Below are 48328 nucleotides of genomic sequence, written 5' to 3' on the forward strand. Positions count from 1 at the left end.
AATAGAGTCATCTCCTATTAATAGGGGTTTTAGACCCACTGGTGGCAAGTTTGGAAGACGGACACCAGTGGGTATTGCTTTTTAAGCTTACGTCTCTTACTATACTATGACAGTAGTAGCACCGCAAGTGTTATTTGATAAGATTTTATAAGTAACGTAGTATTGAATTGAGGTAAAGCCATGACCACAATTGCCGTGCCAAGTAAACTGCCACAGTTACACGCTTATGTAGACCCAGAGCTAAAGGAAGAAGTGGAAAAGTTAGCGAAACGCAGGCGACGGACTGTTTCCAGTTTGATTGCGTACCTTTTACAGCTAGAGGTTGAAAAAGCCAAAAAAGAAGGTGAAATCCAATAGGGTTTAAAACGTCATCACAAACAACTCAACCCCCTAGCGTTTTGCCGGGGGGTTGTTTGTTAGGTCTAGGATTAGGTTTTAACTGCAATCAAGATGATAGTAAATCCTAAACTTTAAGGGTAAAATTAAACTAGCTCATAACGTATAAAAGCCGTCCTGATAAAAGGGCGGCGTTTTAATTATTTCAGTAGGGTTAAAGCTTGTCTGATAGCCTCTTTAATTTTTCCCCCAGCGTTAGACTTTAGACTTAGGGACTGTTCTAATATCTCCAGTGCTTTAGGATTTATACCTGTATTCAGGTTTAATTTTTGGGTTACACTATTACTTGTATTCAAGTTTAGCGGTTCCCTTTCCTCTATACTTGTATTCAGGTTTTGATTGCACCCATTCAACTCAGCTTTTAGGGTATTAACTTCAAGGATTGCTTCTAACTCTTCATTCCGTTTTCTTAACTCCTCAATAGTTGTATTCAAGTTTTGATTGACCTGTTTTAACGCCTCAATTTCCGTTTTCAGTTCCGTTAATTCCGTTACCGATTCCGATGGTTGAACTTCTCCCAAATGCCATTGATTAATCAAATTAACAACAGCCTCTTTGATGGGTTCTGGACATCTAACCTGGACGGTGGTGTAGTCAGCACGTTTTCCCCGTCCCCCTTTGGGCTTCACTGTCATCTCATCAGTAGCCATCAGTTATAAAGTTGTATTCAAGTTTATAGCCTCATCCTACGGTCATCCTTTGGGGATGTCAATACTTGTATTCAAGTTTAATTTAACAACCGTCAACCCCATTCCCTCGTGTCCCGTTCCGTCGTGGGTGATCATCTGTTGGGGGTGACGTGGTTAAAAGTTAAAAGTGATCGCTAAAAAAGGGTGACGGTTCAGAAGTCCTTCTGTGTAAGGGTTTTAAAAAAGGGTGACGGTTCAACTGTGGTGGTGACGGTTGGGTGACGGTTCAGGTGACGGTTCAGAACTCCCTCTATATATATCTTTCAGCCATTGGTGACGGTTCAATCCTTATTTTGAGAAAAAAACAGAGAAAAAATAAAAAAGATAAGGGGAGTAGTCAGGGAAGGAAAGGTTAGGGGGAATAGAGGGTACTTCTGTATCGCTGTACAACGGGGTTTAGGGGTGTTGGGTTCCTGGTAAAGAAATCATGGGAAAAATTAAAACCAGAATCCGAGAAACGTTGCAACAACCCGGAACCAACGGCTCACCCACCCCTAAATGCTGACCACAGTATATGGAGTAGACAATAAATATTGATGATTGAGGCTTGTTTCTACCAGGCCTTCATTATTGTGTGGGGTTGGCTGTGAAAGTCTGGCTCCGAGGTGTTGGGTTATGGGGTTAAGTCTGGGATTGTGGGGGCGGTTGTTGTCGTTGTTGTTGGGATTCAAAGTTAGAGTGCGATCGGCCGTTGTTGCCAGAGCCATGAAATAAAGTTTCAGGATTGTGGGTTTTAGTATCCCCAACTGGCTAGAAAATTGGGTGTTGTTGGTTAAGGGGATTGTATGGACAGGTGACTACTTAACAGAGCTACAAGTTTTGCCTGTAGCGGGTTACTGGTTAATTACAAGCCTTAAAGCCAAAAAGTGTAGCAAACGTGGAGTAAATTCTCCTACACTTTTCCTACACTTTTGTGGGGGCTGAAACCCTTTATTTTAGCGGGTGTGGAGGGACTCGAACCCCCGGCTGACGACTTAGAAGGTCGCTACTCTATCCATCTGAGTTACACACCCAATCTAAAATGATTTTACATGATTTCTGCTCAATTGTTAACAGCAGCGCAAAACAGTTTTGCTCAAGTCATTGACAGATGCCATGTTATTCTGAGTAAATGGCGGAAATAAAAGGTTTGATCTCAAGCCCACTGTAGCCCAAAAAGAACTGCCTAGCGCAGATCTGGAGGGAAAAGTCTAATGCTTCTAGGCTGAGACAGAAGTTCAAGACTACAATCAAAGACACAGCCGACCGCCATGACAGGAGTAGGTGCAGAAGTGTCATGTTTATATTGAAACGAACGGATGTTGAAATAACGACGGTTCAACACCCTAATAAAGACCAGCAGATTCCTGTTTTAAATTATCAGGGACAGACCTTTCGCCTGATGAAAATGTTTAGTGCCCAACAAGCAGAAGAAGCGAGAGCATTATGGCGAGATCTTACAGATAATAAGGGAAAAGCTTGTGTCCTATTAGAAGAATCAGACCGATATAGTGTCTGGGGAAAAGTCCGTTTAGATCAACTCTTAGGAGAAGCTCACGGCGGATGTGACACCAGATTGCAAATTTTAACTCAAGCCTGCTTACTCGTCTTGCAAGCGGTGTACTTTGATATTGAAGACTTGCTAGGGGCTAGACAAGCGAACTCTTTTGAAAAAGATTTAATCAAAATTTTTCAGAAGTCCAAGTTTCCCCAGGCAGAGAGTCCAGAGGCGGTGAAAACATTACTGACTCTCAATCTCCTTGATAGCCTGCATATTTCGCCTTGGCAAGAGACTCACCTCAGCACCTTGCTGCAAGAACTCTATAAGTTAGGGAAAGGCTATTTTGGCAATACCAGTTTTGCAGAGGGGATAGAAGAAATTCTTGAAAGTTTATCTGCTGAAGAGCGGGATCTGTTTGTGAGTTGGTTGAGCCAGTCTGGTTTGGGTAAACTATGGGTGATGAATTAACAAATGTTAAACTGGCTGATCTGACCTAAATATGGGACGATCTTACCAAAGACTCTTGTTGAAATGTACCGATCAAAACGACGATCTGCTTTTCAACCCAATGCTTGATTCTTTAAGTTGCTAGTTATTTTAATCCTATGAGTAGCACTTCACAACAAAAGTCCCCCTTATCGTCCTCCCTGTTTTCGGCACAGGGTATGGTGATTGCTGGGATTGTGTGGGCTGTTCTTGCCTTGTTATTCTTCCTATTGTTTAGTGTAACGGTGGAAGGAGAGGAGTTACCTCTGTGGTATTCCATCGGAACCTACCTGTTTGAATTGGGAGCATTTCTGGCAGCAGCAATTGTTTGTTATAGAAACTGGCAAAGTCCCCAGATGGTAAGCGGTCGCAATGTCTGGCTGTGTATCGGGTTGGGGGTGTTTTTCTACTTTGTCGGAGGTGTTTTATTTGGAGTCTGGGAACTCATTTGGCATTTAGACCCTGCGGTTTCCATTGCTGATGCCTTTTACGTTCTCAGTTATCTGTTTCTTGGGTCTGGAATGATTTTAGCTGTCCTCTCTAAACGAGTCGATTTAGAAATTGGACAGTGGGTTGCGTTGATCGCCGTAGCCGTTGCCGGAACTGCTTTTGGTTTGTGGGTGGCTAGTCCCTCGTTTTTTGGGTTGTTAGGTTCCCCAGAGGAACCTGTGGCGATTGAACAACAGGTTGCCGTGCCTTCAGCTTCCACCTCTGGGGTATCGGCTCCTAAAATCGAAAAATCTGACGCTAAAACCCTAATAACTGCTGAGATTGAATCCGAAGAGGAAACCTCCACGGCTCCTTTATGGGTAGAAGCACTCGATAACAAACTCGAACCTCTAGCCTTTGGGGTGAATTTGTTCTATATCATCGGGGATGTTTTCCTGTTGATTTTAGCAACGGCCCTGATTTTGGCGTTTTGGGGAGGGCGATTTTCTCAATCCTGGCGCATGATTGCCTTTGCCATCTTTTCCCTTTACATTGCGGATATGTACTTTAAATGGGCTGACTCCCGACTAGAAGGGGAATATGAAAGTGGCGGCTTGTTAGAGGTCTTCTTTGTGTTTACGGGAGTTTTATTTGCTATTGGAGCGATTTTAGAGTACGACATCTCAACCCGGTCTCGTCAAAGCCGACGGAGCAGACGCACGGCAAAAGGTTAATCAATGAACTAACAAGCGATTGTGATATCTGTTTGCAGCCCTTGAATCGGTTGTATTCCCTACTCCAAGTTTCCTATTCCCAGTAAATCGCAGTTCCCTTTCCTACTCAATGACATCCACAAAACTGTCTGAATCAGAAAAACAGGAAATTATTAGACTCTATCAAGAAGTGCCAGAGGAAACAACGATTACTTTGGCAGAACGTTATGGAGTCAGTAGCTCAACGGTGAGACGAGTTCTGCAAAGTGCTGTTCCTAAAGATGTCTATGACATTCTCACGGCTCAAAAACAGCGTCTTCACCGTGCAGGTAAACGTTCCTTAGAGGATCTGGGGGATTTGGATGGTGCCGAAACCCAACTCACCCTTGATTTGGAGACACCTGAACCTGTTGAGAGACCCCGTGAATCTACACTCATACTGCCTCGCAAGCGTAAGCGCTCATCTGCCCTTGAGTCAGAGGGTTTAGAATCGAATCCTTCTCAGGTTTTCTCGGATTCTATGCCAACTCAAACGCCTCATTATCAGCCCTCTCCTCCTGCATTGGAGGAACTCTTAGCAGAAGATTTGCTGGCTCCTAAAGGCCATGTATTTGGGGACTATGAAGATGATGAGGATGATGAGGACGATGGGGACAATCGGGATGAGGAGGACTACCTAGACGAATTTGATGAGGATGATGAGGAAGACGGAGAGCGACAGAGTTTATTTGCTCATTCTCTAGCGAGTGGGGGAACTGCATTAGTCAAAATTCTCCCACTCACGGAAACAGCTTTACCCAGAACTTGCTATCTCGTCATTGACCGGGCTTCAGAATTGATTGCTAAACCTCTGAGAGCCTTTAGTGAGTTGGGAACCATTCCAGAAGATGAAACTTTGGAAAAAACCCTTCCGGTCTTTGATAATCATCGAGTTGCTAGTCGTTTCTCTGGACGCAACCAACGGGTGTTTAAAGTTCCCGATGGCCGACTCCTGAGAAAAGTGGCTCCCTATCTACAGGCAAAAGGAATCACTCGACTCTTGATTGATGGTCAAGTTTATCGGTTTTAAAGGGATGTTGACGGTTGACCGTTGGCGGTTGGCCGTTGACAGACAACAGACAACATAGCTGTTGAATAACCTTCTATTGGGTTTTGGTGGCTTGTAATAACCCAAAACGAATCAGTCCGGTTTCGTAGCCTCGACTCATTAGGGGTAAGGCTAAGGCGGCTTGAATCGTTGTCCAGCCACTCAAGAGTAAACCGACAATGGCACGGAGATCAAAAGCAGAATCAATCACGTTATTCCAAAACGGAGCAACCGATACCGACCAGTCGGCGGTGTGCAGATTCTCAAAGCCGATTTGAGTGGCGATCGCTTCATATTCCGGTAAAGAAATCACATAAGGTAAAGCATAAACGCGATAAATTTCTGCTAAATGACGACGTTCTGTATCGGTGAGTTGTCCAGCGTTTCCGGTTAAGGGACGATGACACCAAGTCGCCATGAGTAAAGTTCCTCCCGGTTTTAACACCCGATAAGATTCCTGCAAAAATTTAATTTTATTGGGGAAATGTTCAGCACTTTCTAAAGACCACACTAAATCAAAGCTATTCGCCTCAAAAGGCATTTCTAAGGCATCGGCGACTAAAAATTGTGTTTTTTCCTGTAACCCCGCTTCTAGGGCTCGTTCTGTGGCTCTTTTCGCTTGCACTGGACTTAGGGTAATTCCTGTCACCTGAGCTTGAAATTTGTCAGCTAAATATAAGCTACTTCCGCCAATACCACAGCCTACATCCAGAATCTGAATTTTGGAGGTTGGGGCTGTGATTCCCCAGTTGAGGAGTTCTTCAATACAATCAATTTGAGCTTGACGTCGTTCTTTTTTTAAGGTTCCCTCTGGCCCATAATAGCCATGATGCAGATGTTCTCCCCAAATGTCTTCCCACAAACCGGAGGAAGAATCATAGAAATGCTGAATTTGCTGATATAACGTTGAGTTCATCGGACGATTGACAGCGATGTTAAAGTTTGACATCTCTACAGTATGATTCTAGTTATTGTAAATTGTTGGTTACTTAACCTAAATATTTCTCCTAAACACCCATGACCGTATCTCGAACGATTGGTTTAGGTTTCTTGGCGGTGATTACCGTTGGAACAATATTATTATTATTGCCCTTTTCTTTGAGTGACGGAACTTGGGGTCATCCTTTAACGGCTTTATTTACTGCTACTTCTGCCGTTTGTGTCACTGGATTATCCGTTGTTGATGTCGGTCAGTTTTATTCCTTTTGGGGCCAATTTATTATTGTATTATTGGTTCAGGTGGGCGGTTTAGGATACATGACCGTAACCACCTTTTTATTATTAATATTAGGTCGGAAGTTTCGCCTCAAAGATAAATTAGCGTTACAACAATCTTTAGATGCTTCGGGAATAGCTGGGGCTGTTCCTTTATTAAAATCGATTGTAGCAACCACCGCTATTTTTGAGTTAACGGGGATTTTTTTATTATTATTGGTATTTGTTCCCAAATTAGGCTGGAATCAAGGGTTATGGTTTGCTATTTTTCATAGTATTAATGCCTTTAATAATGCGGGGTTTGGTTTATTATCTGATAATTTCATGAGTTATGTTCATGCCCCTTTATTAAACTTTGTGATTACGTTTCTAATTATTTGGGGTGGCTTGGGCTATCAAGTGATTCAAGAACTTTATTTATGGATTCGTAATCGATTTTATAAAAACCCAATTCGTCGAGATTTTTCCGTTCACTTTCGAGTTGTGACTTCAACAACCATCTTCCTATTAATTTTAGGAACTGTTTTAATCTTTTTCACAGAATATCGCAATTCTCAAACTTTAGCATTATTGAGTTTTCCTGAACAAGTGATGGCGGCTTGGTTTCAATCGGTAACGACTCGAACGGCTGGATTTAATACTATTAATAATGGAGCCTTAACCGTTGGTGGATTATTTATAACCATTATTTTAATGTTTCTGGGCGCGAGTCCAGGGGGAACTGGAGGTGGGATAAAAACCACAACGGTTCGGATTTTATTTAATACAACCCGGTCAGCTTTACAAGGACGAGAAGAAGTAATTTGTTATAAACGTCAAATTCCCTTGCCTTTAATTTTAAAATCCATTGGTGTTTTATTTGGTTCATTTTCAGTTATTTGTATCTCAACTATTCTGATTTCTTTAAGCGAACCTAATATTGATTTTGACCCAATTTTATTTGAAGTGGTTTCAGCCTTTGCGACGGTGGGATTATCAACGGGAATTACCGCTAGTTTAACCCCCTTGAGTAAACTGATTATTATTACTACAATGTATATGGGTCGAGTAGGAGTATTATTATTAATGTCTGCTATTTTAGGTGATCCCAAACCGACAGCCATTGATTATCCAGAAGAAAACCTTTTAGTGGGATAAAACCTAAATTTCTGTTTTTTAACTATCAATAACATGAACTTTTCATCTTGGAATTTTTTACGCAATCTCCGAACCGAAAAAAAACAATTTGCAGTGATTGGATTAGGTCGTTTTGGAAGTGCGGTGTGTTCAACTTTGCATAAGAGTGGTTATGAAGTGTTAGCCGTTGACAAAGAAGAAAAACGAGTTACTTCAGCCTTAAGTGATCAAATTGCTTCCCATGCGTTGCTGCTTGATTCAACTGAAACCTCGGCTCTTCGAGAAGCGGGAATTTTAGAATTTGATACGGTCATTGTAGCGGTGGGGAGTTTTTTAGCTGAAAGTATTACCACAACTTTAAACTTAAAAGAAGGCGGTGTTGCCAATGTTATTGCCAAAGCTTCATCGGAAACCCATCGAAAATTATTAAATAAAGTTGGGGCTGATTTGGTCGTCTTTCCTGAACAGGAAATGGGACAACAATTAGCTCGACAATTAACTCGTCCTCGTTTACTCGATCAATTTGAACTCGATGCCGAACATAGCATTGTAGAAATGATTGTTCCTGATGAATTTGATGGCAAAACCATTGCTGAATTAGAAATGCGTCGCCGTTATGGATTAAACCTTTTAGCGATCAAAAATGAAGGGGATAAAATGGAAATTAATCCCCTTTCTAATCGACGACTTTACAAAGGAACTCTGATTGTTGTAGTCGGTTCTAATCAAGATATTAATCGTTTAGCAGGTTAGAAACGAAATCGATTCAATTGGTCTTAACCTGTGATTAATTCTTGGGTGGATTTTGTTGAGGAATGATTTTTCCTAGACTTAAATCGTCTAAATCAATTCCTCTCAAACCCCGTTGTTCCAGTTGGTTAAATAATCGAGTTAGCTGATACCAAACTAATCCAGCCATTAACACCGTTAAAGGAATGGAAAAAGTATAAGCAATTAACTCGGAAAAAGCAAAAACTTGTAAACAAGACGCCAAAAAAATACAAATTCCTAACGCCACTCCCACAAAGGGAAACAGAACTTGAACGCCTCGCAGGTTGGCTAAATTACGAGTTGAACGATTTTTTGACCATTCTTTTAAAAGTTGTTTTAGGGTAACAACAAATGCGGTACAGGAGGTAATTCCGATAAATAAACCCGCAAAGAGCAAAACTAAAGGTGGATCAGCAGCGTTATACATAAATTAATTGTTGACAGTAATCAATCTCCAAGCCGCATCAAGTAAACGGCTAGGCTTTAAATCAGGTTGAATTAAACTCCATAACCGTTGAACTTCTGCGGTATGGAGGCGATCATCTTCTGTTAGTGCCAAAATAATTTGACGACGTAAGAAGTCTCCCTCATCAGACAGTAAATATTTTAATCCTAATTGTGCCGTTGGTAATAAATCAAAATTTCGATCTGAACGGGCGATCGCAATCATATTTTCCAGTCGTTGCCATTGGAATTTCCCATCCTTAAATAACACTTCAATTAACCGTCGTCGCAAAGCAGGAGTTTCTCCATTTAATAAACGACGAGCGACATAAGGATAGGCAACATCCACAATTTTAAACTCAGGATTTAAACTTAAGGCAATCCCTTCTTGAGTTACCAAAGACCGAATAATTAAAGCAAATTGAGCCGGAACGCGAAAAGGATAATCATACATCAACTCCGAAAAACTATCAGTAATAGTTTTAAAATTAAAATCCTTAACGCTACTTCCCATCACATCTCCTAACACCGATTCTAAAGCAGGAATAATCGGTCTAATATCAGTCGTAGGAGATAAAAACCCTAATTTAACAAAATCAATTGCCAGTTGATCATAATCTTTATTAATCAAATGAACTACTGAATCAACAAGGGTTTCTTTGGTAATTTGTTCTAACTGATCCATCATGCCAAAATCAATAAATGCCATGCGACCATCGGGCAAAGCAAATAAATTTCCAGGGTGAGGATCGGCGTGAAAAAATCCAAATTCTAATAATTGTCTTAAGCCACTGGTGACACCAATTTGAATCAAAGCATCTTGATCTAAACCCGCCGCTTTAATCCGTTCTGTATCCGTTAATTTAAAGCCATTAATCCACTCTAAAGTTAAAACACAAGTGGTGGTATAACGCCAATAAATTGAGGGAACTTTGACATGGGGGTCATCGGCGAAATAAGTGGCGAAGCGTTCCGCATTGCGTCCTTCATTGATATAGTCAATTTCCTCAAATAACTTAATACCAAATTCGTCAACTATTAAGGTTAAATCATGACCTAAATTTAATGGCAACCAAGGAGACAGCCATCCCGCAGCCCAGCGCATTAAATACAAATCTAAGGTTAAAACGGGTAATAAATTCGGACGTTGTACCTTAACCGCGACTTCCTCTCCGGTTCGCAGTCGAGCGCGATAAACTTGACCTAAACTCGCAGCAGCAATGGGTTCAGGAGAAATTTCTCGATAAATAACATCTAAATCTTGATCTAATTCGGTTTGAATAATTGCCATCGCCCGATCATGATCAAAAGGCGGCAATTGATCTTGAAGTTTGGTTAATTCTTCTAAAAAATCTTTACGAATTAAATCGGGACGGGTGGAGAGAGCTTGACCCACTTTAATATAGGTGGGGCCTAAATCGGTCAGAACTTGGCGAAGATGAGCCGCCCGTTTGGGGGTATGTTCAACGCCATGATGTTGCCGTTGATCCCACAATAGTCCTAACAAAAATCCGGCAAAGTACCAAATCACTTTGATCGCCCGTCCGATTGCTAACCAAGGACGACGGCGATAATAACGGGCAATTCCCTCTGGATCATAGCGTCGTCTTGATGTTCCTTCCTGTGGATTCACGCTTGTAGTATTCCTCTGTAACTTTTGTATTTTGTTAACGGTTGACAATTGACGCTTAACGATGGGAGATCCCGGTTCACAGGCAAAATACCTGTTGTACATCCCCGACACCCCATCGCGTTCGATTTGTGAAATTTTTTATCGTTTCATTAACTTAGAGTATACAAAAATCGCAGCCTTAGCGATGAACCCCGGCAAATCTCTACAATGGCAGAGTTTGGGTCAATCCTTCCTGAATTGCCTCAATGACTTGATCTTGTTGGTCTGAAGACAATTCAGGAAATAAAGGCAAAGATAAGACTTCCTGACAGACCGCTTCAACAACAGGGAGTTGATGAGGTTGATATCCCAAATCTTGATAAACCGGTTGTTGATGTAAGGGAATCGGATAGTAAATCATGGAACCAATACCCTGTGCTTGTAAATAGTTTCGCAGATGATCTCTGGGTTTGAGATCGGAATTCAACGGGTTAGAGACAGATTGAACCCTGATGGTATATTGGTTCCAGACACTTTCACCCCCGACAATTTCCTGGGGTGTGATAATTTCAGGCAGAGAATAGAGGAATTGGTGATATCGTTGAGCAACCCTTTGGCGTTGTTGGTTCCAACGATCAAGATAACGCAATTTAATTTGTAAAATTCCAGCTTGTAACGCATCCAAACGGCTATTCATGCCAATGGTTTCTGAACGATAGCGACTGGATTGGCCATGCTCTTTAATCATTCTCATTTTTTGGGCGAGGGCAGAATCTTGAGTGGTGACGGCCCCTCCATCTCCACAGGCGCCTAAATTTTTAGTTGGGAAGAAACTAAAACAACCAATATGTCCAATACTGCCAACTTTTTGCCCTTGCCAGGTGGCCCCTGTTGCTTGGGCACAGTCTTCAATTACCGCTAAATGATAGGATGTGGCAATGGCCATTAACCGGGTCATGTCCACAGGTTGACCAAATAAATGTACTGGAATAATCGCTTTAGTTCGTTCGGTAATGGCGTTAGGAATTTTTTCGATATCCAGATTAAAGGTTTGAGCCTCAATATCGACAAAAACAGGAGTTGCCCCTACCGCACTGATCATTTCTGCCGTTGCAATAAAGGTAAAGGGGGTGGTAATGACTTCATCTCCTGGCCCAATATTCAACGCCCGTAATGCTAAAAATAAAGCATCGGTTCCTGAGTTACAGGCAATGGTTTCTCTGACTCCAATATATTGCCCAAATTCCTGCTCAAAGGCTTCGATGATGGAACCTCCAATATAACGACCAGAAGCCAAGATCGCTTGCACACAAGCGCTGACTTCATCCTGAATCAGCTTGTACTGTTGGCCCAGATCAAGGGGAGGGACTGTATTCACGTTTCACACCACCAAGTAAAATTTAACGTTAGTTCGCGCTCTCAGGGCATTGAGATTTGTTCCCTGAAATGAGTTTTTTGGATTTCCTTAAGATTCTACAGGACGAATTGCAAGGGAATGACTCAAAAAATTGAGTTTAAAGCCCCATCCCTTCGACAAGGCGACTGATCAGGCTTTTGATTCGGTTAATGTTAGGATTCGTTCACAGGATCACAAGATTGCAACTGATATTTAAGATGAATTAGGAATATTTGAACCAAAAGTGATCAAATCCCAGGAGTTTTAGTTTCATTTCTTAGAAAATCTTAATTATTCTCTACTGATTTCTTAATGATTCTCCATAGTTTTTAGCGATTAAGCTGGTAAAATTATTAAAGGTTGAAGTGGAATCCCAAGAGCTTACAAAAGCAATGAATTCTTCCTTTAGGAGAGTCACTGATTTGTCGTTCACTTTTGGGAAGGAGAGGGAATTTAAGACTGATTTTTTGTGTCAAAGACTGGATTTCAAATGACTATTTTACCACAAAAATAGCGTTTGTCATCATCCTTCCCTAAGAATACAGCCTTAAATATTTCTGTTTGACCAAGCCTTTCAGGTTGAGATCCGTGATCAAATTTCATTGAAAATTTCCCAAGAGTAAGGCTGTTCCTTTGAACTGTCTGAAAAATTTTAACTTGAGGGTAAGGAACAAGCATCAAGCCAGCACCGATACCCACTCATCAGTCAGAACAAACTTTTTTAATCTTGGGAAAAACTATTGTTTATTGCGTCAGTTAAATTATGTCTGAATTTCATGATTTTTTACGCCGGAAAGTTGCTTATGTTGCGATCGGTGAATTCAAACCGGGCAAATTTAAAGAAGCTCAAACATTATTTGAAAAAGCCGTAGCGACCTATACCCAAGGCTTTCAGGGCGCTTATTTACTGCAAGAACCCGGAACCGATAAAGGCATTGCGATTATCTTTTGGGAAGATATTGGCGATATGGATACTTCCGATAATCAAAGCGAAGCCTACCAAGCCATTATGAATGAAATGGCAACGTTATTTATTAAAGCACCGACAACTTCATTTTATGAAGTCAATAGTGCTATCCGTTTAGATCAACTTGCAGAAGCGTTAGCTGGTTGACATTATTATCAATTTCGAGGCTTTCTCGAATTAATTGTTTAACATCCCCCCAGTTTCAACCAGGGGGATTTTTTCCTAATAAACTTGTATCCAAGCTTTGACTTCATATTCTGTCCAGATCCCATTTTGCCAATAAGGATCGGACTCAATTAATTGACGAACGGTTGCTTCATCTTCTGCTTCATAAATCCCAAATACTTTAGTCACATCCTGAGTCGGGCCAATGGTTAATAAAACCCCTGATTCTTTTTGTTGTTTTAATCCTTCTAAATGGGCGGCGCGATAAGGTTCTCGTTTTTCCAGAACGTTCTCGCAATACGTTCCAAACATGACATATTTTGGCATAGTTGTTGATGGTTAAGGGTTGATATTAACTGATAACTGAATACGGGCGGGGAGACCCCAACCCTACCATAAATCTCTAACTTCTGAGATTAACGTTAAATTGTTGAACTAAAGCATCTCGAACTTTTTGTTGTAGAGGGTCAATATCCGTATCAGTTAAGGTGCGATCGCCCACCCGATAAACTAAACGAAATGCCAAACTTCGTTGACCTTCTGGGACATTTTTACCTCGATATTCATCAAAAACTTCCACTGATTCTAATAGATTTCCAGCCGCTTTGGTAATACAGCGTTCAAGTTCAGACACGGGGACTTCAACAGGAACAAAAAAGGCAATATCTCGATCCGACGCGGGGAAAGTTGAAAACGGTTTGAATTTCCGAACTAAATTAGAAGGACGGTTCATCGCTTCTATTAATATTGATAACTGAAATTCAAAGGCATAAACTTGATTCGGTAAATCTTGTTTTTGACACAATTGAGGATGAAGTTGTCCGAAAATTCCTAACCGTTTTCCTTGTAACCATAAAGAAGCGGTGCGTCCAGGGTGTAAGGTTTCAATGGTAGATTCCGGTTTATATTCAACGGTTAAATTTAAACGTTGAAAGACGGCTTCTAAAATGCCTTTTGCTTCAAACCAAGTCATCGGTTGTTCTTGAGCACTACGAACCCAACGCCCCAAACTGCGATCGCCTCCCATAATACCCGCTAAGGCATCTTGTTCTTGATATTGATCGCCTTCTTTCCAGAAAATTCGCCCCATTTCAAAGCCATTTAACGGCCCATTTCCATTTTGTAAATTATAAACAAAGGCATCAATTAACCCGGTTAACATTTCCGTGCGTAATGCCGAATATTCCACAAACAAAGGGTTATCTAAAACGACTTGATTTTCCCCTTCTGTTTTGACTAAGGAATAGTGCATTAATTCCGTTAATCCTTCTCCTCGGAATGCGGCTCGAATTTGTCGCATGGCGACTTGTTCTAAGGGAAGATAACCACAAACTCCTTGACTGGGTAAGGTTTCACAGAAATTATCGTAACCATAGAGACGGGCGACTTCTTCAATTAAATCAATTTCTCGTTCTAAATCTCGGTAACGATAGGGAGGAACAGTGACATTCCAAACCACAAAATCACTATTTTTATCTCTCACTAATTCACAACCTAAAGCCGTGAGAATCTTTTCCACTTCTTCCGGTAGTAAATAGGATGCTTCTGCTGTTTCTTGTCCCCGTTTAAGTTGTCCTAAAACCTGATTAATTCGATTTAATCTTAAGGTAATTTCAGGACTTTGGACTTCAATTCCACTGCTATCGATTTCTTGACCAGTAGGATGACCCGAAGCTAACTCTTTTAATAAGATAATAGCCCGCCGACAAGCTAATGGTAATTCTGCCTGATTTACCCCGCGTTCATAACGGGTAGAAGACTCGCTGCGAAGTCCTTGCGCTCTTGCAGATCGACGAATTGAAATCGGTGCAAAGATAGCAGATTCTAACAGTAAATTTTGAGTTTCTTCAAAAACTTCTGTTTCTTCTCCTCCCATCACACCCGCTAAAGCAACGGGATAATCATTCGCTGTAATTAACAGATTTTGCTCTTGTAATTTCCGGGTTTGACCATCTAAGGTTTTAATGGATTCATCGGATTTAGCAAAACGGACACCGATGGTTAAATCTTGAGAAGAGGTAACTTGTTTTAGACGATCTAAATCAAAAGCATGAAGCGGTTGTCCCCATTCCAATAAAATATAATTGGTGACATCAACGACATTATTAATCGGACGAACACCCGCCGCTTGTAAACGTCGTTGTAACCAATCAGGAGAAGGAGCAATTTTTACACCTTGAATTATTGTTCCAATATAGATCGGACAAGCTTGTTTATCAGCAATTTTAATCGATAAAGCTGGAGAGGTTTCTGATTGTTCAATTAATACCTCATTTGCTTCAGGAATTCTTAAACTAGCTCCGGTTAAAGCAGCAATTTCACGGGCAATTCCCACCATACTTAAACCATCCGCCCGGTTAGCCGTTGCGGTGACATCTAAAATTACATCATCTAACCCTAATAACGGTCTAACATCACTGCCTAAAGTTGGGTCTTCAAGGTCAAAACTGTGAATTCCTGAAGAGTCTTTTTCTAATCCTAATTCTGCTAAGGAACAAATCATCCCTTCAGAGGGAACCCCCCGCAATTTTGTTTTTTTCAGCGTTAAATTAACTTTAGGTAAATAAGTTCCAATTGTTGCTACAGCCACCACCATTCCTGCGGCTGCATTCGGAGCTCCACAAACAATATTAAGAGGTTCTGAAGCCCCAATATCCACTTGACAAACTCTTAATTTATCTGCATTGGGATGTTGTTCAGCTTGTAGAATTTTTCCCAGGACAACCCCATCAGCCCAGGAACGCCAATCTTCAATATCTTCTACTTCAAATCCCGCCACCGTGAGGGTTTCTGCCAACTCTTGGGGGGTCATCTGGATATCCACCAATTCTCGCAACCAATTTAAAGAGATACGCATCGTGATTCGTTTTCAATCTTCCTAGTCCATTGTTACAGAAGACAGCCATCAGTTATCAGTCATCATTCCTAAGACCCCCCATCTCCCCCCGCTCCCCCTACTCCTCCCGCTCCGCTTATACCCTACAATAAAGGTTTGGATGGAATTTAATTCAAACAAACCCATGAGTGTAGCAGACGATAAAACTGTAGTTCGGGACTATTTTAATAGCACAGGATTTGATCGATGGCGACGAATTTACGGTAACGGTCAAGTTAATAAAGTTCAACTGGATATTCGTCAAGGACATCAACAAACCGTTGATCATGTGATAAATTGGTTGACGGCCGATGGCAACCTACCCGGTTTAACGATTTGTGATGCAGGCTGTGGTGTTGGCAGTTTAAGTATTCCCCTAGCAGAAGCCGGAGCGGTTGTATACGGAAGTGATATTTCTGAAAAAATGGTTCAGGAAGCCTATGAACGGGCTAAAAATCGCCTCAACGTGATCCAGAAAGTATCCTTTATGGCTCAAGATTTAGAAACCCTTCAAGGTCGCTATGATACGGTGATTTGTTTGGATGTTTTGATCCATTATCCTCAAGAACAAATTGCGGAGATGATTGCTCATCTGTGTTCCTTGGCTGAGTCTCGTGTGATTTTGAGTTTTGCTCCTAAAACCTTAGCATTAAGTATTCTCAAAAAAATTGGGGAATTATTCCCTGGGCCGAGTAAAACGACTCGTGCTTATCAACATCGAGAAGCAGATATTGTTAAAATTTTTAGTGATAATGGTTTTTCGATTCAACGACAAGCCATGATTGGAACACGCTTCTATTTTTCACGATTAATTGAAGCTACACGCTCTTAAAATTGGGTCAACAGGTGGGAGATGAAAGAGTATTCATATTATCTCTACTTCTTCCCCTGTTCCGTTGGCTTCGATCAGTTTGATGCTCCAGTCGCGGAGGAAAAACGATGCAGTTCTTGAAGGTTCTCACCGCTAGTTTATTGGTTCCGGTTGGAATGGGTTGTTTATTAGCGATCGCAACGGAATTCATAAATCCTCATTCCACTGCTGATAGCCAACTCAGTATTATTTTAGGGGGATTAATTTTAGGTTTACCGTCCTTGGGAGTGGGGGGATGGGTGGCTTGGGATTGGTATCAAGAACGTCGGAAAAAAAACAAAGCTCGTTCTCGACGAATTCGGGCTATTTTTTTACATTTAATTCAATCTGAAGATGGAGAAATTACGGTTCAAAAATTAGCTCAATATACTCATTTATCAACCCTAGAAGCTAAATTTTTTTTAGATCAAAAAGTTAAAGAATTAAATGGCAGCTTTGAAAAAAAATCAAATGGTGAAATGATTTATCGCTTTCAAATTTGAAGGCTCAGTACAAGGTTAATATTCCTAATGATCAATCATCAAACAGTAATTTCATACCTGAATTAATAAGGTTTGTCTCTCCCGATCTGCTGCATAGCTCAAGCAAGCTAAAATATCTTCTTGAGTCAAATCAGGAAAATCATCAAGAATTTCCTGGTAGGTCATTCCTGATGCAAGATAAGATAAAATATCGTAAACCGTGATCCGCATTCCACGAATACAAGGTTTACCACTGCGCTTACCGGGTTCGATCGTAATTCGTTCGTGATAGTTCACAGTAAACTTTCCAAACTATTGAAATGATGGAATTTTCTACGACACTATCACAAAAACAGAAAAAATCAGAAAAATTGAGTGTACGAATATGATAATTTAAAATAAAGGCTGACAGCTTGCGAGATATATCCTGATCTTGAATAAACAAATGGGCAGTGACACAATTGTTCTTTTATCGAGCCGAGAAATTGAAAAAATGCGTCAAGCCGGACGTTTGGCGGCACAACTGTTAAACCATCTCGAACCGATGATTAAACCGGGGGTGAGTACCCTAGAACTTAACGATGAAGCAGAGCGTTGGACACAGGAACATGGTGCTCGCAGTGCGCCTTTAGGCTATCATGGATTCCCAAAATCCATTTGTACCAGTGTTAATGAAGTCATCTGTCATGGGATTCCAAACGCTAAACAGATCCTTCAAGACGGCGATATTATCAATGTCGATGTCACCCCCATCCTAGATGGCTATTATGGTGACGTTTCTCGGACTTTTTTTGTCGGGACACCTTCTCCGATCGCTCAAAAATTAGTTGAAGTGACCGAAGAATGTCTAAGACGAGGAATTGAAGCGGTCAAACCCAATGGACGTATTGGGGATATTGGGGCTGCGATTCAAGAATACGCCGAAGCTGAAGGATTTTCAGTGGTGCGCGATTTTGTCGGTCATGGAATTAATACGGTCTTTCACACCGCCCCTCAAATTCCTCACTATGGAGAACGAGGAAAAGGAAAGCGGCTCCGTCCAGGGATGGTATTTACTATTGAACCGATGATTAATGAAGGAACCTGGGAAGCCCAAGTGTTAGAGGATGGTTGGACAGCGATTACCCGTGATCACAAACTCTCCGCCCAATTTGAACATACCGTTGCGGTGACAGACACCGGGGTCGAAATTCTGACCTTAGCAGATTAAGGGGTTTTGTTGAACTCAAGGCAAAATTCTATAGCATTTATTGTAGGGGTTTGGAAACTAACGTCTCTTGCTACTAAGCTTGGGAGGAACGCAACCCCTACAGTTATTAATTGCTAAAATTCAGCCAACTCATTCACCGCTTACTGTTAAGCTGTTCCCTGTTCCCAGTTAAGCTGTTCTCTGCCATGTTTGTTACCTTCACTCGACTTTTATTTCTCTTGCTGGTAGGAGCCATTGCGTTTAAAGTCTGGCAAATTTTGGGAAGTAAGGATAATAGCTTAATTGCTCGATTATTATTTATCCTGGTTTTAGTTTTAATTGTTTCTGCTTTAATTTCACCCGATAGCCAAGTTGGGTTAGTGGTATTGGGAATATTATCAATTTTTTTTCGCCCTTTGGGATTATCCATTTTACTGTTATTAATTGCTTCTATTTTTATTAAAAATGGGAAAATTGACAAACCAGGGCCGACTTTAATTTTAATTGCGTTATTAATTTTAATTTTAGCGAGTACCCCCGTTTTTGCGAACTGGCTGGCTCAACAAGTGGAAAAAGTCGCTTTAAAAACGGTACAAACGGATTTATGTTGTGGAGAACGAGCCGGAGCTATTGTATTATTAGGACGAGGAACGACAGAACCGAAATTACCTTATCGGAAACAAATTCAATTAACCGATACGGGCGATCGCATTCCCTACGCAGCCCAACTGTTTCGACAAGATCGAGGGCCGTTTATTATTGTGAGTGCTGGCCCCCGTCAGGAGTTAATTAATCCGATTATTGAAGCTAATGATGTTAAACAACTGTTAATTTATATGGGAATTCCCCCAGAACGAATTCTGCTGGAATCTCATGGGGGAACAATCTATGATAATGCGGTAGAAATTTATCAACTGATGCAGAAACATCGTTTAGGTCGAACGATTATTCTGGTAACTTCTGCCTTAGAAATGCGTCGAGCGAGTTTAACCTTTTCCAGAGTTGGCTTTAAAGTGATTCCCGCCCCGACTAATTTTTATACTTTTATTCATCAGAAAAAATATGTTCGTCATATTACAGGAGTCGATTTCGCGCCGAGTGCAGAAGCTTTATTACTAACGACTCGTGTTTTAGATGAATATTTCTTAACGTTTTATTATTTTATTCGAGGTTGGTTAGCACCGACGATTTAAAATTGGGTATTTTGCCAGCGATAAACGGCAGAATTAGGCTGTGAGGTAGGACTGGAAGAGGAATCTAACCCAGCCGAATTACCCACCATTCCCACTAACACAAACAAGAGTAAAAATAAAAATCCCAGAGTTTCCCAATCGGAATTTTTTTCAGATTTAGGTTTTTTTTCATCTTTAGCAGGTTTAACATCCAGTTGGATTTCGATTTTTTTGCCTTGCATGGGGCCAGAAAGTTGAATGCTTTGGCAGGTAATTTGATCCGTGAAGTTGTCTTTGTTAGACATGATGTTTTCCTAAATTGTGAGTTTTATAGCGATTTGCTAATCAACTACAATTCAGTTAATTCTGATTCAGGATAAAAATCCTGATTGCACCCCCTTTAAAGCAGAGGATTAACTTCAGGTTGGTTTTAATGAATTAGGGGAGGGTTTTTTCAGAATTTCTGTTGACCTGAAATCCCGGTTAAAACCCTCCCCAGTTTAAATTGCAGCAGAACCTAAGTTTCTACTCATTCTCCTTTAATCACGGAATTTAGAAAGGAAATTCCGAAGTTCTTCTCCCGCCACATCTCGTCCTCCTAAACCAAAAGCAATGGCGACTGCAACCGCAATTGCACCTAATAACAAACCAAAGGCTAAATTAACAATATCACTGGCAATTCCCATCTGTTGTAAAGCCATTGCACCCACAAAGATAATAATTGCAATTCGAGCACTTTGTGCTAAAAGACTCGATTGACGAGTTCCCGAACTGACAATTAAATCATGAGCTAAATTCGCAAAATATAATCCAATGGCAAAGACAATCATGCCAATCAAAACTTTACCCGCAATCACAATAATTTGATTGAGAATTAAAGTTAACGCCGCTAACCCTAAAATATCCGTTGCGGTAACAGCCGCAAACAACATAATTCCAACTAACACAATCATTCCGACTAATTCGGAAGGGGTGCGTTGGGGTAGGCGAGTTGGAGTTGTGGGGACTGTATCGGTTGAGGCGGTGGCTTCTGTCTCAGTGGGTTCCTCAACCGTAGGGGGGTGGGGAGCATGAATTCCTAACCAGCGAAAGATATTATTAAACCCAACGCCAGCCAGAATATTCGTGACTAAATCTCCCACAAAACGCCCAATCAAATAAGCAACAATTAAGACTAAAATTGCTAAAAAGATTTGGGGTAAGGCATTAAAAATCTGTGTCAGCATTAAAATTGCTGGTTCAGAAATTGCCTTAATTTGGAGAGTTTGTAAAGCAGAAATCGCTGTAGGAATCAGAATTAAAATATAAACAATCAATCCAATAATGGATGATATTCTTTGATTCCCCGTCAGTTGATTAAAACCAAACCGACTTCCGAATTGATCAATCCCAACCGCCGCTAAAAGATTGGTGACAATGCGACTCACGACTTGAGCCACTAACCAACCTGCACCCGCAATCACTAACGCTGCAATAATATTCGGCAGAATTGAAAGGATTTGATAGAGCATATCTTGAACAGGCTCTAATAATCCTTGTAGCTGAAGCGTACTGAGAATGGCGGGTAAAAATAACAGAATGATGAACCAATACAAGGCATTTCCTAAAGTTTCACTCAAGGAAAATTGATCAACCGTGGCATCATTCACTTGTTGATTCAAGCGTTCATCTAAGCGAAATGCTCGGAACACTCGAATTAATAAAGTTCGGGCAATGGTGGCTGAAATCCAAGCTAAGGCAATTAAAATTGCCGCCCCTAAAATCCGGGGTAAATAGTTGGTAACTTGATTGAGTAAACCGGTGAGCGGAACTGATGCTGCATTAAACTGAAGTTTATCGAAAAATGCAACAATCGCAAAGATAAAAATAATCCAGAATATAGCCGTTCCAATCCAATCTTCCACCGGAAGTTTATCATCTGCGGTGGTTGTACCCGTAACCCAAGCGGCAATTCGGTTATCTATATCTGTTTTTTTCAGTAGGCTTTTTGTCAAAGATTGAGCAAATAAGGCAATCAGATAGCCGACTAATAAAATCCCACAAGCTAAAACAATATCGACTACAGAGGTTTGACCGAGCTTGAGGTTATTGAAATCTAAGGGAACTGCTAGGGGGTTATCCTGAGCGAAATAAGGATGGAATTGGGAAGTGAATTGGCTTCCCAATAAAGTGATCGGGTAATATGTTCCATTCATAATGGTTCTATGACTTAATTGATGTTTTGATACTCTTGCTTTCCTGTTTTAACGAGAGTGCATCTTAAAGTCTGGTTAAAATAACGGAAAACAACGTTAAAAGTTACCGTTGTTTGGGGTTTTCCGATGATTCCCTCGTTAATCACGGGACTTCTTCACGTTTAACATGAAATAAACCTGCCTATAGCTTGAAGGTTATCATGTCATCTCGTCAAGTTTTTGAACAATCCATTTTAATTCGGGCCAATTCAACGGTTGTAGAACGCTGTTTTACAGATTTGGAACTAATGCACCAATGGTTAAACCCGATGTTACGTTGTGAACCCGTTGATGTCTGGGATACAAATGTCGGAGGTCGTTGTCGATTTGTCATTAAACTGCCGCTCTTTCAACCCACATTAAAAACAGTGGTTTTAGAGCGGGAACCGGGTTTAATTGTTTGGGGATTTGAAGGATATTTTAAAGGTTGCGATCGCTGGGAATGTCTACCTGAACCTCAAGGAACTTGTCTACTAAATCGATTTGAATTTGAAATCCCCAATCCTCTGATTAAATTTGGGTTTAATCTTTTTGCTGCTAGTCTAACCCAATCGGATATGGAAGCGCAATTAAGACGTTTAAAACAAGTCGCAGAACGGTTATCAATTATCAGTTAATTACTCTATTGTATGGGCAGGAAAACCCTGCCCATAACCGTTATCAATTAACGTTCAACCCTCAACCCAAAAATCAATAGGAATTGTAATCATTGTGATCAAAATTCCTCTTTATGGTTAAACTTTTGAATAATTAATTATTGGCAAAGTTTTTGTTGAACGAGTGGTTGAGCTCTTAGGAAATCGATCACTTCTTCCCCTAAATTAGAAACATCATTATAGAGGCTGATCACATCTTGAACATTAATTGTAATTGCATTAACTCCTTGGTAGCTGAGGAGCAATTCTAAAATTGACAGTTGACCATCACGAGCGACGGTGCGTAAGGCATTAATCACCTTATCAACCGCCACATCAACGGTACTTCCTGAAGCCACAAATTGATTAAAAGCTCCTACTACTAATCTGCCATAGGTGGAATCTAGTAGATCATTAACAATATTAGTCGGAATTTGAACCGAGAAATTGAGAGCTTCACGGAATTGTTGAACCTGATCTGGAGTCAGTTTAGCTAAAGTAATTAAAGAACGAAGTTGATTAGACTGATCCCCAGTTTGAGCAAAGGTTTGTAAATCTACAATCGATAAAGAAATATTAGCTGGCCCATACATTAATCTTAACTCATCAATTGCAGGTGCAGGCTTCGCAAATATTCCCAAACTAATTGTTAATCCCAAAATTAGAGCTAATGCAAGGGATATATATTTAGATAGACCCTGAGTAAAAAATTGATAGGGGTTACGAACTTTCGGAAACCAACGCCCTAATGTTAAGTTCATTTGTTCCTTCCTCACAAGTTAAATTTAGTAAAACAGTTATGTTGTTGTCCCATGCTATAGGTCTATTGAACCAATATCTAGCTTCCCTAAGATAGAAACTTCTCAAACTGTTACATATTCTGGCTCATTTGATCCAGTATCTGCCGAATTATAGCAGCATCCTGAGCCATTGGCAGAATTTCTAAATAATTCTCTAAATCTTGCCGTGCTTCTCTCCATCGCGCCAGATTATAGTAGAGAATACCGCGATCGCGCTTTTCATTTAAAGAATCAGGAAATAACAATAAAATTCGTTCAATGACTCCTAATGCTTGTTCAATATTACCTTGATTCAAATAAATCACTTTCAAATTTATTAACATTCTTCCCAAGAACTGACGGGGAGTGACTGCTGCTAAGAATTCCGGTTGCATTGGGATCGGTTGTTGATAAACTTGTGTTAATCTAGCTGCACAATCTTCATCAAATAAAATTTCTCCTTGGTTAAACGCATCAACATAAATTCCAGCATCCTCAAAATCAGGACGGATTAAAAAATGTCCGGGCATTCCAATGCCCACCATTGGAAAATCAATGCGTTTACAGAGTTCTAAATAAACCAGGGAAAGGGTGATAGGAATACCCGTCCGACGGTTGATCACTTCATTAAAATAGCTATTTTTAGGATCGTAATAGTTATTTTTATTTCCTTGAAATCCCAAATCTTCATACAAATAATGATTCAAAGTTTGAATAACTTTCAGAGGATAACGTTCCTGGGGTAATCGTTCTAAAACTTCCGCAGCCATTGTATCTAAAGCATTAAGATATTCCTCAACTTCTAGTTCGGGATATTCTTCTTGAGCAATATAAAGAGCCGCTTTTGCTAAATCAATTTGTTCTTCGGGTTGTTGAATTTCTGCAAAAAAACGTTGCCTAGCTTGTAAACAATTCATACTTTATTAAAGAGTCTTAAATCAATTGACGTTTGATTAACTTGGATTTAATTTTACCTGTTAAGGTTCTTGTTCAAAAGAAGCATCTATATAAAGATAGATTTTTGAGATTTTTTAGCCACATTCCAGAAACCCGGTTTCTTCAAGAAACCGGGTTTTGAATTTAACTCTACCGATAGAAATAGATTTTATTTCGGGAAACTCGGTAAGTGAATTGAAGCTAAAGACTCTAATTTTTTACGGCGTTGTGGATAAATTAATGGGGCTGGCCAATTAGGGGACGCATTCTCCTTCTCTTCCACATCTCGAACAGCTACCGCACTAGCAGATTGTGATTTTGTTACCTCTAAATTGAAAGATTGACCCTGTATTGATTGTGTAGCAGGTTTTTGAATTGTTGGATTTTCTGATGAAGTTTGTAATAAAAATAAATCCGCATCTTCTGAAATAAAAGACGTATATTCTAGGCGAATTCGCTCTAATTCTCCTTCTATAAATTGAGGTTTTGGCCATTCTTCTACAGGAATTTCATGACTAGCAGTTAATTCCACAGGTGGTTTAAAAGACTCAGGATTTATTGGTTCTACCTTCTCAGAAGTAGCAGATTCTAACCCAACCGATAAAGTTTCAAACAGGGGTAATCCCATCTCGAGTTCTGATGAAGTTTGATCAGCAAGATTATCCTCATCTTTTAAGGGATTATTCGGGTGATTTTTGAGGGTGGAAGCCACTGACCAAGGTTGTACCGGAGGAGCTTTATGAGTTAATAACCCAGAAGAATAAAATAAAGGAGGTTCTTCTTTGATGGTCGGTAAAGTTTCTAAACTTTGTTGGCTAGTTTCAAATTGTGGTTGATTGTCTAAACACCGTTCTAAGGCTACTTTAAATTGTAAGGTTTGACGTTGTTGACGATGCAGCCGCGATCGCAATTCTCGGTTAGAATTTTGAGCTTGAATTAACTCATGAAACTGCTCATTATATCGTTGTTGAGTTAAGGCACAATCTCGTTCCATCTGCGCCAATCGAGTTTGACAAATTTCCCATTGTTGGGTTAAAGTTTCAACTAAAACCTGTTGCTGTCGAATCACTTGATTAGCAATTTCTAATTTTTTAAACAGTCGTTTAACTTGCTCTTGAGTTGCACTTAATTCTTGAGTGCGTTGCAACAATTCTGTGTCTTTATCTTGCCGATTTTGCCGATTTTCATCTAGTTCGGCTTCTAATTCCGCCACCCGATGAATTAAATCTTGGTTACACTGATGTAAAATTTGCACCACTCGCACCGGATTTTCTTCTGTTTCTCCTTCTGCGGACATTAAGGAAGCGGTTGCCATTTCTCTGTCCTCAGAACCCGCAATAACCATCATTTCTGGAATTGTGAATGTTTCCTTAGTTTCTGGGGCGGATTGTTCTAATTCAGTGATAAAATCACTCAACAATTCCTCAAGGGGAATGGCGTTAGGAAAGTTCACCGTCTCCCACTCCTCATCGGGGGTTACAGCAGGACTCAGGGACGCTTCCGACGACGGTGAAGATTCGGATAAAGGCGCTTCAGCAGGCTGATCAAAGGATTCGGGAGTCGGGAGATCGGCTTCAGACATAGCTTTATTCTATTGGGTTTATTATTTCTATTCTAAATACATCGTTTAATGTATTGATCCTTACTATAAGGGGAATTGAGAAGTGCGTCAAGTTTCGCGTTGTTTCTCAATTCTCAACCCATTTTTTAAATTTTAAAAATTCATTCTGTAAATGATGATTTGGAGCTTAAAAATCTTTCACTATTTTAATTATACAAAATATAGTTTAAAAACCCTTCAGGAAATAAAATTAATTCTCCTGATTTAAAACAATCTACGGGAACCCATAACGCTTTTTTCTTTCGTTTTTTTTCGACAAACTCTAGTGCTTCCAGTTGGTAAAATTTAACATCAATAAAGTCACATCGGTACAATTGGATTAACTCATGGTGGCTTTTACCTTGAAAGTTAAAAATATTTTCTAAACATCCTAAATAGGAAATATTCGTTAACTCTGCTTGAATTTCTTCTTGGAATTCTCGTTTTAAAGCATCAATACTGAATTCCCCAAAATCAACGCCTCCTCCTAAAGCGCGATAAAAGGTTTGTTTTTTAACGTCATCATAACCCTGGGAAACAAAAATGCGATCGCCATTTTGAATCAGTCCCAATGCTAACACTCGAATTTTATTAGATTTAGACATTCTGTAGAAAAGGAGACAGATTTTCTGCCTCCTGAATTAACTAATTATAATCAGCAACACTGGATTGATAAACATCTTTTTCAATCGGCCAATCTTCATTTTCACCGCCAATAATTAGTTTTTCAATCACCACATATTCTTGACTTAATTGGCGGAACGCATTGATTAAAACATCGAGAGCAAAAGCATCACTGGTTCCTAAATCAAACCAACAACGAGCCCAAACTCCCTCATATTCAATTTCTCCCATATTGTGCATCAATGCCATCATACTATTATCAACAATTGACTCGTCATAGATCATATAACTTAAGTCAATACCCGCTTCCTGAACCTGTAAATTTTCGGCGTTAAATCCTCCCATTTTTCCTAATAGGAACCAAGAATCAAAGATTTCCTCAATATAATCCCGTTCACTGCGGGAAGGAACGGTTTGAAATTGAAGCCAAATCCAAACATCAAAGGGATTACATTCTCTAAACAGAACTTCCATAACAATAACAGATTATAAGGGTGGTAATTGACTAGAAATTGGCCCCCAAAGACCATCAGCATCTTTAATTTTATCGCGCAATGGATCACAAGGTCGTCCTTGATTATCAATGCGGTTTAAATTTTTGCATTGTTCATAGAATATTTGAGCCACTAATCGTTTAGGCAATTGATCAGATTGTTTTAAAGCTTGACTAAAATATTGTTGAGCTTCTTGTAATTGAGCAGGAATTGTATTAGGAGTAGCAGCTTTGAGTTTTTCTCCCTGATCCGCTAAAATTTGGGCTTTTAAATACAAAACTTCGGGATGATTTGGAGTTTGAGCAAGAGCTTTTTTTGTATAATCTAACGCTTGCTCTGATTGACCTAACGTTTGATAACCAATCGCAATTCCTCGATAAGCTAAATAGCTGGGTTTAGCTTGTTTTTCAAGTTTATCAATTGCTTCTTTAGAATCTGAAAAAGGAAGATTTAAAGATAATAATAAATCCATATATCCCTGAATTAAGTTTAATTCGGGATCATTAGGATTAATTTTTTCAGCCACATTTAAGGATTTTAACACCTCTTGCAAAGTTTTTAATGCTTTAGGTGCGCCTTTTAATGTGCCTTCAGTTAGGATAGTATGACCTCCTTGTAAAAATAATCCTACTGCTATATAAAGATTACCCCGTAACGGATCTTTTGTACTTAACAGTTTCGCGGATTGTAAGGTTTGATCACTATAGCTTTTTAAAGCATTAAAATCCTGACTTTGGTAAGCTAAATATGCTAAAAGTGCATAAACTAAAGGTTCATTAGGTTCTTGTAATTTAGCTTTTTCTAAATAGTTTTGAGTTTGTTTATAATTTCCTTGCTCAAACATAGCTTTAAAAGCCGCTTCAGTTTGGCTCCCAATGGGACGAGGATCGGTGGTACGGAAGGGATCAGCCGCTAAAGTTAAATCAATTCCTGAACTGAATGTAATCAAACTCGTCGTGATTCCGAGGAAAATCTTTTTAAGCATTGGTGATAATTTTTGAGGTTTCAATGAAGTAGAATTGATCATCATCGTCATCCTATTGTCGAAATTGAACCACTCATTGTGTTATAATCTAAATTTAGAGTATTGGGCATTAAACATTACCTCTGATTTGTTTTTTAGGCTCAACTTCTGATTTCATTTGTCTTTTATTTGTGATGCTTTATATCAAAAACTTAGTTTATCATCCCGCCGCGAGTGACAATCCGATTTTAACCCAGGTCAACTTGGAACTGGCACCGCAGCAAATGGGACTTATTATTGGGCCGAGTGGTTCGGGAAAAAGTACATTACTGGAAATTTTAGCGGGTTTAGCTGAAAAAACGAAGGGAAATATTTGCTGGCGCGAGCAAGAATTAACGTCAGAACACTTACAACAGCTTGTCGGTTTAGTCTTTCAATTTCCTGAACGTCATTTTTGCGGTGGGAGCATTTTAGATGAGTTACGTTTGGGTCATCCAGAGTTAGGTTCAGAACACGTTCATCAAGCTTTAGAGGAAGTCGGACTGAGCCATTTATCCTTAGAAGTAGCGCCTCATTCTCTCAGCGGCGGACAACAACGACGGCTCGCATTAGCGGTACAATTAATTCGCCAACCTCATATTTTAATGTTAGATGAACCCACCGCAGGTTTAGACTGGTCAATGCGACAACAACTGATTAATTTATTAGGAAAATTAAAACAACATTGGACGTTATTAGTTGTTACCCATGATGCTAAAGATTTATTGAGTTTAGCAGATTGTTGTTGGTCATTAAAACAAGGGTGTTTAACTGCTTTAGATTTAAAGGAAATGGCAATAGAAAATCCACAAAAAATCGTCACTTCTCCGAAGGCTTAATGGGAGGTTATTATGAATCAAACGCCTGATGTTAAATTACCCGAACAAACTGCTATTTGGCAAGATACATTAAATTGGCAACCCACAGAGGAACAACAAGCTTTATTTCAAAAATTATTTGAGTTAATTCTGGAGTTTAATCAACAAATTAACTTAACTCGTTTAATAGAGCCTCATGATTTTTGGGAAAAACATTTATGGGATTCTATTAGAGGAATTGCCCCCTTATTATCGGGTAAAATTCCGATCAATCCGGGTGATAAAATTATTGATATTGGTACAGGAGGCGGTTTTCCAGGCATACCTGTTGCTTTTGCTTTACCCGATTCTTCGGTGACATTATTGGATTCTACCCGAAAAAAAATTAACATTTTAACCACAATTTTAGAACAACTCAATTCTAAAAATGCAAGTCCTTGGTTGGGTCGGGCTGAAGCGTTTGGTCAACATCCTAAACAGCGAGAATCCTATCAATTGGCTTTATTAAGAGCCGTTGCGCCTCCATCAGTTTGTGCAGAATATTCTCTCCCTTTATTAAAGATTGGAGGCTTTGGAATTCTGTATCGAGGTCACTGGACAACGGAAGAAGAAAAACAGTTACAATCAGCCGTTAAAAAATTAGGCGGAATCTTAGAATCTGTGGATGGGTTTACCACTCCTTTAACCCAAGGAATTCGCCATTGTGTTTGGATTAAAAAAGTTAAACCCACTCCTAAACAATATCCTCGCAGTGTGGGAGTTCCGGCTCAAAAACCGCTATAGTGTGAGGGAACAGGGAATTAGAAATCTGTCAATAATAATGTTTGGGTACTTAACGATAATTATTGTTTACTGGCTAAAAAATCTTTTAACCGCATTAAATTAATCGTTTGACCTAAATTTAAGGGTAATAATGAGATGCCTTCTAAACGAGATTGTACCCAACCTTCCCCCCAATACCATTCATGAAATCCATCAATTCCTCGACTTAATAATAATCTTAAACAATTAGGTTGGGCAACATCAACATAATGTTGAATCGTAACAACGCCAAGGGAACTGGTAAAGATTAATCCAGCCTGGAATTGTTCAGGAAGTCCGGGGCTAAATTGTTGAGGCCATAACCACTGTTGTAACTGACTCGGACGCATTAAACTGTCTCGAATATCAGCTTCTTTAGCATTGACTTCAATACGGAGACTACTCTGTTGAAACGTACCGAGCATAACAATTCCACAATTTTTAATAATTGATGATGTGATTGTAGCAATTGTTGAAGTGCAACGCTAGGGAAAGCCCGATCATTTTTGAAAGACACCTCACACCCTAAACCGACACCCGATAAAATGGAATTCAGTACAAATTGTTAAAAACTGTAAACATGGCAGATCAACTGATTCGGGCAACCGCCGCTAATGGAGGAATTCGGGCTGTCGGCGTGATTACCACCCGCTTAACAGAAGAAGCAAGACAACGACACAAACTGTCTTATGTCGCAACCGCCGCTTTAGGGCGAACAATGGCATCAGGGTTGCTCCTAGTATCCAGCATGAAGCGGGCAGAATCCAGAGTCAATATTCGGATTAAAGGCGATGGGCCCTTGGGTGGAATTTTAGTTGATGCCGGGTTAAATGGAACCGTGCGGGGTTACGTGGAACATCCAGAGGTGGAACTTCCCCCCAACGCCCTTGGAAAATTAGATGTAGGTGGGGCGGTGGGTCATAACGGCTATGTGCGAGTGGTGCGAGATGTGGGTTATGGCTATCCCTATACCAGTACCGTCGAATTAGTTTCCGGTGAAATTGGGGATGACATCACCCATTATTTAGCCACCTCTGAACAAACTCCTTCCGCTTTAATTGTCGGGGTATTTGTGGATAAAGAAGGAGTACAAGCAGCCGGAGGATTATTATTACAAGTTTTACCGAAAGCCGCAACGGATGAAGCTCTAATTGCTCAATTAGAATCCCGTGTACAAACCTTATCCGGGTTTACTCCTTTATTGAGACAGAATAAAACCTTACCCGATATTTTCCAAGAATTATTAGGAGATATGGGATTAGTAATTTTACCGGAATCTCAACTGGTTCGATTTGATTGTAGTTGTTCTTTTGAACGAGTCTTAGACGCCTTAAAAATGTTCGGAACAGAAGAACTCCAAGACATGATTCATAAAGATAATGGTGCAGAAGCAAAATGTGAATTTTGCGGAGAAATGTACCATGCGAATTCTGACCATCTCGCCCAACTGATTGAAGATTTACAACTTCAAACCCAACCCCTAGAAATCCATAAAAATTCGATTTTATTTTAAAGGGCGGTTAAGAGCTAAAGGTTGACGGTTGATACAGGAGTGCTCTTCAAGACCTCCTGCTCAACAGTGATCCCCTTGCTGTTTCAGCATCAGCAATGGTATAACACCCTAGAACCCCCTTGTTTCCCCCTTTGCACTGAATGGGGTTAAGACCTTAGTTTGCTTCAAGCTGTTTGGGCTAATTGTGATGAGTGAAAACCAAGAACAACAAAGTCAAAGCCAATCTTCTCCAAGCTCCCCATCTGGGAATTCTGGCAAAATTCCTATTCGTTCCCTAGTTCGCAAGAGTCGTGCAGAATGGCTGAAGGAACTTTGCACCAGTTTGGAGGTCGAAAAGACCCAACCTCCAGATTCTACTCCCAAACCCAGTTCTTCGGAACTCCCCAAAACAGCTAACCAGATTGTTCTGTATCAGCCTTCTCTCACCTCATCATTACCAGAACCGGAAAAGCCAAAACGTTTTACTCTGCCCAAAAAAATTCCGATTAACCTTGTCCCCCTGATTATCGCGATATTAATTTTGGTTCCAGGCGGTATTGGAGCCTTAGCGGTGGGTTTGCTGTTTCGCTTACCTGCATTACCTAATTGTCCGAAAATTTTCTGGCCTGTAGCTTCTGCCTCGCTACGCTTATATTGTGCAGAATCTGCCGCCAATAAACAAACCGTTGAAGATTTATTGACTGCAATTGATTTAGTTGATAGTTTACCGAAAGATCATCCTTTGCGCCCCGAAATTAATCGCCAAATTGCCCAATGGTCAAGGGATATTTTGGAATTGGCTGAGGAAATGTTCCAAGCTGGACAGCTTTCAGAAGCCATTCAATCGGCTGAGAAAACCCCAGAACATACCCCAGCCGCTGCCGAAGTATCCAAACGTATTGAGCAATGGCGTTCGATTTGGGATGAAGCAGAGACTGTTTATCAAAAAACGGAAGAGTTAATGCGCCAAGAAAAAATAAATTTGGCATTTAAAGAAGCAACCTTATTATTAAATTTAGGGAATAATTATTGGGCTACCACGAAATATCAAGAAATTACCGATTTAATTGCCATTACCCGCGAAGATAGTGAAAAATTAGCGAAAGCTAGAAGTTTAATTGAACAAGGTAGTGTTGATAATTTAATTGCCGCAACTCAATTAATTGATCAGCTTTCCCCAGACAGTTATTTAAAACCAGCCGGAAAGAAAGAAATTACCACCATCAGCAATAAAATTATGACTTTGGCGGAACAAACCCTCAAAAATGGGAATTGGCAAGAAGCAATTAATATCGCGAATAAAATCCCCGCTAGTGCTAATTTACAAGAAAATGTTAAAGATTTTGTCCTCTTAGCTAAAGCTCATGCTCCGGCATTATTAGATACTGTTGCTGGACTTCAAGAAGCAATTGCCCAAGCTCAACGGATTGGTCGAGATCGCCCTTTTTATCTCAAAGCTCAGGATTATATTCGTAATTGGCAAGGCGCAATTGCAGATGTGGCTACCCTTGAACGAGCCAGACAGTTAGCCGAATCGGGAGGAATTAACGAGCTCAAAGCCGCCATTGCCCAAGTCCAAACCATCCCCGTTTCTAATCCTCGTGGACAGGAAGCCAGAACCCAACAGGTCAGTTGGACACGCCGCATTGAAGAAATTGAAGATAAACCTGTATTGGAAATGGCGGAACAGTTGGCTCGTTTCGGGGATGCAGATTCCCTGAAACAAGCCATCGCCCAGGCTCAAAAAATTACTCGCGGACGGGCTTTATATGAAGAGGCCCAAAACCACATTGCTGAATGGACAACTCGCAGCCAACGCTTAGAATATCAACCAATTTTAGATCGCGCAGAACAGTTAGCGGCTGAAGGCAATTATGCCGAAGCCATCGCCCAAGCCCAACAAATCACCCCCGGTATTGTTTTATATAACACGGCTAACAGCAAAATTCGCCAATGGAAAACCCAATTACGGGATCTTGAAAATCTCCAGAATTCAGAAACCTTAGCCGCAGCAGCAACTCCAGACTCCTATGTGGCTGCGATTAATATGGCTAAAAAAGTCTCAACATCGAGTCAATTACGGTCACGGGTCGAGCAACTGATTGATCAATGGAGTCAAAACTTATTGCAATTGGGTTTAGATCAATCCACTTATGATCTGCCGGGGGCCATTGGGATTTTAAAAAAAATTCCCCCTGGAAGCAGTACCTATTCCCAAGCCCAAGCTCAAATTCAAGATTGGCAAGATTGGTTAAATCCACCTGCTCCTCAACCTGAATATCAATCTCCCATTGAATCCGTACAACCCCCCGTTGAAGAGTATCAACTTCCTCCCGAACCCACCCCACCCACCCCAGAAACGCCTAATGAACCGTCCCTAGAGTTAAATCAACCTATAACAACCCCAGCAACCGATATTTAAGTTAACAGCAATTGGGAATAGGGAGACTCGGTTTAATTTTTTTCTGAAACATTGAGCATTTGTAAGTTATATAAACTGGCATATAAACCATTATTTTTGATTAATTCATCATGGCTTCCTGACTCAATAATTTGACCCCGTTTTAATACTAAAATTCGATCTACATTTCTGATGGTTGAAAGACGGTGAGCAATAATAATCGCAGTCCGTCTCCTTAAAAGACGGTCTAATGCGTCTTGAATTAACGCTTCGGTTCCCACATCTAAATTCGCTGTCGCTTCATCTAAAACTAAAATATGGGGGTTACGAATGGCTGACCTGGCAAAAGCTATGAGTTGTTTTTGACCACTGGATAAATTTGTTCCTCGTTCTCGTAATTCGCTATCATAACCTTGGGGTAACTGTTCAATAAATGTAGCAACATTCGTTTTTTCTGCGGCTTGTTTAATTTGTTCCAAACTGTAGGATTCTCCGAGCGTAATATTACTTTTAACATCCCCAGCAAACAAAAATCCATCTTGTAAAATTACCCCAATATGACGGCGAAGTTCGGCTTGACGTAACTCTCGAATATCAATCCCATCAACTAAAATTCGCCCTTTGCTGGGTTCATATAATCGACATAATAACCGAATAATTGAACTTTTTCCAGCACCTGTTGGCCCGACTAAGGCGACTTTTTCCCCTGGAGGAATAGTTAAATTAAAATCTTTAATGACATATTCATCATCTTTGTAAGCAAACCAAACATTTTCAAACCGAATTTCTCCTGTTTGAACAGAGTTTTGTTCATGAGAATTAGAGGCAGAAAGATTAGCTGTAATTTGATCCAAATCTCGAATTTCTATCGGTTCATTGAGAATATTATTAATCCGTTCAATAGCGGTTAATCCAGATTGAATCGCTGTAAATTTTTCTGCAAATTGTCGCAACGGATCAAACAATCGTTGGGCGTATAAAATAAAAGCAGATAAAGTTCCAAAACTTAATTGATCTTGAACCACTTGTTTTCCTCCAAACCACAACACAATGGCAATGGCTATCAAGGCAATCCATTCTAAGGTTGCCGATACCGCAGAATCATAAAAAATCGTGTCATCGAGTGCTTTAATATATTGGCAATTCGTGCTATAGAATAATTCAGAATTAAACCGTTCCCGACGAAATAACTGCACGACACCAATGCCAATCATATTTTCTTGAAGTTGAGAATTGAGATTAGATAATTCATCTCTGGATTGATAATTAGCTTGGCGATATTTTCGTTGAAAATAAATCACAACAGCCGTTACTGGAATCATCATAAAAACTAAGATTAAAGCTAATTTCCATTGCAGCGTTAACATTAAAATAGCAATCACTACAATTGAAAATAAATCACTGAGAATCCCAATTGCACCCGTTGAGAAAACATCCCCTAACGCATCAACATCACTGGTTAAACGAGTAATTAATCGTCCAACAGGCGTGCGATCAAAAAACCTAACGGCTAAAGAAGTGACATGATTAAATAAATCATTGCGAATATCGGTGGTCATTTGTTGACCCATTTTTTGTACATAATATCCTTGAAGGGATTGCAGTATAAATCGGACAATAATGGTTAATAACAAAACAATGGCTAAAACATTCAACCCATCCGATAAAGACATTTTTTGTAGAAACGGATAGGTTGTCGGTTCTTGACGGATTAAAGAAATCGCTTGTCCAATTAAAATCGGTTGAACGGCACCACAAACTGACAAAGGAACTAATAAAACCAAACAGAGGATTAATAAACCCTGATTTCGTTTTGCGTATTTCGCAATTCGCATCAGTAATCGCCAATCTGTTTCACGCAAATTCTGTTTTTGTAATGTTTTTTTGGGGGAAAATAGCATAGTCATTCTAACTCGATTTAACTTTAATTTAGTGATTTTCACTTCATAAAAGTTTAACACGCTCAATGGCAGAAGTTGATTGCTAATCCCCCACAAAAGAAAAATCTGTATTTTAGGATATGCTGGAAGGAATAACAGTGACCTTAAAAACCCTATCTTAAGGGAGATAGGGTTTTCCCAAGGGCTAACATCCGTATAAGTACGCAAATTTTAAAAATTTTGAGTTATTCCTAGAGATTTCGATCACATTTTTTTAGGTAACATCTCACAAATTTATTTTTTTTCTATCACAGAGATTGAAAGATAAATACTCTATCCTAAGTCATATAATAGTTTTTATCTTTTTCAAGAAACCTCCCTTGTTGAAATCAGAGACAATCAATAACTAAAGGATTTATAGTTTATAGGAACACTAAATCTGATTTAAGGTCAAATCAAAGCCATGAAAAAAATTCTAGTGATCGAAGATGATGTTCTCCTGCGCCGGAGTTTGCTAAAAATTCTGAATGCGGAAGGGTTTCAACTTTTGGAAGCTGATAATGGACAAGACGGTCTGGAACTGTTGCACACTCAACAACCAGATTTAGTTTTATGTGATTTAATTATGCCTAATTTGGATGGTTATGGAGTGCTGGAACATTTAAGAAGTAACCCAGAAACCTTATCCATTCCTTTTATTTGTTTAACGGCTCAACATGAACGGAGTAATTTACGTCGGATTATGGAACTCGGTGCGGATGATTATCTCACCAAACCGTACAGCAAATCCGAACTGTTAGCCGCTATTCAAGCCCAGTTTAACAAACAGGAACGAGTGAATTTTTCGGTGTTATTATCTGAGTCTCAAGGCTTGATTCAATTAACCGGAAATAAACAGGATGAATCTCAGATTAACTTATCGGATCAATTAAGTTTACAAAGTAAATTTAAACAAATTCTTAAAGAAATTAATTCACCCGAACAATCCGTTCCCGTCTTTATTTTAAGTTTAGATCGCCTAGAACAGTTTCAAGATTATTTAGGAGCAGATTATGGCGATATTCTAGTCCAAGCTGTGATTAATCGAATTCATGATGAACTCAAAAGAGCCGGATTTATTGTTAAATTTAAAGATGAAAAAATTGCTTTAATTTTACCTCCGATTTCCGATCAAAATGAAATAGAAAAAATTGCTATTAATCTTTTAAGTTGTTTATCTAAACCAATTCAAATTTTTGATTATAAATTACTGTTAGGATGCTGTCTAGGGGTTTCTTTATATCCCCAACATGATTATCATTTTGATAACCTGTTGATTAAAGCAAATATTGCTTTGCGCCAAGCCCAGCAACAGGGAACCTATTCTTACTTTGTGTATACTAATGAAATTTGGACAAAAATTCAAGACCGTTTTCGCTTAGAAATTGATCTGCATCATGCCTTAGATAAAGAAGAATTTATTATCCATTATCAACCGCAACTTGACTTAAAAACCGGAAAAATTATTGGGGCTGAAGCTTTATTTAGGTGGCAACATCCCCAACGGGGTCTGGTTCCTCCCATTGAATGTTTAAGTATTGCTGAAGAAAATGATTTAATTGTAGAAATTGATGAATGGATGATTCGTCAAGTTTGCCAACAGGTCAAACAATGGCAAAATCAGGGATTTGAACTTTCTGTTGCTGTCAATATTTCCGGTGTTAAATTTCACCAACGCAATTTAGGACGGTATGTGATGCAAGTCTTAAAACAAACTGAGTTAGACCCTAAATATTTAGAACTAGAATTAACTGAAAGTGTTTTAGTTAAAAATCCTGAACGTTCCGTTGCCATGCTTCATGAACTCAAGGATTTAGGAATTGGGCTATCTTTAGATGATTTTGGAACCGGATATTCCTCGTTAAGTTATTTACAAAAATTCCCGTTTGATACCTTAAAATTAGATCGTTGTTTTGTCCAAGATGTGAACCTTCATGTTAAAAATGCAGCCATTGTTAAAGCAACGATTGTGATGGCTCATAGTTTAAATATGAGGGTTATTGCGGAAGGCGTAGAAACAAAAGCTGAACAACAATTTCTCCGAGATCATGAATGTGATTGTTTACAGGGATATTGGTTTAGCCGCCCTGTAGAAGCCCGGATGTTTGAACAATTCATTCAGGCAAATTCCGCAGCCATAGCAGCTAAACCGTTATCAACATTAGAACAGTGAATTGAATCGATTTACAGTTTGACGGTTAATTCTTCTCGAATTTGAGCAATTAAATTCTGTAGTCCGCCTGTATTTAAACGATAACTTAAGGGATGAGCGATTAAGTAGGCTGTACTTTCAAACAACACCTCAATTTCGGTCAATCCATTTTGTTGTAACGTTTTACCTGTAGAAACTAAATCTACAATGGCTTCTGACATTCCCGTAATCGGCCCTAATTCAACGGAACCATATAGCGGTATAATTTCTACTGGTAAATCCAAACTCTCAAAATACTCGCTGGCACAGTGGACAAATTTAGATGCAACCCGACTATGGGGAGGCAATTCTACTGGGCGCTGATAGGGACTGGACTGTTTAACAGCCACCGACATTCGGCACTTGCCAAACTTGAGATCCACTAGAGAAGCGACTTGAGGCTTTTTTTCCCGCAGAACATCATAACCTACAATCCCCAACTGCGCTTGACCATATTCCACATAAACAGGAACATCTTGCGCCCGCACTAACAGCCCCTTGGCGGTTTCGGTGGGATCATGAATTTGAAGTTGTCGATTACTCGGATCTAAAAAAGCACTAAAATCAAGTCCAACGGCTTGTAGAAGCCGGATACTGTCTTTTAATAAAGCGCCTTTAGGCAGTGCTACAGTGATCATAAAGATGAGAAATGAGGGATTTGGGATTGATCAAGACAGTCCGCCGAACATTCGGTATCCGATGAAACTGCAATTATTACCCCAACTTTTATTTACCAGATTATGGGACAGTTAACTCTGGTGATTGGCAATAAAAATTATTCCTCTTGGTCGTTGCGTCCTTGGCTAGTTCTGAAACAAGTAGGACTTAATTTTACCGAAATTATGATTGATTTAGGGACTCCCAACACCCACAAAGAAATCAGGCACTATTCTCCATCGGGGAAAGTTCCGGTATTATTAGATGGAGATTTAACTGTTTGGGAATCCTTAGCCATTTGTGAATATATTGCTGAGAATTTTAATAGCAATTTATGGCCTAAAGATTTAGAAGCAAAAGCTTATGCTCGCTCTGTTAGCCATGAAATGCACGCTGGATTTATTAATTTACGGCAACAAATGCCGATGAATTGTCGGACTCGTTACCCCAGAGAAGGAATGAAACCAGGGGTACAAGCTGATATTGATCGCATCTGTGCTATTTGGCGCGAATGTCGTCAAAACTATGGCACTCGCGGTGAATTTTTATTCGGAAAATTTACCATTGCTGATGCTATCTTTGCTCCTGTTGTTTCTCGATTTATTACTTATGATGTCAAATTAGGATTAATTGAACAGGATTATGTTAAAACCATTTGGTCGCTTCCTGCCATGCAACAATGGATTGATGCAGCTTGTTTAGAACCTGAAATGATGTACTTTTAACAGTGATCAGTTATCAGTTAATGGTTGAGTTTTAACTGTTGGTTTTGTTAGTTTTTAATAAAACTCTTCCCATTCGTAATTCGTAATTCGTAATTCCATGTTTCCTATTTCTGATGCGAATTTTATTAGTTGATGATGAAGTAGAATTAACGGAACCTTTGAGTCGGGTATTAAGCCGCGAAGGATATACGGTTGATATTGCAACTGATGGGCGTTTAGGGTGTGAATTGGCTCGTCAAAATCAGTATGATTTATTAATTTTAGATTGGATGTTGCCTCAAAAATCGGGGTTAGAAATTTGTCAGGAATTGCGATCGCAATCTGACCGAACTCCGATTTTATTTTTAACCGCAAAAGATACCCTAGATGATCGAGTTCAAGGATTAGATGCGGGAGCCGATGACTATTTAATGAAACCCTTTGAACTGCGGGAATTATTAGCCAGAGTTCGGGCTTTATTGCGTCGTTATCAAGTAACAGAATCTCCGGTTACTCCTTGTAATCGTTTGCAAGTGGCAGACTTAGAATTAGATCCAGACAATCAACTCGCTTATCGAGGCGGAAGAATGATTGATTTATCTGAAAAAGAAAGCCAACTTTTAGCTTATTTTATGCGTTCTCCAGGGCAGTTATTAACCCATCATCAAATCCATCAACAGCTTTGGGGAGATGGAGAACAACCCAGCAGTAATGTTTTAGCTGCCCAAATTCGTTTATTAAGAAGAAAAATAGAAATAACGGGAGAAACGCCTTTAATTCATACGGTTTATGGCAAAGGATATCGTTTTGGAGAATAATAATTTTATTAAATTTATTCATCTAATTTAACGTCTAAAATTTCATCTAAATTCGCAAAAGTTCCCCCATAAGTAATGGTCGGGCTATCATACCCTTTCAAATGAACCATATATTGTTTAAAACGGTGTTGAGGACAAGCTTGGGCGAGATATTGATAAGTTGTTTCTCCTAATGCAATATCACTGCCAATTTCTTTCGTCGCCGACTCCAAACGAAAGGCTGCATTCACCGTATCTCCCAAGGCCGTATAGTCCGCACTTCCGCCACTTCCAGTATTTCCAACCATTGCATATCCAGTATTAATTCCAGCACCCACTCGTAATGGAAAAGGCAACGGATAAAGATGACTTAATTCCATCGTAATTTTGTGTAAATCACTTAAAGCCTTAGCAATTTTTAGGATTTCCTGGTGCATTACTCCTTGCGTTCCATGAAACCAAACCGCCATAATTGCATCGCCAATATATTTATCGACCCAACTCCCATTTTCTCGAATAATATGTCCAGCGTGACGAAACCAACGCCCAATTACTTCTGATAAAATCCGTTCATCTAATTGTCGAGTTAATACAGTAAAATCCCGAATATCCATGACCATAACCGATATTAAGCGACGCACGGTTAATGTTGCAGTAAAATCCTCAGATTCGGGTTCTAAAGGGTCGGTTTCCTGAGTAATATCAGGACAATAAAATTCTAACTCGGTTTGTCCAAAAACAATATGATCGCCATTATGAAGGGTGACTGGAATTGTGACCCGACGACCGTTGACAAAGGAACCATTTCGACTTCCTAAATCAATTAAAAAAAAATCACCATTTTCCATGCGTTGTAGCATCGCATGGTTTCGAGAAATCCATCGGTCTTTCACAACAAAGGTATTGTCTTCATTACGACCTAATGTCCAGTAAGTTTTCCCCATCAGTGGCAAATAGTGATTACCACCTTCGGTATGTAAGACTAAATGGGGCGTCGGTTGCCAAGTCACTGCGGAGTTATTAAGGGGCATTAGGGGTTAAAGTGATGACTTTTGGACTCGGAACGATTTAAAAGCCACACTTAACATCATAAACATTTTTGTTTCAGCACCCCTGATTGAGTTTTGTTCACGCTAAACACGCTGCAATTAGAAATAAACTATCAACTAAAATTGTACTCAATACCGCTCCCCCAAACGCCCACCAATGTTGTTCTTTAGATTGTAATGGGAAAACCCCAACCCCAAATAAAAATAAGGCAAATCCCACAGCCCAACTAATCCCCCAAGGGGTCGTCACCATTTGTAGTGCATTTTGGAAAATCGGTAACGCTAAGGCGGGTTCAACGTGCATTAGTTGTCGCCAACTCGGAATTAATCCGGTGATATAAAAATACCCGTCTGTCACCGCAGTTCCGAATAGGGAACCCAAATAAAACCAATTTCCAACTTTACCCCAACCTCGATATAAACACCACGCCGCAAAGGGAACCCCTAACGCTTCCACAGGTAAATGTAACAAAGGTTCCCAGCGTAACCAACCCCAATAAATGGCTCCCGTCAGCCAACTCCAGCTAAATCCTAATAATAAGTCTCCCCAAACCCAAGTGTCAGGTTGTCTCAGCAATTTCCAACTGATACCGAGCCATCCTAGAGTCAAAATTAAGGCGAGTTCGGGCCATTGTCGCACCAGGGGAGCTTGAAAAAACACAGGTACGGAAACCAGAAATACAGACGCTAAAAACACTAGCCCAGTCTGGGATTGTCTAACTTTAGCCAGCAGCGCCTGAAGCCATCGAGAGGTGAATTGAATCGGTTGAGTGGTAGTCAAAATAGAACCTAGTAAGATGTTGAGTAAGATCTTTAAGATTTATGAAGTAAATTATCATAAAAGTAGGATGGGAGTGTGGAAACTCAGCGTCTTTAGACCTGAGAGGAAACACGACTCAGGGGAATTTATTCCCCGTGAATATTGGATTGGGAACCGACAAAAATTGTTTGATTTGCCGATTCCCGGTCTTTTTGGGATTTCTCCCACTCCTATTGCTAGGGTAAAGTTAGCTTCGCCAATGTTATCGGTCGGTAACTATCTCAAAAGCACTGTCTTACCCCTCGTAAAACTGTTTAACTTTTAAGTTCCAGAGCAACGGACTAGCTTCGCATCCATTGGTGGGTCTTTAACACTTGCCGATAACGTAGTCAATTAAGACTATAGCTGGTCAACTATCCAAAGTTAGAGGCATGAAGCCCCGTCTCTTTAGAGCGGGGTGCTGACATTCAATATATCACAACATTTATCCCCCCCAGGGGGATTTAATTTCTAGTTTAGCTTATTTTGCAACTCGTGACCTCTGTTTGACCGAAAAATCCGCAGTCGTTGAATATAGCGCTACGCATGACAGTTAGGACATTTCTGAATCCAGCAAACCCTTTCAGTTCTTACAGTTAAGCTGTTCCCAGTCAATCGCAGTTCCCTTGAGCGTAGCGCTATAGCAGTCAGGGACTTCAACCCAAATCGAGAGGATTGAGAAGCTCAGGAACTATAATGAAAAACTGAACTCAGGTTTCTCAAACACTCATAGTTAGTCGAAATCAACCTAAATCCAGGGTTCAGATGAGATTGAGCAACAGAAACCTGAGTCCAACTTTAAAACTCCCTCTCTGTTTGTCAAATCGGGGTTTTTCCCAAATGTCTAAACTTGAAGGGCAAATCCCTTTTATATCAAGGGTTCCCAACTCAGGGATAGAATCTTAAAACAGCGATGATGGGGTGGCTAGGAATTAAGAGTAACAAAGTTAGGCAACAATCCAGGCAGAAAAGATTCACTGTTCATAACAAACGGGTTGACTGCCAAGGTGTCAACGTTCCTGAGCGATCATCATCACCGTGTTACGATGACGACAGAGAGAGAAACGTGGAAGAAGAAGGAAGATAAAATACATGGAAGAGATCATTAAGTCAATATCCTTTGATGGACGGGATATTCGACTCAAGATAGGTTTACTGGCGCCGCAAGCAGGTGGAGCCGTATTAATCGAGTCGGGAGATACATCAGTTTTAGTGACTGCGACTCGCGCCGAAGGTAGACCTGGAGTGGATTTTCTGCCCCTGTTAGTGGATTATGAAGAGCGACTGTATGCTGGAGGACGAATTCCAGGGGGATTCTTGCGTCGAGAAGGTCGTCCACCGGATCGAGTCACCTTAACCAGCCGTTTAATTGACCGTCCGTTACGTCCGTTGATTCCCCATTGGGTACGGGATGATATTCAAATTGTGGCGACAACCTTGTCAATGGATGAACAGGTACCACCGGATGTATTAGCGGTGACTGGAGCTTCAGTAGCGGTGATTTTGGCAAAAATTCCGTTTTTTGGCCCGATGGCTGCGGTGCGAGTCGGGTTAGTTGGAGATGATTTTATTATTAATCCGACTTACCGGGAAGTCAAGAATGGGGATTTAGATTTAGTTGTAGCCGGTTCCCCCGATGGGGTTGTCATGGTAGAAGCAGGGGCAAACCAACTCCCAGAACAGGATATTATCGAAGCGATTGATTTTGGCTATGAAGCGGTTTGTGATTTAATCAAAGCCCAAGAAGAGTTAATGAGAGATTTGGGAATTGATGTCAAACCAGGAGAACCCCCAGAAGGAAATCCGGGTTTGGTACAGTTTATCCGCGATCGCGTCACGGCACCAATTAAACAAGTTCTGCAACAATACGACCTGGATAAAACCGCACGGGATGCCACCCTGGATGAAATTAAGGAACGGGAAGTGGTGGCTCCTATTGAGGCGTTATCAGAAGATGACCCGCTACGGGTTTTAACAACGGAAGATTCTAAATTGGTGAGTCAGATTTTTAAAGACATCACCAAAGAATTAATGCGTCAGCAAATTGTCCAAGAAGGAATGCGGGTTGATGGTCGTAACTTAAATCAAGTCCGTCCGGTGTCCTGTCGAGTGAGTTGTTTACCCAAGCGGGTACATGGAAGTGCCTTATTTAATCGGGGTTTAACTCAGGTATTGTCTATTGCGACGTTAGGAACACCGGGAGATGCTCAGGATTTAGATGATTTGCATCCCCAAGAAGAAAAACGCTATATGCACCACTATAATTTCCCGCCCTATTCCGTTGGGGAAACCAAACCGATGCGGGCACCGGGACGGCGAGAAATTGGTCATGGCGCTTTGGCAGAACGAGCGTTAGTTCCGGTGTTACCTTCTAAGGATCAGTTTCCTTATGTAATTCGGGTGGTTTCGGAAGTTTTGTCTTCCAATGGTTCAACCTCAATGGGTTCGGTTTGTGGCTCAACCTTAGCGTTAATGGATGCTGGGGTTCCCATTTCTAAACCCGTGAGTGGAGCCGCGATGGGATTAATTAAAGAAGGAGATGAAGTTCGGATTCTCACGGATATTCAAGGAATTGAGGATTTTCTGGGAGATATGGACTTCAAAGTCGCTGGGACGGATAGCGGAGTCACGGCCCTACAAATGGATATGAAGATTACCGGGTTATCGATGAAAACGGTAGCCGATGCCATTTATCAAGCCAAACCGGCCCGACTGCATATCCTCGAAAAAATGTTAGAGGTAATTGGCAAACCACGTTCGGATTTATCTCCGTTTGCTCCTCGGTTGTTAACTCTGAAAATTGACCCGGATTTGATTGGTTTGGTCATTGGCCCCGGTGGGAAAACCATTAAGGGAATTACAGAGGAAACGGGAGTTAAAATTGATATTGACGATGATGGGACAGTCACCATTGCTTCAACGGATAGCGAAAATGCCGCCCGTGCCTATCAAATTATCCAAGGGATGACCCGGAAACTGAATGCGGGGGATGTCTATGTGGGCCGGATTACTCGGATTATCCCCATTGGAGCGTTTGTAGAATTACTTCCGGGTAAAGAAGGAATGATTCATATTTCCCAATTAGCAGACTACCGGGTTCCCCGGGTTGAGGATGAAGTTTCTGTGGGAGATGAGGTGATTGTCAAAGTTCGGGAAATTGACAGCAAAGGTCGGATTAATCTGACTCGTCTGAATATCCATCCTGATGAAGCAGCAGCAGCACGAGCAGCCGCAGTTAAATAATCAATCAATTGTAGGGGCGGGGTAACCCCGCCCTGACTCATTAAAACAGTTGAGATTCAAAAGCACCAATGTCAATAATCCCGTCAATAATCCGGTTAAAGTTAGGCCCCCGTTGGTCAAATTGTCCAGGGTTGGTATAGGGGGTTGCAAAGCTATTGTTTCCTGCATTAATAGCAGGGCTGGTGCTGGCTAAGGCAAGGGTGGGTGTAGTTCCACCGTTGTTTTGTAACGGACTTAATAACGGATCAATGGGGGTGGTGTTGCTGCCGACCCGATCATTTTTAACTTCGTTAACTAACCCTTCTCCTCCGTCTCCGTCTCCGATAAAGTTGTTGCCACCACTATTGAAAGCAAACTCAATGGATGCCCCAACATCAGAGTTAAGAGGAGCCGTGTTGCTGGCAATAATCGTGTTTTTTAGGTTGCTGACTCCACCAATATTTCGCACACCTCCCGTATTTCCAGTGGCTTCATTAAAAGCAATGGTACTATTGGTAATAATTAACCCTGCAACCGAGTTAAATATACCGCCACCGATATTAGCCTTATTATTAGCAATGGTGCTATTAATAATTTCTACTTGACCGTCAATTACAATAATCCCACCCCCATTGCTACCGATGTTGTTACTGATGGTGCTATTTTGAATGATGAGTTGACCAGAGTTTGCGATCGCGCCGCCGTTATTCGCTTGGTTTCCATCTAACCAACTGTCCAGCACTGTAACATTACTCGTAGATGAAGTAATATTAATCGCACCTCCTCGACTACCTGTGGTGGTATTGGGATTACTAGCAACTGTTCCTTCTGGGAAACCATTGGTGAGTTTTAATCCTTCAAAAGTGATATTGCCTCCATTGACGGAAAAGATGTTATAGTTCCCTCCTGTATCCCGACGAATTGTCAGTTGATTGGCTCCTGGCCCATCAAAGACAATATCGCTATTGAGAGCAGGTAAAGCACCCGTCAGGTTAATCACCCCCACTGAAGCTTCGTTCACAAAGGTAATTGTATCTTCTCCGCTTAGAGACTCGGCGTTACGAATAGCTTGACGTAGAGATCCTTCCACTAAGGCATAATCTTCCGGTGCTTGACTGGTCGTATCTCCCCGTTGGGTCACCGTTGTGTCATTGGCTAGAATCGTAACCGTTGCAGTGTTTTCTTGAGGATCAATAGTGTATTCCCCTTGTGTTAAAGCTAGGGTTAAGGATTCATCCGCTTCTGCCGGAACGTCATCAATAGGAGTTAAAATCACGTCAATGCTCGATTGTCCATTCGGAATTGTGACAGTTGCCGTTCCATCTGCGGTAACAGGAATGGTTTGTCCCGTTGCGGTTTTGAGAACATAATCATTAGCAGTAATTTGATTCGATACCACATTGAGATTAACCGCTAACGCTCCAAAGGTATCAGGTTCCCGGCTAATTCGATACACCCCGTCTTGAGGTTGTTCATTTTCAACTTTAGTTGTAGTCGGTTCTGTCGCAATCCGTTGCGTGGTGGTGAGTTTGAGAGTTGCTATGTCATCGTCGTTAATCACAACAGTGGTTGTGGGATGATCTACCCCGCTTTGACCATTATTGGTAAAGTTGGCAAAGGATAGCTCAAAGGTTCGATCCGGTTGAACCCGTTCATTTCCGATAATTTCAAGGGGAACTGTTTGTGTATCTTGATTAGGGCCAAAGGTCAATTTGACTGGCCCCGGTTTAAAGTCCGTATCGGAAATGGCTGTACCACTGGTGAGAATCACATCAACACTACCTGTTTGACTAATATCACCTGAGCGAACCACTTCGACTTGATTAAATCTGGTGGATTGATCTCCTTCTTCAACTTCATAGGTACTTTGAACGAAGTTATAGGTAGGAGGGGAGTCATCATCTTCAATGGTTATAATCGCTTCTGGGACGGTTGTTCCGGGTTGTCCATCATTGTCAAAGTTAGAGAATGACAAAGCGATGGTCTCATTAGATTCAGATAATTCATCTCCAACAATCGTAATTTGTAGGGTTTTGCTGGTTTCTCCAGGTGCAAATTCCAGAGGAATTGCAGAGGGAAGATAGTCATCGGAAGTCGCTCCATTTTCAGCACCCGTCTTCAGATCGACTGTGACTGATGAGGCTGTATCAACTTTCCCTGAACGAATGACCGTAATTTCACTATAGGTGAGATTACTATTATTTTCCCGAACTTGATAAACATTAGTGGTGAAGTCGTAGGTCGGAACATCATCATCATCAATAATGAATAAATCCGCAGTCGGATGAAGATTTCCGATTTGAGCGTTAGAGGGAACACTGAAGGATAAACCAATGGTTTTGTTTTGATCGGGTACTGGATCTCCAATGATGGTAATCGGAACAGTTTTCTCGATTTCCCCAGCTTGGAAGTTAACGCTGATTGGCCCTGGGGCAAAATCTACATTAGGAACCGCATTCACTCCAGTGAGGTTAACCTGAACGGAAGATTCAACATTAATATCTCCAGATCTCCCAACTTTAACCGCCTGTGTGACTTGGCTGGAATTCCCTTCCAAGGTTTCAAAGAAAGCTTGTTTGAAGTCGTAAGTTGTGGGGCCATCATCATCATTAATCCTGAGAATTGCTTGCGGTTGAACGGTTCCTGACTGGCCCGTAGGTTCAAAGCTGTCTGGATCAAAAGACAGAAGAATTCCTTCAGAAGGTTCAACAGTGTTATCACCGATAATCGGGATTTCAACGGTTTTCTGCGTTTCTCCTTCTAAAAAATTCACGCTGATTTCTGTGGGTTCTACATCATCACCTGGTGTTCCTCCATTGACTACTGTAGGTTGTAGCAAAATTTTTAAACTTGATTTGACGTCAGTCTCAAAGGTGCGTTCAATCGTAATCTCAGCAGTTTGAGTCATGTTAGGATCACCCTCAAACACAAAATATTCACCCTCAGTAAAGTTATAAATCGGAGGTGCAGGTGGCAGGTCATCGCTGATAATGGTTCCTGTGGCGGTGAATTGTTGGGGATTGGCTGTGTACAGGAAGCTGGACTCTTTAACGGTGAGATCAATGGTTTTTCCTTGTTGTTCAAATTGATCATCATCAATGGGAACAACGGTAACGGTGGCGCTAGTCACATTTCCGGGGAAGGAAACACTGCCTTGGGTTCCGTTAAAAGTTACATCACCTGTGACAGTATAATCTTCTTCAAATACGGCATCACCTCCCACCGTAAAGCTAACGGAGATCGGGAGATTCAGGGAACCGCCTTGGCGAGTGAAGGTATAAACGAGTTTTTCCCCTGTATTTTCTGGTACTTCATTGGGAGATAAAGACAGACTAATTTCAGAGGGAGATGGAGGTAAAGGGATAACGACGGTCGATCCGTTATCTGGAGATAAGGGGGGTGAACTGACATCATTATCTTGGAGAGTGACAGCGATTTCCTGGGATTCTCCGAGAGTTGCTCCGCCTTGGGGGTTAGATAAAGTTAACTGAAAGCTTTCATCAGGTTCAGGCTGACCGTCATCAGCAACGGTTAGAGGAACGGCAACAATCTTAAAGGTTTCATAGGGTTGAAAGATGACTTCAAAAGCTTCTAAAGTAATATCGCTTTCAGTCGCAGCATCAGTTTTTAAACTGAGAG

Annotated in this window: 42 protein-coding genes and 1 tRNA gene; 20 read left to right on the forward strand and 23 right to left on the reverse strand. The window is 40.6% G+C overall.

The annotated features are described in order from the left end of the window. Nucleotides 1-180 precede the first annotated feature (180 nt). Entirely contained in the window at nucleotides 181-357 is a 177-nt protein-coding gene (locus ACKPEB_RS07585) for a ribbon-helix-helix domain-containing protein (RefSeq protein WP_408964263.1), read from the forward strand. Between the two features lie 179 nt (nucleotides 358-536). Here the strand turns inward: ACKPEB_RS07585 and ACKPEB_RS07590 are convergent, their stop codons facing one another. Both ACKPEB_RS07590 and ACKPEB_RS07595 read right to left on the reverse strand, forming a co-directional pair. Further along, on the reverse strand, nucleotides 537-1046 hold the full coding sequence (locus ACKPEB_RS07590; protein ID WP_408964264.1) for a hypothetical protein: 510 nt from the start codon (nucleotides 1044-1046) through the stop codon (nucleotides 537-539). A 978-nt stretch (nucleotides 1047-2024) separates the two neighbouring features. Then, nucleotides 2025-2098 (reverse strand) — tRNA-Arg (locus tag ACKPEB_RS07595). Nucleotides 2099-2361: 263 nt separating this feature from the next. On the opposite strand from ACKPEB_RS07595, the gene ACKPEB_RS07600 reads away from it, so the two are divergent. From ACKPEB_RS07600 to ACKPEB_RS07610, 3 genes are all read left to right on the forward strand, one after another. Further along, entirely contained in the window at nucleotides 2362-3033 is a 672-nt protein-coding gene (locus ACKPEB_RS07600; RefSeq protein ID WP_408964265.1) for an Npun_F0813 family protein, read from the forward strand. A 137-nt stretch (nucleotides 3034-3170) separates the two neighbouring features. Further along, entirely contained in the window at nucleotides 3171-4214 is a 1044-nt protein-coding gene (locus ACKPEB_RS07605) for a hypothetical protein (protein WP_408964266.1), read from the forward strand. A 109-nt stretch (nucleotides 4215-4323) separates the two neighbouring features. Continuing rightward, nucleotides 4324-5262, forward strand: coding sequence for a transcriptional regulator (locus ACKPEB_RS07610; RefSeq protein ID WP_408964267.1), 939 nt, complete (start codon nucleotides 4324-4326; stop codon nucleotides 5260-5262). A 73-nt stretch (nucleotides 5263-5335) separates the two neighbouring features. Here ACKPEB_RS07610 and ACKPEB_RS07615 read toward each other — a convergent pair whose 3' ends face one another. Next, nucleotides 5336-6196 carry a methyltransferase domain-containing protein gene (locus ACKPEB_RS07615; protein WP_408964306.1) on the reverse strand — a complete coding sequence of 287 codons (861 nt, stop codon included), beginning with the start codon at nucleotides 6194-6196 and terminating at the stop codon, nucleotides 5336-5338. Nucleotides 6197-6297: 101 nt separating this feature from the next. Here ACKPEB_RS07615 and ACKPEB_RS07620 point away from each other — a divergent pair, with 101 nt between their 5' ends. Then, complete coding sequence (locus ACKPEB_RS07620) at nucleotides 6298-7632, forward strand: TrkH family potassium uptake protein (protein WP_408964268.1); 1335 nt, start codon at nucleotides 6298-6300, stop codon at nucleotides 7630-7632. Between the two features lie 33 nt (nucleotides 7633-7665). Further along, on the forward strand, nucleotides 7666-8364 hold the full coding sequence (locus ACKPEB_RS07625; protein WP_408964269.1) for a potassium channel family protein: 699 nt from the start codon (nucleotides 7666-7668) through the stop codon (nucleotides 8362-8364). Between the two features lie 34 nt (nucleotides 8365-8398). Here ACKPEB_RS07625 and ACKPEB_RS07630 read toward each other — a convergent pair whose 3' ends face one another. From ACKPEB_RS07630 to ACKPEB_RS07640, 3 genes are all read right to left on the reverse strand, one after another. Next, nucleotides 8399-8809 carry a hypothetical protein gene (locus tag ACKPEB_RS07630; RefSeq protein WP_408964270.1) on the reverse strand — a complete coding sequence of 137 codons (411 nt, stop codon included), beginning with the start codon at nucleotides 8807-8809 and terminating at the stop codon, nucleotides 8399-8401. A gap of 3 nt (nucleotides 8810-8812) precedes the next feature. Next, nucleotides 8813-10561, reverse strand: a complete 1749-nt coding sequence (locus ACKPEB_RS07635; protein ID WP_408964271.1) for an ABC1 kinase family protein — start codon at nucleotides 10559-10561, stop codon at nucleotides 8813-8815. Nucleotides 10562-10661: 100 nt separating this feature from the next. After that, nucleotides 10662-11816, reverse strand: coding sequence for a DegT/DnrJ/EryC1/StrS family aminotransferase (locus ACKPEB_RS07640; protein ID WP_408964272.1), 1155 nt, complete (start codon nucleotides 11814-11816; stop codon nucleotides 10662-10664). 781 nt (nucleotides 11817-12597) lie between these two features. Between ACKPEB_RS07640 and ACKPEB_RS07645 the strand changes: the two genes are divergently transcribed. After that, on the forward strand, nucleotides 12598-12948 hold the full coding sequence (locus tag ACKPEB_RS07645) for an antibiotic biosynthesis monooxygenase (protein ID WP_408964273.1): 351 nt from the start codon (nucleotides 12598-12600) through the stop codon (nucleotides 12946-12948). A gap of 75 nt (nucleotides 12949-13023) precedes the next feature. On the opposite strand, the gene ACKPEB_RS07650 is transcribed toward ACKPEB_RS07645, so the two are convergent. Together ACKPEB_RS07650 and pheT are read right to left on the reverse strand one after the other, a co-directional pair. Beyond that, on the reverse strand, nucleotides 13024-13293 hold the full coding sequence (locus ACKPEB_RS07650; protein ID WP_408964274.1) for a YciI family protein: 270 nt from the start codon (nucleotides 13291-13293) through the stop codon (nucleotides 13024-13026). Nucleotides 13294-13369: 76 nt separating this feature from the next. After that, complete coding sequence (gene pheT / locus ACKPEB_RS07655; protein ID WP_408964275.1) at nucleotides 13370-15823, reverse strand: phenylalanine--tRNA ligase subunit beta; 2454 nt, start codon at nucleotides 15821-15823, stop codon at nucleotides 13370-13372. Nucleotides 15824-15986: 163 nt separating this feature from the next. On the opposite strand from pheT, the gene bchM reads away from it, so the two are divergent. Both bchM and ACKPEB_RS07665 read left to right on the forward strand, forming a co-directional pair. Continuing rightward, nucleotides 15987-16673 (forward strand): magnesium protoporphyrin IX methyltransferase, encoded by a 687-nt coding sequence (bchM, locus tag ACKPEB_RS07660; RefSeq protein ID WP_408964276.1) that lies wholly within the window; start codon nucleotides 15987-15989, stop codon nucleotides 16671-16673. Nucleotides 16674-16780: 107 nt separating this feature from the next. Then, complete coding sequence (locus tag ACKPEB_RS07665; RefSeq protein ID WP_408964278.1) at nucleotides 16781-17194, forward strand: hypothetical protein; 414 nt, start codon at nucleotides 16781-16783, stop codon at nucleotides 17192-17194. Nucleotides 17195-17245: 51 nt separating this feature from the next. Here the strand turns inward: ACKPEB_RS07665 and ACKPEB_RS07670 are convergent, their stop codons facing one another. Beyond that, nucleotides 17246-17470: a DUF433 domain-containing protein gene (locus tag ACKPEB_RS07670; RefSeq protein WP_408964279.1), complete on the reverse strand. Its 225-nt coding sequence runs from the start codon at nucleotides 17468-17470 to the stop codon at nucleotides 17246-17248. A gap of 148 nt (nucleotides 17471-17618) precedes the next feature. Between ACKPEB_RS07670 and map the strand changes: the two genes are divergently transcribed. Both map and ACKPEB_RS07680 read left to right on the forward strand, forming a co-directional pair. Continuing rightward, on the forward strand, nucleotides 17619-18383 hold the full coding sequence (map, locus tag ACKPEB_RS07675) for a type I methionyl aminopeptidase (RefSeq protein ID WP_408964280.1): 765 nt from the start codon (nucleotides 17619-17621) through the stop codon (nucleotides 18381-18383). A 185-nt stretch (nucleotides 18384-18568) separates the two neighbouring features. Beyond that, the gene (locus tag ACKPEB_RS07680; protein WP_408964281.1) at nucleotides 18569-19555 is read left to right on the forward strand and encodes a YdcF family protein; all 987 of its coding nucleotides are present in this window, start codon (nucleotides 18569-18571) and stop codon (nucleotides 19553-19555) included. Here the strand turns inward: ACKPEB_RS07680 and ACKPEB_RS07685 are convergent. Continuing rightward, complete coding sequence (locus ACKPEB_RS07685) at nucleotides 19552-19839, reverse strand: hypothetical protein (RefSeq protein ID WP_408964282.1); 288 nt, start codon at nucleotides 19837-19839, stop codon at nucleotides 19552-19554. The two genes, ACKPEB_RS07680 and ACKPEB_RS07685, sit on opposite strands and share 4 nt — an antisense overlap. Nucleotides 19840-20073: 234 nt before the next feature. Beyond that, a complete protein-coding gene (locus ACKPEB_RS07690; RefSeq protein ID WP_408964283.1) occupies nucleotides 20074-21729 on the reverse strand; it encodes a mechanosensitive ion channel in 1656 nt (551 codons plus the stop codon). 200 nt (nucleotides 21730-21929) lie between these two features. Between ACKPEB_RS07690 and ACKPEB_RS07695 the strand changes: the two genes are divergently transcribed. Continuing rightward, on the forward strand, nucleotides 21930-22385 hold the full coding sequence (locus ACKPEB_RS07695; protein WP_408964284.1) for an SRPBCC family protein: 456 nt from the start codon (nucleotides 21930-21932) through the stop codon (nucleotides 22383-22385). 137 nt (nucleotides 22386-22522) lie between these two features. Here the strand turns inward: ACKPEB_RS07695 and ACKPEB_RS07700 are convergent, their stop codons facing one another. From ACKPEB_RS07700 to ACKPEB_RS07725, 6 genes are all read right to left on the reverse strand, one after another. Further along, nucleotides 22523-23164 (reverse strand): alpha/beta hydrolase, encoded by a 642-nt coding sequence (locus tag ACKPEB_RS07700; protein WP_408964285.1) that lies wholly within the window; start codon nucleotides 23162-23164, stop codon nucleotides 22523-22525. A 110-nt stretch (nucleotides 23165-23274) separates the two neighbouring features. Then, on the reverse strand, nucleotides 23275-24099 hold the full coding sequence (locus tag ACKPEB_RS07705; RefSeq protein ID WP_408964286.1) for a SirB1 family protein: 825 nt from the start codon (nucleotides 24097-24099) through the stop codon (nucleotides 23275-23277). Between the two features lie 188 nt (nucleotides 24100-24287). Next, on the reverse strand, nucleotides 24288-25700 hold the full coding sequence (locus tag ACKPEB_RS07710) for a hypothetical protein (protein WP_408964287.1): 1413 nt from the start codon (nucleotides 25698-25700) through the stop codon (nucleotides 24288-24290). 185 nt (nucleotides 25701-25885) lie between these two features. After that, nucleotides 25886-26323 carry an NUDIX hydrolase gene (locus ACKPEB_RS07715; protein ID WP_408964288.1) on the reverse strand — a complete coding sequence of 146 codons (438 nt, stop codon included), beginning with the start codon at nucleotides 26321-26323 and terminating at the stop codon, nucleotides 25886-25888. 40 nt (nucleotides 26324-26363) lie between these two features. After that, on the reverse strand, nucleotides 26364-26816 hold the full coding sequence (locus tag ACKPEB_RS07720) for a DUF3531 family protein (RefSeq protein ID WP_408964289.1): 453 nt from the start codon (nucleotides 26814-26816) through the stop codon (nucleotides 26364-26366). Between the two features lie 12 nt (nucleotides 26817-26828). Then, nucleotides 26829-27821 (reverse strand): Sll0314/Alr1548 family TPR repeat-containing protein, encoded by a 993-nt coding sequence (locus ACKPEB_RS07725; protein WP_408964290.1) that lies wholly within the window; start codon nucleotides 27819-27821, stop codon nucleotides 26829-26831. Between the two features lie 173 nt (nucleotides 27822-27994). Here ACKPEB_RS07725 and ACKPEB_RS07730 point away from each other — a divergent pair, with 173 nt between their 5' ends. Together ACKPEB_RS07730 and rsmG are read left to right on the forward strand one after the other, a co-directional pair. Further along, nucleotides 27995-28678 (forward strand): ABC transporter ATP-binding protein, encoded by a 684-nt coding sequence (locus ACKPEB_RS07730; protein ID WP_408964291.1) that lies wholly within the window; start codon nucleotides 27995-27997, stop codon nucleotides 28676-28678. Between the two features lie 12 nt (nucleotides 28679-28690). Further along, nucleotides 28691-29440, forward strand: coding sequence for a 16S rRNA (guanine(527)-N(7))-methyltransferase RsmG (gene rsmG / locus ACKPEB_RS07735; protein WP_408964292.1), 750 nt, complete (start codon nucleotides 28691-28693; stop codon nucleotides 29438-29440). Between the two features lie 59 nt (nucleotides 29441-29499). On the opposite strand, the gene ACKPEB_RS07740 is transcribed toward rsmG, so the two are convergent. Continuing rightward, nucleotides 29500-29883, reverse strand: coding sequence for a hypothetical protein (locus ACKPEB_RS07740; RefSeq protein WP_408964293.1), 384 nt, complete (start codon nucleotides 29881-29883; stop codon nucleotides 29500-29502). Nucleotides 29884-30038: 155 nt separating this feature from the next. Between ACKPEB_RS07740 and hslO the strand changes: the two genes are divergently transcribed. Beyond that, the gene (gene hslO, locus ACKPEB_RS07745) at nucleotides 30039-30971 is read left to right on the forward strand and encodes an Hsp33 family molecular chaperone HslO (protein WP_408964294.1); all 933 of its coding nucleotides are present in this window, start codon (nucleotides 30039-30041) and stop codon (nucleotides 30969-30971) included. 187 nt (nucleotides 30972-31158) lie between these two features. Continuing rightward, entirely contained in the window at nucleotides 31159-33372 is a 2214-nt protein-coding gene (locus ACKPEB_RS07750; RefSeq protein WP_408964295.1) for a hypothetical protein, read from the forward strand. Nucleotides 33373-33404: 32 nt separating this feature from the next. Here ACKPEB_RS07750 and ACKPEB_RS07755 read toward each other — a convergent pair whose 3' ends face one another. After that, entirely contained in the window at nucleotides 33405-35258 is a 1854-nt protein-coding gene (locus tag ACKPEB_RS07755) for an ABC transporter ATP-binding protein (protein ID WP_408964296.1), read from the reverse strand. Between the two features lie 436 nt (nucleotides 35259-35694). Here ACKPEB_RS07755 and ACKPEB_RS07760 point away from each other — a divergent pair, with 436 nt between their 5' ends. Next, complete coding sequence (locus tag ACKPEB_RS07760) at nucleotides 35695-37443, forward strand: putative bifunctional diguanylate cyclase/phosphodiesterase (RefSeq protein ID WP_408964297.1); 1749 nt, start codon at nucleotides 35695-35697, stop codon at nucleotides 37441-37443. Between the two features lie 11 nt (nucleotides 37444-37454). Here ACKPEB_RS07760 and hisG read toward each other — a convergent pair whose 3' ends face one another. Next, nucleotides 37455-38099: an ATP phosphoribosyltransferase gene (gene hisG, locus ACKPEB_RS07765; protein WP_408964298.1), complete on the reverse strand. Its 645-nt coding sequence runs from the start codon at nucleotides 38097-38099 to the stop codon at nucleotides 37455-37457. A 102-nt stretch (nucleotides 38100-38201) separates the two neighbouring features. On the opposite strand from hisG, the gene ACKPEB_RS07770 reads away from it, so the two are divergent. Beyond that, entirely contained in the window at nucleotides 38202-38843 is a 642-nt protein-coding gene (locus ACKPEB_RS07770) for a glutathione S-transferase family protein (protein WP_408964299.1), read from the forward strand. Between the two features lie 113 nt (nucleotides 38844-38956). After that, nucleotides 38957-39640 (forward strand): two-component system response regulator RppA, encoded by a 684-nt coding sequence (rppA, locus tag ACKPEB_RS07775; RefSeq protein ID WP_408964301.1) that lies wholly within the window; start codon nucleotides 38957-38959, stop codon nucleotides 39638-39640. 14 nt (nucleotides 39641-39654) lie between these two features. Here rppA and ACKPEB_RS07780 read toward each other — a convergent pair whose 3' ends face one another. Together ACKPEB_RS07780 and ACKPEB_RS07785 are read right to left on the reverse strand one after the other, a co-directional pair. Then, the gene (locus ACKPEB_RS07780) at nucleotides 39655-40650 is read right to left on the reverse strand and encodes an FHA domain-containing protein (protein WP_408964302.1); all 996 of its coding nucleotides are present in this window, start codon (nucleotides 40648-40650) and stop codon (nucleotides 39655-39657) included. Between the two features lie 97 nt (nucleotides 40651-40747). Next, on the reverse strand, nucleotides 40748-41479 hold the full coding sequence (locus ACKPEB_RS07785) for a DUF3120 domain-containing protein (protein WP_408964308.1): 732 nt from the start codon (nucleotides 41477-41479) through the stop codon (nucleotides 40748-40750). 1080 nt (nucleotides 41480-42559) lie between these two features. Between ACKPEB_RS07785 and ACKPEB_RS07790 the strand changes: the two genes are divergently transcribed. Further along, a complete protein-coding gene (locus ACKPEB_RS07790; RefSeq protein ID WP_408964304.1) occupies nucleotides 42560-44710 on the forward strand; it encodes a polyribonucleotide nucleotidyltransferase in 2151 nt (716 codons plus the stop codon). A 40-nt stretch (nucleotides 44711-44750) separates the two neighbouring features. Here ACKPEB_RS07790 and ACKPEB_RS07795 read toward each other — a convergent pair. Then, on the reverse strand, nucleotides 44751-48328 hold a 3578-nt coding region (locus ACKPEB_RS07795), incomplete at its 5' end, for a Calx-beta domain-containing protein (protein WP_408964305.1).

Origin of the sequence: Planktothrix sp., assembly GCF_046067725.1 — a bacterium.
Lineage (GTDB): Bacteria > Cyanobacteriota > Cyanobacteriia > Cyanobacteriales > Microcoleaceae > Planktothrix.

Bases quoted from the DNA above. Each gene is read 5' to 3' on its own strand.
- ACKPEB_RS07610 (WP_408964267.1), top strand. From the start codon at position 4,324: ATGACATCCACAAAACTGTCTGAATCAGAAAAACAGGAAATTATTAGA.
- ACKPEB_RS07730 (WP_408964291.1), top strand. From the start codon at position 27,995: ATGCTTTATATCAAAAACTTAGTTTATCATCCCGCCGCGAGTGACAAT.
- ACKPEB_RS07760 (WP_408964297.1), top strand. From the start codon at position 35,695: ATGAAAAAAATTCTAGTGATCGAAGATGATGTTCTCCTGCGCCGGAGT.
- rsmG (WP_408964292.1), top strand. From the start codon at position 28,691: ATGAATCAAACGCCTGATGTTAAATTACCCGAACAAACTGCTATTTGG.
- ACKPEB_RS07770 (WP_408964299.1), top strand. From the start codon at position 38,202: ATGGGACAGTTAACTCTGGTGATTGGCAATAAAAATTATTCCTCTTGG.
- ACKPEB_RS07665 (WP_408964278.1), top strand. From the start codon at position 16,781: ATGCAGTTCTTGAAGGTTCTCACCGCTAGTTTATTGGTTCCGGTTGGA.
- pheT (WP_408964275.1), bottom strand. From the start codon at position 15,823: ATGCGTATCTCTTTAAATTGGTTGCGAGAATTGGTGGATATCCAGATG.
- ACKPEB_RS07620 (WP_408964268.1), top strand. From the start codon at position 6,298: ATGACCGTATCTCGAACGATTGGTTTAGGTTTCTTGGCGGTGATTACC.
- ACKPEB_RS07705 (WP_408964286.1), bottom strand. From the start codon at position 24,099: ATGAATTGTTTACAAGCTAGGCAACGTTTTTTTGCAGAAATTCAACAA.
- hslO (WP_408964294.1), top strand. From the start codon at position 30,039: ATGGCAGATCAACTGATTCGGGCAACCGCCGCTAATGGAGGAATTCGG.
- ACKPEB_RS07600 (WP_408964265.1), top strand. From the start codon at position 2,362: ATGTTTATATTGAAACGAACGGATGTTGAAATAACGACGGTTCAACAC.
- bchM (WP_408964276.1), top strand. From the start codon at position 15,987: ATGAGTGTAGCAGACGATAAAACTGTAGTTCGGGACTATTTTAATAGC.
- ACKPEB_RS07725 (WP_408964290.1), bottom strand. From the start codon at position 27,821: ATGCTTAAAAAGATTTTCCTCGGAATCACGACGAGTTTGATTACATTC.
- ACKPEB_RS07715 (WP_408964288.1), bottom strand. From the start codon at position 26,323: ATGTCTAAATCTAATAAAATTCGAGTGTTAGCATTGGGACTGATTCAA.
- ACKPEB_RS07710 (WP_408964287.1), bottom strand. From the start codon at position 25,700: ATGTCTGAAGCCGATCTCCCGACTCCCGAATCCTTTGATCAGCCTGCT.
- map (WP_408964280.1), top strand. From the start codon at position 17,619: ATGGGCAGTGACACAATTGTTCTTTTATCGAGCCGAGAAATTGAAAAA.
- ACKPEB_RS07680 (WP_408964281.1), top strand. From the start codon at position 18,569: ATGTTTGTTACCTTCACTCGACTTTTATTTCTCTTGCTGGTAGGAGCC.
- ACKPEB_RS07635 (WP_408964271.1), bottom strand. From the start codon at position 10,561: ATGTACAACAGGTATTTTGCCTGTGAACCGGGATCTCCCATCGTTAAG.
- rppA (WP_408964301.1), top strand. From the start codon at position 38,957: ATGCGAATTTTATTAGTTGATGATGAAGTAGAATTAACGGAACCTTTG.
- ACKPEB_RS07630 (WP_408964270.1), bottom strand. From the start codon at position 8,809: ATGTATAACGCTGCTGATCCACCTTTAGTTTTGCTCTTTGCGGGTTTA.
- ACKPEB_RS07615 (WP_408964306.1), bottom strand. From the start codon at position 6,196: ATGAACTCAACGTTATATCAGCAAATTCAGCATTTCTATGATTCTTCC.
- hisG (WP_408964298.1), bottom strand. From the start codon at position 38,099: ATGATCACTGTAGCACTGCCTAAAGGCGCTTTATTAAAAGACAGTATC.
- ACKPEB_RS07625 (WP_408964269.1), top strand. From the start codon at position 7,666: ATGAACTTTTCATCTTGGAATTTTTTACGCAATCTCCGAACCGAAAAA.
- ACKPEB_RS07650 (WP_408964274.1), bottom strand. From the start codon at position 13,293: ATGCCAAAATATGTCATGTTTGGAACGTATTGCGAGAACGTTCTGGAA.
- ACKPEB_RS07585 (WP_408964263.1), top strand. From the start codon at position 181: ATGACCACAATTGCCGTGCCAAGTAAACTGCCACAGTTACACGCTTAT.
- ACKPEB_RS07590 (WP_408964264.1), bottom strand. From the start codon at position 1,046: ATGGCTACTGATGAGATGACAGTGAAGCCCAAAGGGGGACGGGGAAAA.
- ACKPEB_RS07790 (WP_408964304.1), top strand. From the start codon at position 42,560: ATGGAAGAGATCATTAAGTCAATATCCTTTGATGGACGGGATATTCGA.
- ACKPEB_RS07755 (WP_408964296.1), bottom strand. From the start codon at position 35,258: ATGACTATGCTATTTTCCCCCAAAAAAACATTACAAAAACAGAATTTG.
- ACKPEB_RS07685 (WP_408964282.1), bottom strand. From the start codon at position 19,839: ATGTCTAACAAAGACAACTTCACGGATCAAATTACCTGCCAAAGCATT.
- ACKPEB_RS07700 (WP_408964285.1), bottom strand. From the start codon at position 23,164: ATGAACTTAACATTAGGGCGTTGGTTTCCGAAAGTTCGTAACCCCTAT.
- ACKPEB_RS07780 (WP_408964302.1), bottom strand. From the start codon at position 40,650: ATGCCCCTTAATAACTCCGCAGTGACTTGGCAACCGACGCCCCATTTA.
- ACKPEB_RS07690 (WP_408964283.1), bottom strand. From the start codon at position 21,729: ATGAATGGAACATATTACCCGATCACTTTATTGGGAAGCCAATTCACT.
- ACKPEB_RS07720 (WP_408964289.1), bottom strand. From the start codon at position 26,816: ATGGAAGTTCTGTTTAGAGAATGTAATCCCTTTGATGTTTGGATTTGG.
- ACKPEB_RS07740 (WP_408964293.1), bottom strand. From the start codon at position 29,883: ATGCTCGGTACGTTTCAACAGAGTAGTCTCCGTATTGAAGTCAATGCT.
- ACKPEB_RS07645 (WP_408964273.1), top strand. From the start codon at position 12,598: ATGTCTGAATTTCATGATTTTTTACGCCGGAAAGTTGCTTATGTTGCG.
- ACKPEB_RS07750 (WP_408964295.1), top strand. From the start codon at position 31,159: ATGAGTGAAAACCAAGAACAACAAAGTCAAAGCCAATCTTCTCCAAGC.
- ACKPEB_RS07695 (WP_408964284.1), top strand. From the start codon at position 21,930: ATGTCATCTCGTCAAGTTTTTGAACAATCCATTTTAATTCGGGCCAAT.
- ACKPEB_RS07605 (WP_408964266.1), top strand. From the start codon at position 3,171: ATGAGTAGCACTTCACAACAAAAGTCCCCCTTATCGTCCTCCCTGTTT.